The organism is Morganella sp. HSTU-ASny43 (genome assembly GCF_022819185.1).
Classification (GTDB): Bacteria; Pseudomonadota; Gammaproteobacteria; order Enterobacterales; family Enterobacteriaceae; genus Morganella; species Morganella morganii.
Window position 1 is genome coordinate 1 of sequence record NZ_WSPG01000014.1, and the last position, 57,671, is coordinate 57,671.

51 protein-coding genes and 1 tRNA gene (1 of these 52 running past the window's edge) are annotated in these 57,671 nt (G+C 45.8%); 30 read left to right on the forward strand and 22 right to left on the reverse strand.

The annotated features are described in order from the left end of the window. Both GN208_RS09190 and GN208_RS09195 read left to right on the forward strand, forming a co-directional pair. A partial coding sequence (locus GN208_RS09190; RefSeq protein ID WP_243828344.1) for an integrase core domain-containing protein occupies nt 1-428 on the forward strand: 428 nt, incomplete at its 5' end. A gap of 130 nt (nt 429-558) precedes the next feature. Beyond that, a complete protein-coding gene (locus GN208_RS09195; RefSeq protein WP_004234655.1) occupies nt 559-1,722 on the forward strand; it encodes a DUF4268 domain-containing protein in 1,164 nt (387 codons plus the stop codon). 578 nt (nt 1,723-2,300) lie between these two features. Here GN208_RS09195 and GN208_RS09200 read toward each other — a convergent pair. The 12 genes from GN208_RS09200 to GN208_RS09255 form a co-directional block, all read right to left on the reverse strand. Next, complete coding sequence (locus tag GN208_RS09200; protein ID WP_243828345.1) at nt 2,301-2,990, reverse strand: hypothetical protein; 690 nt, start codon at nt 2,988-2,990, stop codon at nt 2,301-2,303. Further along, nucleotides 2,987-5,893 (reverse strand): RNA-directed DNA polymerase, encoded by a 2,907-nt coding sequence (locus GN208_RS09205; protein ID WP_061057569.1) that lies wholly within the window; start codon nt 5,891-5,893, stop codon nt 2,987-2,989. The genes GN208_RS09200 and GN208_RS09205 overlap by 4 nt, the downstream gene beginning before the upstream one ends. A 58-nt stretch (nt 5,894-5,951) precedes the next feature. Beyond that, on the reverse strand, nt 5,952-7,226 hold the full coding sequence (locus tag GN208_RS09210; protein ID WP_243828346.1) for an integrase arm-type DNA-binding domain-containing protein: 1,275 nt from the start codon (nt 7,224-7,226) through the stop codon (nt 5,952-5,954). Between the two features lie 391 nt (nt 7,227-7,617). Further along, entirely contained in the window at nt 7,618-8,454 is an 837-nt protein-coding gene (locus GN208_RS09215; protein ID WP_219274450.1) for a DUF4942 domain-containing protein, read from the reverse strand. Between the two features lie 113 nt (nt 8,455-8,567). Next, nucleotides 8,568-8,888, reverse strand: a complete 321-nt coding sequence (locus GN208_RS09220; RefSeq protein ID WP_219274451.1) for a TA system toxin CbtA family protein — start codon at nt 8,886-8,888, stop codon at nt 8,568-8,570. Between the two features lie 34 nt (nt 8,889-8,922). Further along, nucleotides 8,923-9,255, reverse strand: coding sequence for a type IV toxin-antitoxin system YeeU family antitoxin (locus GN208_RS09225; RefSeq protein ID WP_219274452.1), 333 nt, complete (start codon nt 9,253-9,255; stop codon nt 8,923-8,925). A gap of 1 nt (nt 9,256) precedes the next feature. Continuing rightward, nucleotides 9,257-9,487 carry a DUF987 family protein gene (locus GN208_RS09230; RefSeq protein ID WP_219274453.1) on the reverse strand — a complete coding sequence of 77 codons (231 nt, stop codon included), beginning with the start codon at nt 9,485-9,487 and terminating at the stop codon, nt 9,257-9,259. A 15-nt stretch (nt 9,488-9,502) separates the two neighbouring features. Continuing rightward, complete coding sequence (radC, locus tag GN208_RS09235; protein WP_219274454.1) at nt 9,503-9,976, reverse strand: DNA repair protein RadC; 474 nt, start codon at nt 9,974-9,976, stop codon at nt 9,503-9,505. Nucleotides 9,977-10,046: 70 nt separating this feature from the next. Further along, nucleotides 10,047-10,868, reverse strand: a complete 822-nt coding sequence (locus GN208_RS09240; RefSeq protein WP_032437350.1) for a DUF932 domain-containing protein — start codon at nt 10,866-10,868, stop codon at nt 10,047-10,049. Nucleotides 10,869-10,963: 95 nt separating this feature from the next. Next, a complete protein-coding gene (locus tag GN208_RS09245) occupies nt 10,964-11,641 on the reverse strand; it encodes a hypothetical protein (protein ID WP_243828347.1) in 678 nt (225 codons plus the stop codon). 285 nt (nt 11,642-11,926) lie between these two features. Next, nucleotides 11,927-12,820, reverse strand: coding sequence for a GTPase (locus GN208_RS09250; protein WP_219274456.1), 894 nt, complete (start codon nt 12,818-12,820; stop codon nt 11,927-11,929). Nucleotides 12,821-12,918: 98 nt separating this feature from the next. Beyond that, a complete protein-coding gene (locus GN208_RS09255) occupies nt 12,919-14,016 on the reverse strand; it encodes a hypothetical protein (protein ID WP_243828348.1) in 1,098 nt (365 codons plus the stop codon). Between the two features lie 453 nt (nt 14,017-14,469). On the opposite strand from GN208_RS09255, the gene GN208_RS09260 reads away from it, so the two are divergent. The 9 genes from GN208_RS09260 to GN208_RS09300 all read left to right on the forward strand — a co-directional run bounded on the left by GN208_RS09260 (nt 14,470) and on the right by GN208_RS09300 (nt 23,322). Further along, nucleotides 14,470-14,709, forward strand: coding sequence for an AlpA family phage regulatory protein (locus GN208_RS09260; protein WP_048215604.1), 240 nt, complete (start codon nt 14,470-14,472; stop codon nt 14,707-14,709). A 277-nt stretch (nt 14,710-14,986) separates the two neighbouring features. Beyond that, on the forward strand, nt 14,987-15,565 hold the full coding sequence (locus tag GN208_RS09265; protein ID WP_219274458.1) for an inovirus-type Gp2 protein: 579 nt from the start codon (nt 14,987-14,989) through the stop codon (nt 15,563-15,565). 519 nt (nt 15,566-16,084) lie between these two features. After that, on the forward strand, nt 16,085-16,459 hold the full coding sequence (locus GN208_RS09270; protein WP_196551550.1) for a hypothetical protein: 375 nt from the start codon (nt 16,085-16,087) through the stop codon (nt 16,457-16,459). After that, nucleotides 16,446-17,141 (forward strand): 5-bromo-4-chloroindolyl phosphate hydrolysis family protein, encoded by a 696-nt coding sequence (locus tag GN208_RS09275; protein ID WP_219274472.1) that lies wholly within the window; start codon nt 16,446-16,448, stop codon nt 17,139-17,141. The genes GN208_RS09270 and GN208_RS09275 overlap by 14 nt, the downstream gene beginning before the upstream one ends. 1 nt (nt 17,142) lies before the next feature. Further along, the gene (locus GN208_RS09280) at nt 17,143-17,718 is read left to right on the forward strand and encodes a hypothetical protein (RefSeq protein ID WP_232959453.1); all 576 of its coding nucleotides are present in this window, start codon (nt 17,143-17,145) and stop codon (nt 17,716-17,718) included. A gap of 193 nt (nt 17,719-17,911) precedes the next feature. Further along, nucleotides 17,912-19,987: an AAA family ATPase gene (locus tag GN208_RS09285; protein ID WP_219274473.1), complete on the forward strand. Its 2,076-nt coding sequence runs from the start codon at nt 17,912-17,914 to the stop codon at nt 19,985-19,987. Beyond that, nucleotides 19,980-21,266, forward strand: coding sequence for an McrC family protein (locus tag GN208_RS09290; RefSeq protein ID WP_219274459.1), 1,287 nt, complete (start codon nt 19,980-19,982; stop codon nt 21,264-21,266). Before GN208_RS09285 ends, GN208_RS09290 begins: the two co-directional genes overlap by 8 nt. Before the next feature lie 343 nt (nt 21,267-21,609). Continuing rightward, nucleotides 21,610-22,017 carry a hypothetical protein gene (locus GN208_RS09295; protein ID WP_117145814.1) on the forward strand — a complete coding sequence of 136 codons (408 nt, stop codon included), beginning with the start codon at nt 21,610-21,612 and terminating at the stop codon, nt 22,015-22,017. Beyond that, nucleotides 22,018-23,322, forward strand: a complete 1,305-nt coding sequence (locus GN208_RS09300) for a DUF6575 domain-containing protein (RefSeq protein ID WP_243828349.1) — start codon at nt 22,018-22,020, stop codon at nt 23,320-23,322. A 43-nt stretch (nt 23,323-23,365) separates the two neighbouring features. Here GN208_RS09300 and GN208_RS09305 read toward each other — a convergent pair whose 3' ends face one another. Then, entirely contained in the window at nt 23,366-23,887 is a 522-nt protein-coding gene (locus tag GN208_RS09305) for a hypothetical protein (RefSeq protein ID WP_219274461.1), read from the reverse strand. Between the two features lie 345 nt (nt 23,888-24,232). Between GN208_RS09305 and GN208_RS09310 the strand changes: the two genes are divergently transcribed. The 5 genes from GN208_RS09310 to GN208_RS09330 all read left to right on the forward strand — a co-directional run bounded on the left by GN208_RS09310 (nt 24,233) and on the right by GN208_RS09330 (nt 33,231). After that, nucleotides 24,233-27,661 carry a DEAD/DEAH box helicase family protein gene (locus GN208_RS09310; RefSeq protein WP_232959451.1) on the forward strand — a complete coding sequence of 1,143 codons (3,429 nt, stop codon included), beginning with the start codon at nt 24,233-24,235 and terminating at the stop codon, nt 27,659-27,661. An 86-nt stretch (nt 27,662-27,747) separates the two neighbouring features. After that, a complete protein-coding gene (locus GN208_RS09315) occupies nt 27,748-29,370 on the forward strand; it encodes a type I restriction-modification system subunit M (protein ID WP_112201917.1) in 1,623 nt (540 codons plus the stop codon). Beyond that, nucleotides 29,367-30,545, forward strand: a complete 1,179-nt coding sequence (locus tag GN208_RS18120) for a restriction endonuclease subunit S (RefSeq protein ID WP_232959450.1) — start codon at nt 29,367-29,369, stop codon at nt 30,543-30,545. Before GN208_RS09315 ends, GN208_RS18120 begins: the two co-directional genes overlap by 4 nt. Then, nucleotides 30,542-32,332, forward strand: a complete 1,791-nt coding sequence (locus tag GN208_RS09325) for an AAA family ATPase (RefSeq protein WP_243828350.1) — start codon at nt 30,542-30,544, stop codon at nt 32,330-32,332. The genes GN208_RS18120 and GN208_RS09325 overlap by 4 nt, the downstream gene beginning before the upstream one ends. After that, a complete protein-coding gene (locus GN208_RS09330; RefSeq protein ID WP_117145816.1) occupies nt 32,332-33,231 on the forward strand; it encodes a hypothetical protein in 900 nt (299 codons plus the stop codon). Before GN208_RS09325 ends, GN208_RS09330 begins: the two co-directional genes overlap by 1 nt. 82 nt (nt 33,232-33,313) lie before the next feature. Here GN208_RS09330 and GN208_RS09335 read toward each other — a convergent pair whose 3' ends face one another. Then, on the reverse strand, nt 33,314-34,567 hold the full coding sequence (locus tag GN208_RS09335; RefSeq protein WP_219274464.1) for an integrase arm-type DNA-binding domain-containing protein: 1,254 nt from the start codon (nt 34,565-34,567) through the stop codon (nt 33,314-33,316). Nucleotides 34,568-34,766: 199 nt separating this feature from the next. Further along, nucleotides 34,767-34,851 (reverse strand) — tRNA-Leu (locus GN208_RS09340). 396 nt (nt 34,852-35,247) lie between these two features. On the opposite strand from GN208_RS09340, the gene ampH reads away from it, so the two are divergent. Beyond that, nucleotides 35,248-36,471, forward strand: a complete 1,224-nt coding sequence (ampH, locus tag GN208_RS09345) for a D-alanyl-D-alanine-carboxypeptidase/endopeptidase AmpH (protein WP_004234620.1) — start codon at nt 35,248-35,250, stop codon at nt 36,469-36,471. 60 nt (nt 36,472-36,531) lie between these two features. On the opposite strand, the gene GN208_RS09350 is transcribed toward ampH, so the two are convergent. Then, nucleotides 36,532-37,758, reverse strand: a complete 1,227-nt coding sequence (locus tag GN208_RS09350) for an RtcB family protein (RefSeq protein ID WP_004234619.1) — start codon at nt 37,756-37,758, stop codon at nt 36,532-36,534. 194 nt (nt 37,759-37,952) lie between these two features. On the opposite strand from GN208_RS09350, the gene rtcR reads away from it, so the two are divergent. After that, on the forward strand, nt 37,953-39,539 hold the full coding sequence (rtcR, locus tag GN208_RS09355; protein ID WP_004234618.1) for an RNA repair transcriptional activator RtcR: 1,587 nt from the start codon (nt 37,953-37,955) through the stop codon (nt 39,537-39,539). A gap of 58 nt (nt 39,540-39,597) precedes the next feature. On the opposite strand, the gene lptG is transcribed toward rtcR, so the two are convergent. Both lptG and lptF read right to left on the reverse strand, forming a co-directional pair. After that, on the reverse strand, nt 39,598-40,680 hold the full coding sequence (gene lptG, locus GN208_RS09360) for an LPS export ABC transporter permease LptG (protein ID WP_004234617.1): 1,083 nt from the start codon (nt 40,678-40,680) through the stop codon (nt 39,598-39,600). Then, on the reverse strand, nt 40,680-41,783 hold the full coding sequence (gene lptF / locus GN208_RS09365) for an LPS export ABC transporter permease LptF (protein WP_015422306.1): 1,104 nt from the start codon (nt 41,781-41,783) through the stop codon (nt 40,680-40,682). The genes lptG and lptF overlap by 1 nt, the downstream gene beginning before the upstream one ends. Before the next feature lie 283 nt (nt 41,784-42,066). Here lptF and pepA point away from each other — a divergent pair, with 283 nt between their 5' ends. The 4 genes from pepA to GN208_RS09385 all read left to right on the forward strand — a co-directional run bounded on the left by pepA (nt 42,067) and on the right by GN208_RS09385 (nt 47,738). Continuing rightward, a complete protein-coding gene (gene pepA / locus GN208_RS09370; protein ID WP_004234614.1) occupies nt 42,067-43,578 on the forward strand; it encodes a leucyl aminopeptidase in 1,512 nt (503 codons plus the stop codon). A 96-nt stretch (nt 43,579-43,674) separates the two neighbouring features. Beyond that, on the forward strand, nt 43,675-44,124 hold the full coding sequence (locus GN208_RS09375) for a DNA polymerase III subunit chi (RefSeq protein WP_004234612.1): 450 nt from the start codon (nt 43,675-43,677) through the stop codon (nt 44,122-44,124). Nucleotides 44,125-44,182: 58 nt separating this feature from the next. Continuing rightward, complete coding sequence (locus GN208_RS09380; RefSeq protein ID WP_144079370.1) at nt 44,183-47,038, forward strand: valine--tRNA ligase; 2,856 nt, start codon at nt 44,183-44,185, stop codon at nt 47,036-47,038. A 190-nt stretch (nt 47,039-47,228) separates the two neighbouring features. Further along, entirely contained in the window at nt 47,229-47,738 is a 510-nt protein-coding gene (locus GN208_RS09385; protein WP_015422307.1) for a GNAT family N-acetyltransferase, read from the forward strand. A gap of 61 nt (nt 47,739-47,799) precedes the next feature. Here GN208_RS09385 and rraB read toward each other — a convergent pair whose 3' ends face one another. Continuing rightward, the gene (rraB, locus tag GN208_RS09390) at nt 47,800-48,213 is read right to left on the reverse strand and encodes a ribonuclease E inhibitor RraB (RefSeq protein WP_004234609.1); all 414 of its coding nucleotides are present in this window, start codon (nt 48,211-48,213) and stop codon (nt 47,800-47,802) included. A gap of 140 nt (nt 48,214-48,353) precedes the next feature. Between rraB and argF the strand changes: the two genes are divergently transcribed. From argF to ridA, 4 genes are all read left to right on the forward strand, one after another. Next, complete coding sequence (gene argF / locus GN208_RS09395; protein ID WP_015422308.1) at nt 48,354-49,367, forward strand: ornithine carbamoyltransferase; 1,014 nt, start codon at nt 48,354-48,356, stop codon at nt 49,365-49,367. Between the two features lie 266 nt (nt 49,368-49,633). Then, nucleotides 49,634-50,569, forward strand: a complete 936-nt coding sequence (gene pyrB, locus GN208_RS09400) for an aspartate carbamoyltransferase (RefSeq protein ID WP_004234607.1) — start codon at nt 49,634-49,636, stop codon at nt 50,567-50,569. Between the two features lie 10 nt (nt 50,570-50,579). Then, nucleotides 50,580-51,044 carry an aspartate carbamoyltransferase regulatory subunit gene (gene pyrI, locus GN208_RS09405; RefSeq protein WP_004234606.1) on the forward strand — a complete coding sequence of 155 codons (465 nt, stop codon included), beginning with the start codon at nt 50,580-50,582 and terminating at the stop codon, nt 51,042-51,044. Between the two features lie 95 nt (nt 51,045-51,139). Continuing rightward, a complete protein-coding gene (gene ridA / locus GN208_RS09410; RefSeq protein ID WP_004234600.1) occupies nt 51,140-51,526 on the forward strand; it encodes a 2-iminobutanoate/2-iminopropanoate deaminase in 387 nt (128 codons plus the stop codon). A gap of 54 nt (nt 51,527-51,580) precedes the next feature. On the opposite strand, the gene GN208_RS09415 is transcribed toward ridA, so the two are convergent. After that, the gene (locus GN208_RS09415; protein ID WP_015422310.1) at nt 51,581-52,168 is read right to left on the reverse strand and encodes a TetR/AcrR family transcriptional regulator; all 588 of its coding nucleotides are present in this window, start codon (nt 52,166-52,168) and stop codon (nt 51,581-51,583) included. Between the two features lie 178 nt (nt 52,169-52,346). Between GN208_RS09415 and GN208_RS09420 the strand changes: the two genes are divergently transcribed. The 3 genes from GN208_RS09420 to nrdG all read left to right on the forward strand — a co-directional run bounded on the left by GN208_RS09420 (nt 52,347) and on the right by nrdG (nt 56,422). Continuing rightward, nucleotides 52,347-53,546, forward strand: coding sequence for an MFS transporter (locus tag GN208_RS09420; protein ID WP_004241408.1), 1,200 nt, complete (start codon nt 52,347-52,349; stop codon nt 53,544-53,546). Nucleotides 53,547-53,811: 265 nt separating this feature from the next. Continuing rightward, nucleotides 53,812-55,950 carry an anaerobic ribonucleoside-triphosphate reductase gene (gene nrdD, locus GN208_RS09425; RefSeq protein WP_024474278.1) on the forward strand — a complete coding sequence of 713 codons (2,139 nt, stop codon included), beginning with the start codon at nt 53,812-53,814 and terminating at the stop codon, nt 55,948-55,950. Nucleotides 55,951-55,954: 4 nt separating this feature from the next. Further along, nucleotides 55,955-56,422, forward strand: a complete 468-nt coding sequence (gene nrdG, locus GN208_RS09430) for an anaerobic ribonucleoside-triphosphate reductase-activating protein (RefSeq protein WP_004241407.1) — start codon at nt 55,955-55,957, stop codon at nt 56,420-56,422. Here the strand turns inward: nrdG and GN208_RS09435 are convergent. Both GN208_RS09435 and GN208_RS09440 read right to left on the reverse strand, forming a co-directional pair. Beyond that, nucleotides 56,403-56,858, reverse strand: coding sequence for a YhbP family protein (locus GN208_RS09435; RefSeq protein ID WP_004234591.1), 456 nt, complete (start codon nt 56,856-56,858; stop codon nt 56,403-56,405). The genes nrdG and GN208_RS09435 overlap by 20 nt on opposite strands. A gap of 103 nt (nt 56,859-56,961) precedes the next feature. After that, nucleotides 56,962-57,213, reverse strand: a complete 252-nt coding sequence (locus GN208_RS09440; RefSeq protein WP_004241405.1) for a YdgH/BhsA/McbA-like domain containing protein — start codon at nt 57,211-57,213, stop codon at nt 56,962-56,964. Between the two features lie 274 nt (nt 57,214-57,487). Between GN208_RS09440 and GN208_RS09445 the strand changes: the two genes are divergently transcribed. Then, nucleotides 57,488-57,671: the 5' portion of a GIY-YIG nuclease family protein gene (locus GN208_RS09445; protein WP_004241404.1), read on the forward strand. Its footprint extends 137 nt past the window's final position; only the first 184 of its 321 coding nucleotides appear in the window; it begins with the start codon at nt 57,488-57,490; the stop codon falls past the right edge of the window.

The following is a 57,671-nucleotide window of genomic DNA, read 5'->3' on the forward strand; positions in this document are numbered from 1 at the left end:
TGACTGTAGTCGATAATTTTAGTCGTGAATGTCTGGCGATAGAAGTTGGACAGGGTCTGCGGGGTGACGATGTGGTTACGGTAATGGCGCGTCTGAAGCAGTTACAGCACCGCGTTCCGGAACGGTTTCAGACCGACAACGGCAGCGAATTTATCTCAAAGGCGCTGGATAAATGGGCATATGAAAACGGGGTAACGATGGACTTCTCCCGGCCCGGAAAACCGACGGACAATGCGTTAATCGAATCCTTTAATGGTAGTTTCCGTGACGAGTGTCTGAACGTTCACTGGTTCTTGTCGCTGGAAGATGCGCAGGAAAAGATCGAGTGCTGGCGGCAGGAATATAACCGGCAAAGACCCCATTCCTCATTAAATAACCAGACTCCGGAGGAATTCATCCGAAGTCTGCAAAAAGGTCCGGATCTCTGATTTAACCTGGCGCTGATTTTGGGAAGAGATCAAAAAGGTCCGGATCTCTGATTTAACCTGGCGCTGATTTTGGGAAGAGATCAGCGAAATTACATTACCTAAGACTGAAAAGAACTAAAAGAGGCAATTCATGTATAAAGTCGATAAACAGGAAAACACCTTACACTCTTTACAAGAAGTGTCTTTCAGTAGCTTAGGTTTCCGTGAGCGTGAACATCTACAAGAATGGTTAGCTAAAAATCCGCAAGCATTAACTAAAAAAGAAGAAGTTAACGATGAACTGTTAATTATACAAAAAGAATTTGCGGGATTTGATGAAACTAAAGAGCGTTTAGATCTACTTGCATTAGATAAAGATGGTAATTTGGTGATCATTGAAAATAAGCTTGATGATTCAGGCCGTGATGTGGTGTGGCAATCACTAAAATATGCGGGGTATTGTGCTAATTTACGTCAAGAAAGTATCATTGACATATTTCAGCGCTATCTCAACCAGTATGAACCAAATGAAACACGCTCAGCATCTGAAATCATTATTGAATTTATTGGACGTGAAGTTGTACTTAACCGCAAAGGTACACAACGCGTCATCATGGTAGCAGCACACTTTCGCAAAGAAGTGACTAATACCGCATTATGGCTGATGCAATTTAATATTCGTATTCAATGTTTTAAAGTAACCCCTTATTGCTTTGGTAACGATGTCTTTATCGATATTCGACAAGTTATCCCAACTCCTGAAGCCGAATCGTTCATGATCGGCATGGCACAAAAAGAAGCAGAAGAACAATCGTCCGGTAATGACCTTCAGCAGCGCCACTACTTACGACGTGAGTTTTGGACTTTGGCATTAGAAGAGTTTCGTCGCAGTCGCTGCGACCTTTTTAATAATCGCTCACCATCAACAGATCATTGGTTAGCGGCGGGATCAGGTCTCAGTGGAGTACCTTATGAGCTGATTTTTTCGCAAAAAGATGCTCGAGTACAACTCAATCTTTCCCGAGCTGATGCCCAAGAAAACACATGGCTATTTGAACATTTACTCGAACAAAAATCACAAATTGAGCATACCTTTGGTCATACATTAGAATGGAGGCCATTACCAGAACGAAAAAGTTGCCAAATAGTTTTCCTTCAATCTTTTGATGGCATGGATAAAGAACAATGGCCAACCATCATAAATTGGATGATTGAAAATATGTCTAAATTAGAACTTGCTTTAAGGCAGCCTCTTGCAGAACTTTCGATTCAGCTTAAACAGAGTGGCCTAATCACAGAAGGTGAAGAAGAGTAAATCTTAGGTGAGAAGGATTTAGACAAATTAGGTTTTGCTAGTTTTTGGAGTAAAAACGGAGGAATATCACCTCCCCTAATCTTCAATCATTCCGAGCACAAAAAGCTAACAGCAGTTCGTTAATATAATACGTATGCCCTCATAGTCTAGCCAATCTCTGCTTAGTAACCAACAATGAAACTTATTGGTTTAGACATAATAATAAAACATCATAGCATCCGTTTATCTGGTCAGCGGAGTTAATATTGATTACGCAGAAGATGACAAGGATATTTTGACTGCTATCAGGTTTTAGCCAGACAAAGCATCATAGGCAGATAATCAGGTAAAATATTCACCAGAACAAAGCCTGATTTTTTCGCGTCGTTAGACAGAACTAAACCGTAAAAATACCCGCTAATATTTTAAAAATAGCCATGCACGCCTACGGTGCATGGTTTTGCATTTAAATATTCGAATTTTTCACACCCCGTCACACCAGCACTGGCGTGGCCTGAGCGCCTCCACGCAGCTGCATTAAAACCGATACATAAAGCGGGCAGGCGAGGAGGGGGAAGCATTGCGCGCCAGAAGTAAAATCATTTTTTTTGCAGTGTAGCCTCAAATCCAGATTTCAAATCTTGAAAGGACACAATGATTATATTGATAAACTCTTTATTGTTATCGTTCAGGATAGAATCAACAAAATCATTTAATGCTGAATATTGACTCAACACGTTGACGTCTATAAATTCCTTGTAGGTCATACACCCACCGTTAATATTGAGACTATCGCCAATGTACTGCTGTTCAAGAGATCGAATACAAGGCAAACCGAGTGTATTCTCTCGTAAAGTGATTGAAATATTTTTAATTAGCTCGGTAATAAGCATCTCATCATTTGTTGGGGAAAAAACAGAAGAGTCTCTATTCTTTCTAAAAAGTTGAGCCCAGAAAAGGTACTGACACAAATAGAATTTTGTGCTATCAATAATATATTGATCTGATGAAAGTCCCCTCTGTTCTTTGATATAACACAATCGACCTAAAAAACCATTCGCAGCACTAAGTAAAGTTAGTCCCCAACGACCAATCTCAAGATCCCTTGTCTTCCGAATATCATAATTACGTTCTTCTTCCTTTATCTTTATATCACTTTCATATTTCAGTTTATTTTTAAAGGATTCCAATTCTCTTTTAACAATATGTTTTAAAAATATTTTACAGACAAAGCCAATGACAGCTAAAGAAATGCTAGATGACAGAAGCCCTTCCCAAAAAGTACTCATTTTCCACCCCGAGCTAAAAGTTCGTCATAATCAAATCCTGGAGGATTATCTTTGATATAATCCGAATCTATCCTAAATGAGCGATATTGAGCCTCACGTAACGCATAGATATTTAACGTAGCTGTTAAAATACAATGATTCTCTCCACCTTTAACATATATTTTATTGGAAATTGTACTACTAGTAGGCTGAAGAACACACGAACCACCATAATGTGATGTATTTGATTGCGCAACATAGCAGTGTAAATCTCTAGCGGCTGATTCAGTGATATGTTGATAATAATTAATATCTTTGTTCCATACGCTAGCAAATAATATATCAAGCTTTGAGCGGAAAAGTGCCCGATGTTCAATGTTTGCTAACTCAAAACAGTTATACGTTGAAAACGATATATTTTTCCATTTTATTAAATGATATTTTTGCTCATCAGGAACAGGAGACGAAACACCCAGCCTCAATGATGTCAGCATCTTAATTTCACTTGGTGCATAGTGATTTTTAACTCTGAATGTCAACATACTGAACTTATGCTTAAAATGGGAAGTATAAGGTAACATCTCAACCAAAATATTATTCGCACGATCATTCACCACCCAGTGCTCAAGACCAAATATTAAAGCAACTTGCTTTCTTCTTGAATGTGCAGCCATAAATGGCAACCAAGAAACAGGTATCGATAACTCAGGAAGAAGTAATATTTGAACCTTCTCATCAGTAGCGGAATTAAGAATACGATAAAGATTTTTCTGTCGCTCATAGCTTAAATTTGGCGACTGATCTTTTCTACATGCACTCTCAATATCTTTGTATTCGACCTTCATATTTGCAAGAGCAATTTTTATTGTGTCATTATGTTTAGCATCGTCAACATCGATCGTTATCTCCAGTGCTTTATTGTCTTTTATACTTTCTACAGAGCAACTTTTCTCATGATATTTATTTTCCTCTGTAAAGTCATTCAAAGTATTGGTATGCAAAGCATCGATTAATTCAAATAGTTGTTCTTCATCAGCATGGATATATCTTGGGGTTTTATTAATCTTTCTTTTTGACAGTGAAACGCCATGTAATTTACTATATAAATTTTCTTCTGTAAGATCACCTTCATAATTGGTGTAATTAGCTAAAGGCCAAGAAACTAGATTATGGCGAATCATATTACTTCTCCTAAATCTGTTTATCATCAAGGGCATTTCATCATGCTGATTTATTAAATCCCACAATCCTTCCAAACTTCTATTTCGTGGTTTTTCATCCCCAAGCAAAACATCTAAATCTAGCAATGCGAGATTTAAGCACAGTGAAATGTCTATATATTTCTGAATTCCCTGCTTTAACTTATCAGCTACCAAACCACTAACTTCATTATTTCTATCACTTACATTACCATCATCTTTTCTATACCATTTGACCTTGCGTATTAATTCAATAACTTGCTTATAAAACATTATTGAAAAGCCATATCTCCTTGTAATTAAGGTATATGAAAGAACCTTCTCCCACAATCGACAAAACCTTAATCCATTTTCACCTTTAAAGAATAATGTAATTTGCTTTAAGGTATGTTCGTTAGAAGGTAAATTACATAATCTATGAGCTAAAATATGAGAGGATATATATTTAGAAAGCTCTGTTTCATTTTCCGCCAGACCAACTATACTCCTGAACTTATTAACAGAACCATCAAATAGAATATCATATGCAAACTTATCTAGATCACTTGAAATATGCTCTTCTGGCAAAAAGCGAAAAGCACTACTTCTATTTTCAATTTCTTGCTTAAAAACCTGCAATCCAGCAAGGCTATGATCTTTATTAAAATAATGAAAGATAAGCTTATCTTTTTGAATGGGTAACTCATGATACTCTGACGTCAATTTGAAGCCTTTATGATCGTCAGTAGGAATTATAAAGTCGCTTAAACTTCTGTTAATAAAATTAACAACCTCATTACCTCTATCTTCTATTTCAATTTTAGGCGAAGAAAAAACAAACAAAATATCATCTACATAGCGGCCATAGTAAGAAGGATTAATCTTAGATTTAATATCTCTATCAAAATTAGCCAGATACCAATTAGCCAATATCGCGGAGGATGTAAAACCAATTGGAATCCCCTTTGAAGCTGATTCCGGATGAGTTTCCTCTATAAAAGGAGATATTTTATTTCTATATTTTTCATGCATTAACTTTAATTTTTTATTAAGAAATAATGATAGTTCTTTTATTTCTTCAAGCTGATGCTCTTCTATTAATGCATCAATAGCATCAAAGTCAACATAAATATTGTAATAAAAGCCTTTGAGATCAAGTGATAATATTGCAACATCATTGCGATCTTTTTCTATAACTTCAATAGCTTTATTAATCCCACCATCTCTCCATCTATTATAGTTATCAATGTATCTTTCAAAAATATTTTTAGCTTTTATTTTTTTGCTATCATCATTTTCCTTAGAGTATTTCTTTATTGATTTAGAGATCCTATTTCCGTAAACTGATTCCGAAAAATTATCATCAAGCATAGATCCAACAAAAATAGACCATAATGTATCGATAATATATATTTCCATCGGAGCAGTTATTAAATAGTTCACTGCACAAACTTTATAATCATCTGCTGTTTTATTATTACTTAAGAAGAGGGCTCCGCTTCTTTGTTCAAAATCTAAATGACTATCAATTTTCTTTGGCAAAAGTTCAACATCGATTTTATCGAGCCATTTTCTGAAATCTGTATTATCGCTTTCAAAAAATTCAACTATTCGTTTTACTTTTGATAAAAACTTGGTACTTTCAAAGCGAGCTACTTCTGCTTTTAAAAAGAAATTAAAATTTTCATAATAAGCATATGACTTAAGACAATTATATGCACTGATAACTATATTTTTAGTAATCATTAATTATTATTCCTTTGCTTAGGATAATTTAGGTCAAATCAAGAAAGCATCATCAATATTACTGATAGGAGTTAAGGTATTTAACTTTTTTTGCAAATTCATATGGAGTGATTAAAGCATGAGTATTTTCGAAAAGAAAGTCAGCCCACCACTGCACCATCAAGCGCCTTTCCTCAATATGTTCTGCTTTATGAATATAAGCAGCTCTTACTGAATTACGCTCTTGGTGGCTCATTTGCCTTTCTACCGCATCCTTCGACCACAGCCCTGATTCAATCAACGAGCTACATGCCATTGTTCTGAAACCATGACCACACACTTCCGTTTTAGTGTCATAACCCATCACTCGTAATGCGTTGTTAACCGTGTTCTCACTCATTGGTTTTCTAGGATTATGATCGCCGATAAAGATCAGCTCGTGGTTACCGCTGAATTGATAGATCTGTTTTAAGATCTCAATGGCTTGCCGGCTTAAAGGTACTAGGTGAGGAGTACGCATTTTTGATCCGCGATGAGAGTGTTTAACCCCTTCTATCGCCTCACGCTCAGCTGGGATCGTCCACATGGCATTCTCAAAATCGATTTCATCCCAACGGGCAAAACGCAGTTCACTGGAACGAATAAAGACTAATAAGGTAAGTTTGACTGCAAGTTTAGTTAAAGGTCTTCCCTTATAATCATCAATGCGTTGTAAGAACTCAGGTAAGCGTTTAAGTTCTAAGGCTGCTCTGTGGACTCGTTTACCTGTCGCAACTGCACCAGCCATATCTTGTGCTGGGTTATAGTCGATTAAACCGCTTTGTACGGCATAGCGCATTATACCTGTCACACGTTGCTGTAAACGTGCCGCCACCCCAAGACGTCCAGACATCTCTACGGCTTTAATGGGTTCAAGGAGATCACGAGTTTTTAACTCAGCAATATTACGCTTATCAATAGCAGCAAAGATATTGTCTTCAAGGCTCTTTAGCACGCGATGGCTATGTCCTTCTGACCACTTCTTATTCGTTGCATGCCAGTCACGAGCAACCTTCTCAAATGTATTAAATTCTTTCTGTTGCTCTTCTTTAACTTCTTTGCGTTTTTCACTGGGATCAAAACCATTCACAATTAACTTTCTAGCTGCATCTCTTTTTTCTCTCGCTTCTGCGAGTGAGATATCGGGGTAAACGCCCAACGCTAACATTTTTTGCTTACCGCCAAAGCGATACTGCAAGCGCCAATATTTTGAGCCGTTGGTATGTACCATTAAGTGCATACCATCACCATCGGTCAATTTATACGATTTATCCAAAGGCTTGGCAGCCCTGACTTTAGCATCAGTAAGAGCCATGATTTATCTCCTTCTGTTGGTACAAACTATTATCGAATCGAGAGATACCAAACACATATACCAACAGCAGGTACTTGATGTGGGTTGACCTTAGTATACTTGGGAAGACTGAAAAGTGGGGAAAAGCCTTGTAAAACTGGGATTTCAGATACAAAAAAAGACGTCCATTGACGTCTCTTGATGTTCTTATGGTGCGAAGGCCGGACTCGCCAAATCAATCTAATCAACTGAATTAATTAAATATAAAAATATCTCAACTTAGTCTATATACTCACTTGTATACTCAATCAATTTTAGTTAGCAGTTATTTAAAATCAATGAGTTACAAAAATGTATGTACTCCCATTTTTTAGCCAATTTCATTAGCAGGGAGCAACTGAAACTCTCCACTTCAGTTGGGCTTAGCTAACATCCCTGGATAGTGTTTCGCAATAATGTCATTCATCATTTCTATGAGTTCCAAACGCTTGAATGTCAGATGGGCTGTTCCCTTCTGAAAGTAGCGGATGCTGAAGTATTCATCCTCGTAAGCATTCTTAGCCGGGTTATCCCGAATATGTTCCATAAATCGGATAGATATATCACCACGGTTGTCAGGTATTGGTTTGCCATCGAGTAAAAACAGCATCCGCTCTAGGTCAGCCAACTGATCCCGCCGCCAACCCCAATTAAGACTAAATCCCCAGCGGTTATGCGTCACCAGATTGTTAATGATGATCTTCTTACCAAAGCTGCAGGGACTGTTGGTTTTGTAATCCCAAGACAGGCCTTTGAAGACGTTAATAATCCCGCGCTCAAAGACTTCCATTTTGTTCAGATGTAACTGTTTAAAAGTACTGAAAATATTCGCCTCACTGATAGCAGGAAGATCGCCCTCTTCCAGGTTCTTATGCCACTGGTCTCGAGCCTGCGCATCCATCAAGGCCATCATGCCAGACTTCAACATCAAATCGCGCCAGATACTACGGTCAATGTTACGGGTGACAGCAGGGATCGCTTTATCCACCTTTTCAGTCAGCCAACTATCGTAGCGGTGCCCAGCTTTCATCGCCCAGTCTTGCGCCGTACCACCGCCAACTTCTGAGGTTAATCGTGAAATGGCATCAAGCTGTTGTATGAGCTGTTCAATTTGCAGCAGTGCTGCATCGCGGCCAGAAACTACTCGTTCGATATTGGTCGAACAGATGAGTTCATTATTTTCTGTTAATACATCAGGTTCTGTTTGCATCGTCAATCATCCATAAAAGCAAACATGCCTGCCGGGAGTGGCAGGCGCATTATGCAATGAATAAAATGATGGGAAAGTGCAGATGTAAAAATCTGGAAAGAAACTCGAGGAATTTAAATATTTATTAATCCGGTAGCACACCGGGCCCTGAGAACATCGGTAACGGTTAGAAACGGCGCTTGCTCCTGCCAGCTAAATCCCCTGCGGTCGACACGAACCAGCTCGTACTTCTCCACCAGAAAATTAACGGCATCGACAAGCGTGATACCAGCTTCGATATGTCTTTTAATAACAGCCTCATCGCTGAACGGCGTGTCATTTAAGGTCAGGCCATAGTGTTGCTCAAGTAGTCGAGCAAGCAGCATTTGCCAGACAACCACGGGTGATAAGCATGTCTGAACAGCCCGCTGGTTTATTGCAGGTAAAGTATTCATGAGTTGTTCTCGTAAAAGTGAGTTCTAAAGTTAATTAGCGTTGAGTAGGATAAATGGAGATATAGACGTGACCACAGGAACCCAGCGTATCCGCTTCGCAGGTCAACCCCTTTGCATAGAAAGTGATGCAATGCTGGTGTCGGGGATTCAGTTCGCCGCTAGTAAGCATGAGCTCCGCCTGCTTCAGCAGAACAGGAAATGCCTGGTCAAGATGGAGCAAATCCGCTTTATTGACGCGGTGAGACAGGTAATGTAGGCGGTTACCTTCCTGAACCAGACGCGCACCAAAACAAGGGATGACGTTACAACTCAAGCCCCACCAGGGCTCGACAGTATCGTCATTCACTGCCTGTGTCTTATTCGACATCTTAAGCTCCTTTCATAAGGTTAATTGAGAGTGACGCTGCGCAGAGAGACATACGGTCCTTGCGTCGCTCGGCAAAGACAGCCAGAACACCATTGATATCCTGAACTTCACGACCGTAGTAATGGCATACGCTCCCGGACCAGCAATATTTCCCGGTACAGAAGCGAAATAATCGGGATTCAGGATGCAGACGATAAATTGCCATCGCCTGAAGCTTACTGATGATTTTCATTAGCCCTTCCTCTTCTTATAGCCATCCATGCTCAGCAAACGACAAAGCTTCACCATCACCAATGATGAAATGATCCAATAGCCGGACATCAACCAGACCCAGCGCCTCTATAATCCTGGACGTAATGGCTCTGTCAGCTTTACTGGCATCGGTAATGCCAGATGGGTGGTTATGAGAGACGATCACCGCAGCGGCATTATGACGCAGTGCAGATTTCACAATTTCGCGAGGATGGATTTCGGTATGGCTAATCGTGCCGAGGAAGAGTGTTTCATACTCCAGCAGACGATGTTGATTATCGAGATAAATAACAACAAAGACTTCGCGCTCCTGCTTTGCCAAATAGAGCTGTAACCAATTTTTAGCAAAACTAGCGGCAAGGAACGACTCACCGGGCTGCCGCTGATATTTCTCCAGTAATCGCAGGGCACGACGGATGGTACGCTGCTCATTCATCGGGAAGACCGAAGGTAAATTCAGTTCGGACATGGTGGCTCCTTAAAATAAAAAGCCCCGTAACAACCAGCTACAGGGCTATAAACAAACACGGGGATATCCTTCATGAGGCGAGTTGCAGCATATTTTCTGCCATCACCCACAGCGCGCGATTCAGCTTCACATCACCATCAATACCTTTAATTGCACGGGTATGTGTGCGTCCTCCTTTTGCATTGCGACCGTTCAAACCACCTTTGATCAGGTTCTCCTGAATACGCTGGTAAGTTGTCCAGAGATCTCCGGACTCATCCTGCCAGCGACGAGGGGCCAATAGCTGTGATTCCGTCACGGGCTGATGCTCCTCGCCAAAGCGATATGTCAGTGCAGCTTTTGCCAGTGCCTGTTGTGCTGGTGGTGGAAGCATAAGTGATTGCATGGCGTCGCGTTTTTCCTCCACCCTGTCAAACACCCCAAGCACCTCGTAAGCCCCTTCGATAACCTTTTCCACCACGTTACCCTTATGGGGCACTCGCACCTCTCCAAAGCTCTCGCCGCAAATCAGTCCGTTCTGACAGACCGAGCGGAACAGCCCCGGCAGCATCTGGTATGAACTGGAACCGTCATGGCTGTTAAGCAGGATAATTTCCGGCACCTGTTTACCGGTAATCTGCCCTTCGCGGCGCAGACGCAGCATATGTTTGGTGTGTTCCCGCTTGTCGGGGTTACGCACACGGGTCTGGCAGGCAAAGAACGGCTGAAAACCTTCGCGCTGCAGGTTATCCAGCAGAGTGATGGTCGGGATGCAGGTATAGCGCTCGCTGCGCGATTCATGCTTTTCCTCACTGAACACGCTGGGAACATAGTGAGCAAGTTCATCACGGGTTAAGGGACGGTCACGGCGAACAAGGTTCACCGCACCAAAGCGGGATGCTAATCGCATAATTCACTCCTTTGTGCGTTTATCGGTATAAAAAGAAAAGGCCACGCTCCCGAAGGAACATGGCCTTTAACATTAAAAATAGCGTGGCGGATAAGACGTTATTGCCCCATATATTCAACCCTGGCACCGGTGGCCTTACCATCAGCACCAACGGTCACCACCACCTTATCGTAGGTACGATACCCGGCATTGTAGACCTCATAAACCACAGTATTTCCCTCCACTTTGTAGCTGCCAAAATCAGCGGCCTCAGCCGTGTCACGGTCATACTCTTTCGTGTACGCTTCTTTGGCCGCTTTCATGACTGAGCCTTTGTTAATCTCCGGCGCTCGACTCCCGGCACTGGCAGCAAGGCCAGATACGTGTTTCGGGCAGACCGTCATCATGTCCCCACGGGTGAATGTCAGTTGCGCACCAAAGACCTGAAGGGTCGATGTTTCCTGACCTGCAATCGAAGCAATTGCCTTTCTGGCGGCTGCAGGTGCCTGCCCACCTTCAACCTCAACAGCCTTAAATCCTGTTTGCTGGTTGCACAACTGAGATGTGGGTACCAGATTGCCGTTTACACTGATGCGACTCCCCATCAGCTCCTGCGGGCCATTGGGGCAGCCCTGCAACTGACCAAAGATGCCAATGGTGTTGTTTTTCAGCATCACCAGTGCCTGACCATTATCGGTCAGCGTCTGGCACCAGCCGTTTTTCACAGCCCAGTTACCCGCCTGAGCAGAAACCGAAATAGCTGACAAAACAAGTGCAATCACGGTCTGAATTTTCATATGTCACCTTATTAATGAATCAGAAGCGGCAACGGGGGACGTGGTACACAGAGCCTGATGCATCTTTGTATCCAGACCATCACGTCAACGTCCCTGTTCGTCGTGCTCATGAACACTTTTGAGAAAGAAATATCCCTTTGCTTTGATAGGTAAAAGCGATCAATAGGGGGCTTATACATCGATATTTTAATAGATAAAAACGATCGATATTCTATTATCGATCGTTTTTACAGATCAATATACTGTTTTTTGAATGTGGTAATTGAGAGGGTAAAGCGGCAGATTTCAGCCAAATACTCGGTCCCATAATGTCGTGGCAAGTTGCACTAATTTTTGTCGGAGACACCTTAACAGAGCAGTCCAGACAGAAGGCAGGTGGTCAGGATTAATCACCGAGTCAAAAGCCTTACCCGCTGCCTCGCCAAACTGCAGCCGTACAGCGGCGACAGTGTCCGGGGTCTGATGCTCTGGTTTCAGCTGGCAATACACGGCACTGCTGGCCTGTACGGGCAAGGCATGCACAATCAACTCCACCAGGGCGGGCAGGTTATAGCCGGTATGTGCAGAGACAGCCATGACCGGGAAAGAGGACGGCAACTGACCGGCAACCTGCGCACTGACTGCAGCCAGTGAAAGGCATTGCTCAGAAGAAGGTGATGCCTGCCAGGGCTCACCATCGCTGAGGGGTGGAATGCGGTCGGCCTGAGTCAGTACAAACAGGAAACGTGAAGGGTCGGCACCGGCTTCCATCAGTGCCCTGTATGCCGTGATATCCGTTGCCCGGGCACGGTCATCGGCACGCAGTACCCAGATAATCAAATCCAGCTCTACCAGCAACGCCTTATAGAGCGCCAGATATTCCTCGTCGTATTCCGGTGTCTCGCCCACCCCAGGCAAATCCACCAGTGTCATGCTGCGCTCACCAACGGTGAGTAACAGACGCTGGGGTTCCCTGGTGCAGCCTAGCAAATCACTGGTCAGACAGACGGGTTGCTGAAAAAGCGCGTTGCATAATGAACTCTTGCCCGCACCACTTTTGCCCATGATGCCTATAACGGGTTCATAGTTAATCGCCTCCTTGAGGCGGAACAGAATACGTTCAGTAGCTTGCCGGGGTAAGAGATTGAGACAGGTACGCACCGCATCGCTGGTATCCTGCGGATCGGGGATTTGAGGCATGATTTACTCCTGTGAAAAAACTATGCCGGGAAATTTTTCTCCCGGCAACTCACATGAGTAATGTAGGCGTTATATTTTTTGGAGTTATCGTTACCTATTTAGGATGGTTTTTTGTAATCAAAAAGCTTGTTTTTATATCTTAGATACTCATCATGAATAAGTTCTTCAATAACTTTAATCTCTTTTTTATCAAGTGCCACTGCTAACTCAGATAATTCCTTGCTGGCTTTAGCAGAGATTGTCAAATCATTTTTTCCAGACCTTCTTTTTCGTTGCTTAAAGGAATCCCTCATATTTTTTAGAAGTGCATCTTTGTCATCCAGAAATTTTCTATAATTTCCCACATCCAATTTGTTCGGGATGGCCCAGCAATCAATCGCGCCCATTACACCAATATATCGCTCATTAAGATCTGCTGGTTTGAACCATGACAGAACATTTCTTTTTATATCCTTTTTCCTTGACAAATATGACCACGCCCACTCAATGGCTTCGTTATCATTTTTCTTTAACCATTTAGGGCTTTGAACCTGACTATTAAAAACAAGCCAGATACCACGAATATAATCGAATGTTTTCTTACTTTGTTCTGGACTGAGGGAACAAGAAAGTTCATTCATGAAGGTAATAATCACCCGGCTTCTTTCAGCTGAACTAGTTGGATTACCAGGGAGTCTGAAAAAAGAGTATAAGTTTTCCTCTTTTCGATCCCATTCCGGAATTAACCCCGCAGTGTTTTCAGGTAAACAAAGCTCCCGCGCAGAGGCTTTTCGTATATACGCCCAAAACCAAAAAATAGCACGTGAATTAACCGCCCCCTTCAACCACTTTAAATCGACGTCTTGTAGACATGAAGAATCTCCACCATGAAGACTTTTACTTTTAACATTGCGTTTTTCCCCAGCCTGTATATTTTGCATCAAACGCTTAATAGCTTCATCAGCCCCAGTGGCGTTTTTGCTGCTTTCAGATATCGGATTGCCTGAGGCCGTTTCTCCTGTCCTGTCTTCAATATCACAATCCTCAGCTGCCTGCGCAGACTCGTCTTCTGGCAAAGAATCGACACTAAATTTGCTCTCAGGACTGGTAAAGCGGTTCCCTCCCTCATAAGGAGACTCTTCTGGCCTTGCTAATTCTTCAGCGCCCAGTTTACCAATCCTTTTCAGATAATAATTCTCATTATCGCTATCACTCACCGTTACCTCCTGTAGTAAAATCCACCATAAATAGTACTTACAATGAATCGATTATGAAGTAAACAAGTTTTTATTTTGAATGAAAATAGCTCGAAAATTGTAAGTTTTTTGTAAGAGTAAAATCGACGCAAACCTCTTAAAAAGGGATTTTCAGCGGTTTGCCAGGTAAAAATGGTCATTCATAAAACTTGTACAGCATACAGAAATTTGTGGCAGGCATTCACTATGTTCTACATTGTCACATGCTCCGCGAACGTAGCTCACGGCAGTTCAGTTCTTATTATCAGACGTTACAGAGCTGGACACGTTGTGTCCTGACAGCACGACTAGCTGGTGAGAACCCGCTGATGTAATTTTCTACTCCTCAGCTGATCGTATGAGAAGGATGCCCGTTACTCCATCGATGGCAACAGGCCCTCTCCCGAACTCACACTAAATTGCGGGAGCATTACCATGACAAACAAAACTCATCCGATATCATCCAGCACCCAGACAACCACATCTTTACTGAATGATCAGCTCGTTGATATGACGTTCATCACTGGCTATACAAACATGACCGATAAATGGTTCTACCGATTAATTTCAGAGAATGCGTTCCCTGCACCAATTAAACTGGGTCGCAGTTCACGCTGGCTAAAAAGCGAAGTGGAAAAATGGATGCTGGATAGAATACAAGCATCTCGAGGTTAGAACCTTTAGTATTGGTGTTTTACACAGGAGGTTAAGTAATTTAATATAGGTTTTTTAATATAATTATACTCACTCTCATTTATTCTTATATTCACCGCTTATTGTCAATATCTCTTTTAAACACCCTCGCAAATACTATTGGAACAACCAGTCTCGTCTTTAAAGCAATAATTAATTTAAGTATCAGCTCAGCATTGCCTTAAAGAAAAGTCTTGCATGAAATATCATTAACTTAGTGCTTGCACTGGCCTCTCTCATCATCAGCAGTGGAATAATCATGCTCAAAAATACCGTCAAAAACTTTAATGAAGACTGGTTTCTGGCTTCAGTTCTTAATGCACACATCGATGAAATGATAAACAGATACGCATGCCTTTTGGCGTTACGTATGGATTTTTTCTACAAAAAGGAAAGTGCCAGGTATTCACACTTAAATCACCAAACACTTGAACATGACTTGCGTGAACTAATGGAGAAAATGACAAAAGAGAAAGGTGTGGTGGGCTATTTCTGGGTTGTCGAATGGACTGAACGACATAGATACCATGCACATGTCGTATTCTGGCTGGACAGACAAAAAACACAGCACTCTTATCCCTTTGCCCTTACAGCAAATACACTTTGGGAGGAAATAACGCACCGGGACGGCGTATCGCACCGATGTGAATATCGGCCGCAGCATTCTAGAAATATCAATATACCTGTTCGGTATAACGATCCGGAAAGCATTCACAATATCCGTCATGTTCTGAGCTATCTGGCTAAGGAAGAACAAAAAGAAGGTTTGTGTGCATACGGCTGCAATGACGTTCCCCCACGCTCAGCGGCAGGGCGTCCACGTAAGCCAGGCCCCTGATCCTACGGCTACGCAACTGGCTCTGCATCCTGTACAAACTCCGTTATTACGGCGACAAATAATGTCCTCGCAGTCGTGACTGAACCTGCCCCTGGAAGCCTGAAGTTCCGACCTTTACTGAATCAACAATTCCACAACTCCATTTATACCCGGCAGCTCACCTGTCGGGTATTTCTCATACCAGTCAAACAAGGGAAATCAAAAATGAAACAGCCAGAGAACACAATCGCGGTAAAAGTGGCGGAATACCGTTTACACATCACCTGGCTAAGGATCTGCCTGGATAGCCTGGCTGGATGATGCAGTGATGCCGAGCGGCGTGGCTGGCGTTTGAGAGCACTTGAGCAGTTAAGTAAAGCCTCACTGGTCTACTGCCGACGGGCAAGTTCTGCCGATACCTGCAAGTTTCAACAGGCCTGTGAAGGTCTCCAGCAACACATCAGCAGAGTTTTACCAGAAGGCCAGTGGTGCGGTGATTTACCTGCATCCCCTGCCCAGGCAAAATTTTAAGGTATCGGTATGAAACAACAACCTGCTAAATGCGCGGTCGATGAATGGGGGAATCTGGTCAATGCAGAAGATTTTCGCTCTCCCTCATTCTGGAAACTGTACTGCTTCCACTGCTGCGGTCCGGTCATCTCAAAAATAGTATTAGATATATATCCTAGCCTATATCTTAAGTTAAGAAACCTTTACTATCTGGTTTTTCATGTGGCCCACTACCTCCTTGCTATGATAGATACCTGCTCTCCTATAAACGGACTGATGTCACACATCTCACATATTAATTCGTATAGCTACCTCGATAATGTTTTGATAAAAGTAAATAATGTAGAGGATAAAAGGGATTACATAGCGATTGAAAACCAGCAGAACGACCTTGAAACTATATGAAAACGTAGTAATCGGTAATTTCCTTTATGGCTTAGGCGTTTCCATAGGAGGGCGACTCAAGTCTGGATATCTTCCTGCTGCTGTCAGCTTGTTGCAGCAGACACCGGAAGATAAAGCTCTGGGTGATATCCTGCTCGATTTCCCAGGTACATTGCGTCTTATCGAGTTCAAGGCGCAGGGAAACCATTCTAAAAAGGAGTTAACTCGATATAGGAAACTGCTACCAACAATACAAGACCAGCAGGAAATGGTGAGTATTTCTCGTAGGATTCACTGGTATGTAGAAACAGCACCATCGCCTTTCAAAGGGGTTGAAGCATTTTTCTCTCCTTATCTTGATGTATTTGATACAAAAAAACCTTCAAAACAAACATTTTCACTGGAGAGATTCATTGAGTCCGTGGCGGATGACGCTATTTCGTCGAAGAACGATGTAAGGGATAAACAAGAGAAGGATTATCTGAAGCTTGTTAGATGGTGCCAAGGAGTGGGAGAAACAGGCGCCGGTGCGCTGATCGTAATTGTGGGTTCTGGCGGCGGTCTGGAATTTGTTGCGCTGGAGGATCTGATGGCACTGAATATGTCCCATCAAAAATGGATAACATATAGACAAGAAAAGGAATTAAAGATGGAAAAAGAACTGGAAATGAAGTTGGAGCGAGAGTGGAGCTATGGGAGATAACGTGGAGAAACATCTCACGGACCGTGATGTCCAATTGTTCTTTGATGCCGCTGAAAAGCTGCGAGAGGCAGCAGAGCGTGATGGTAAGAACGCCAGAGAAGCAACGGCGGCTTTGGCTTCTTTTATTAACAAGATGAACATCCGTCTTCAGAAGTTGGAAGCTGATGTTTCCCACAATTTAAACAACTCAGCGGAAACAACCGCTAATAGGGCGGCAGAGTTGCTGAGTATCAAGTTTCAACATGCAAATGATGCGGCCGAAAGAGCGACGGAACAATATCAGCAAGCTGCTGAAAACCTCAACATTAGGAACTGGTTCTTTATCCTGGGCACACAGATAGTACTAATACTGATTTTTATAGCATCAATTTTATTTCTGGTACCTTCGCTGGATGATATTCAGCAGCGTAGAGAAGAACTGTCATCCCTTAATGAGCAAATCAAAAATTCCCACTTAGAATGGGCTAACTGCGAGGGAGATAAAAAATGTTTCCGTACAGATGAACGTGGCAATGCCGGAGAACCATACAGAGGCAAGCAGGACGGCAGTACCTGGCGAGTTCCTTGGAAAGGATAACCGTACTCACAAACACTTCCTGAAAATGTCGACAGTGAGGTGGAATCAGTCCACAGAAAAACAGCTTTGGACATTAAAAACAGGTGCAGCAAAAAATGAGGTCTTCCCTGCTGAAGGTTTGATTAGCACATAACAGTCAAAACACATCACCCTCGTCAAATAATTAGTAGTTTAACAACAGGAGAAATACGTGATGGATATTGTAGATAGTGTCGAAGCAGGCAAACTGACGCTCAGCGGATTGATAGATACCCTAGCCAAAGATAAAAATTATGCCATTTCCAAGTGGGATAAACGATACCGTGAACTCACAACTCTGCTACAGCAAACCTCAACCTTTGCAGAACATGAAACGGATGACCTGATCAAGCGACTTTGGTATGAACGGGGTAATGGTATTGCCAGTATTCGTCAGGGTGTTCCGTCTTTAGCCGAATATCAGAAAAACCTGCCACTGTTCAGAGAACTAACCGAGCGTATTCGGCAGCAACCGGATGAAGCTACCTACCAATATGTTGGAAATGCTCTAAAGCAGGCCAAAGAAACCGGGCTGCTGAAGCGTATGTATTGGAGTTTGAGAAATCGTGTCTTTGCCGCGTTTTCGCCTAGGACATGCACTAGTACCGTTGATGAGAATGCGTTTACAAAAGCTGCGGATTTCCTGAACAAGCAATTCAGCCTTGGATTGAAGCTTAACGGAAATTGGCTGCAGAAAAACCATGAATTGAAGCAAGCCATACATGCAAAATCTCCCAATGCAGATCCCTACTACGTGAATATGGCTATTTGGCATCTCTATGAGTTACTACGCGAACGCGATAATGAGCAGAAACAGGAGAAAGTATCCAGCATCACATCAACAGCTAGCAGTGAACTCACTGAAACTAAAATTCTCCCACATTCACCAATGAACGTTATTTACTTTGGTCCACCGGGTACTGGGAAGACCTTCACACTGCAGCAAAAGATGAAAGAGTACACCTCTCATGCTGTACCAGCCGATCGTGATGCCTGGCTGGATTCTCGCCTTGAATCGTTGAACTGGATGCAGGTTATAACGCTGGTGCTGCTCGATCTTGGTAAACGAGCCAAAGTTCGCCAAATGACAGAACACGAATGGTTCCAGCGTAAAGCGCTACTTAATGGCCGTAGTAGCAACTTTTCGCAAACTACTTGGGCGACGTTGCAATCATTCACTATACCGGGATCAACTACTGTTGCTTACAAAGGTCGCCGTGAACCAGCGATCTTCGACAAAACTGTCGATAGTGAATGGTTCCTGGTTGAATCCCAGTTAGAGCAAGTGGATGAGCTGCTTTCTCTCTATGAAGAGTTAAAGCAAGGGCCTAAATCTGCCGAAGCCATCCAGCGTTTTGCGACGGTTACGTTCCACCAATCTTACGGCTATGAAGAATTTATTGAAGGTATCCGCGCTCGCTCTGACGAGAGTGGCAATATATCTTACCCTATTGAGCCAGGTATCTTTTTGCGCCTTTGCCAGCGTGCTAACGCCGATTCAGCACATCGCTACGCTATTTTCATTGATGAGATCAATCGCGGCAACATATCCAAGATCTTTGGTGAACTGATCTCACTCATTGAAGTAGACAAACGTGCGGGTATGTCCAATGCAATGAGCTTGCAACTGTCTTATAGCAGTGATCACTTCAGCGTACCCGCCAATGTCGACATCATCGGAGCCATGAACACAGCGGACCGTTCTTTAGCTCTAATGGATACAGCTTTGCGCCGTCGTTTTGACTTTGTCGAGATGATGCCTGATCTCTCTTTACTGAGTGGAGCTAAGGTTAAAGGCATAGAGCTCGAGCCTTTGTTAGAGAAACTCAATAGCCGCATCGAAGCGCTTTACGATCGTGAACATACACTGGGACATGCATTCTTTATGCCGGTAAAAAATGCACTCGATTCCGGTGATGAAGAAACTGCGTTTAAACAATTGAAGATCACATTCCAGAAAAAGATCATTCCGCTGTTGCAGGAATACTTTTTCGATGACTGGAACAAGATCAGGCTGGTGCTAGCAGACAACCAGAAACAAGACGACAGCCTGCAATTCGTGATTGAGAAAACAGACGATCTTGATACGCTTTTTGGTAACAACCATGATTTACGACGCCATGATCAGCAATCTACAGCTTACGAGCTCGAAGCATTTGATGAAGAGATCTGGAATATGCCAAAGGCTTACCGCGCAATTTATCAGCCACAGCAGACCGCGCTTGATAAGCAGGCAGTAAACCATGAGTGAAGTGGTCTCTGTTTTTGAATATGACCTGTTAGGGAGTGGAAAAGCGGCATCAGTTGGCGCAAAACTAGTCCCTCAGCAAGTCTTTGATTATTTAGAAGCTCTTAGCCTAACCAGTACTCAGGGAAACCAGTTTCTCAAGCTCACTTCTCGTTCAGGTTTCAAATTGCTTCAAGTGCAAAACTTCGCGGGGATGCTTTCAACCCCTCACGGTATACAACTTGAAATATTGCCTAAGATTGGTAAAAACCTCACGGAAGCGAGTGCGCGAAAAACATTCATCACGATGCTAAGCCACCTGCCTGGTTTTCGACATATCCAAACCCAGCAGGCAACTCTGCAGGCACAGCGCATGCCTTTGCTTGAGATCTTTATTAGCCAGTTTTTGCATAGCGTCAGTCAATTGCTTAAACAAGGTTTACGATCCGACTATGTGAGCGAGCAAGGTAATCTGTCTTTTATGAAGGGCAAACTGATGCTTTCCGAACAGTTACGGTATAACGCGGTAAGTCGTCATAAATTTTGTGTCGATTATGATGACTATCTGCCGGATTGTTCAGCCAATCGGCTCTTACATTCCGCGCTGGATGAGCTACTTAGCCTGAAGCTTTCCTCTGAGAATCAACGCTTGCTTTACGAACTACGCTTTGCTTTTGAAGGTATTCCACTTTGTAGAGATATTGAAAGCGACTTAAACAGCTTACGTCTGGAACGTGGTATGGCCCATTACAACGAACCAATAGCTTGGGCGCAGTTGATTCTGGCAGGCATGAGCCCGAGTGCTTTGCAGGGAAATACTAAAGCAATATCGCTTTTGTTCCCTATGGAAGCGGTATTTGAGTCCTTTGTTGCACAAACTCTCCCCGACGAATTACCCCCTCACCTTAAAATTAAATCACAGGCTGCCACTTATTCCCTTGTGAAACACGGACCTAACGACTGCTTTAAACTTCGTCCTGATCTGTTGATTCAATTGCGCCAACCGGTTAAAACCCAAATGGTGATGGATACAAAATGGAAGCTGGTGGATAGCAGCCAGCAAAAAAAATCATTGTATGGACTGGCACAATCTGACTTCTATCAAATGTTTGCCTATGGTCAAAAATATCTTGATGGAACTGGTGAAATGTACCTGATCTATCCCGCGCATGATGACTTTAACCAACCGATACAGCAGCATTTTGCTTTCTCGGAAACCTTAAAATTATGGGTTGTGCCATACAAGATAACGGCAAAGCGCGGTGAGAGGATGATGTGGGCGGGTGATGTTTCCGAGTTATAGAGTCATACTTGGAACATGCGATAATCATTTCTCTTCTCGAATTGGATGCCCCCTTGTGCCATCCTGCCCTATAGTTGAACCGTTGTAGGGCCAGACCTTACTTGGCTTCACACATAGTTTACAACCTCATTTGACTTACATTTTTTGTAATCGAAATCTTGTTTTTAGAGCCACTGTTCGTGTTAAAAAAGTTTCTGCAACAAGAAAATGCGACTAGAATGTGACTCTCTGGATCAGACGAAATGCATCTGCGGCACTCATTTGATTCGATATCTTTTTAGGATAATGCAGGTCCAACACTCATGACCGGATCTGATGTTGAACATGTTAAAGAAAACACGAGATGAAAGACGAAAATAAGGATAGTTGGCCCGATTTCTTTCCTCCTGAACTGGAGCTACCTCCCGAAGATGCTGTAGACGCTGAAGGAACTGTCTACCGGTTTGTAAAATCGATACCGCCTACAGAAACCTGTTTTTTAGCAACGCATCAGGAACAACCTCACAGGCATGAACGATGTGAGACGCTTGAAAAAAAACAAGCGGTATACGGAACTAGTGTATGGTCCAGCAAAGAATTATTACTGGAAGCGATAGCGTTCCTGCCACAAGGACTAGGACAGCGTAAACTAGCATGTGGGACAGTCAGTTCCAACATGGGAAAAATGCGAAAAACGCTTGAGGCTGGTCATTTAACCCTATGGCTCAAAAAAAACAGTAACATCCATCTGAATTTCAGCGAGGTGAAATAAATGGATATTTTCGCCCGTCATCCTTCTTTTGGTAAGCTTAGGATTATAAATGTTTACCTTGAATTTGATGGACCTAAAATTTTCTATGCAGAAAATGAAACTGGTTCCACTTTTTTTGTTTACTGGATTGGTGATGATGCCAATTTTGATAATTGGTATGTAATCCCGTGTTCAAAAGCAAGGATCATTGCTTTTGAAAAAGAAAAAATAAGTTTACGTAACATCCTTGAGCATCAAGAACAGGAATATTTTTACGATATCAAAATACCTTTTTCTGCTGATGATGAAATGGAAATTCATTTTAAGCACAAAAACAAAATGGCTGAAATCAGCCTTCCAAAGCCTGAAATTTATGTCAAACGAGTTGTTATATATGCGCCCAGCTTGCTTGAAAACAATCTCATCCCGACACATGAGATTATCGTATCGAAAACGAATAAAAAATCAAAGAAAAACATAACATTAGAGGGGGTGAGTCAAGTATGTGATCGATTCAGCGAACTAGTACTCGGCTTCAATAAATCTCGAGGAGTGAAGGGAAATCTGCAAGCTTTAAATGCACGGTATGGCTCTTTTGCCATTTCACTGCATGCAGAAGAATTGACTAAATTTGAAAGTTTCTTGAACCAAGTATCGACACTTATGGTCCATAAGAAGGATATAATACCTTTACTAACTCAAAGTGATATTGATATAAAGGTATTCCTTAACTTTCTGAAATCGATTGAGTTATCTAGTATTGATTTTGAATTACGTTCGTCCGCTGATACTAGTAACACTATAAAAATATTTAAAATAGATGCTGAAATTTATTTATCACGACTTAAGCATCGTGCACTAACATATATATCATCAATCAAAGTGCCACAAGGAAATGATATTGAGAAAGTTTTCTTGTATATCGAACTCAAATGGAATAACGAACCTATCACGGCAGAAACATTAAAAGTTAATGCGCGACTTGTTGATTATTATAAGCATTCAGCACTTATTCTAGGATTACTTGAGTTCAATGGTGAGTTAACACCGCAGGGACAACGAGTTGCCCTCTCAGATCTACCAACAAAATACAGGATTACAGCAAATGCTTTTGAAGCAAGTGAGTGCGCTTGGGCATGGATGAATCATTGCGACATTACTAGCCTTGCTGATATCGATCCAGGGACTGCAGAAGATTTTTTAACTAAGTGCTGCCCTTCGCTTACAGGAGATACTATCCCACGAAGAGCTAATACATTAGTGTCATGGTGCAGACAGTTAAAGGATCATTATGTTAATGGGAATGTGTTGCCCCAAAAAAAATAACATTTCTATAAACACTAACGAAATAAAGAGAGCAAAGCTCTCTTTATTCATCTGATACATGTTTTGATAGCTTCTGCAATTTTATAACGAATACATCCCAGTTATAAGAGCAGATTGCACCAAGCGATAAATAACCAATTTTCACACTAGCTTGTGCTGTATTAATACTCGATCCACCATTCAAAACCATTATTCCACTGTATAACAGACAAAAAATTAGTATACCTATTACAATAGATAGAATTGGTGCCATCAAATATCCCCACAGGTGGTCAATATCTAATTTTTTCGTTACAGCAGAATATTTATGCAAAGAAGTAATACCTAATGTAGCCCCACCGAATAAAGCACCAATTATAGTAAAGATCGCGAGCTTCATTTCTTCATTAGCAACAAAACTGTCCGACGCATGAATTAAATTATTCAAAAACGCATAATCACCAGCCCATGATAAAAAGAGGTACTTTATTGAAAAAAGTGTATAAGTCATTATGTAAACAAATATAACAAAAGATAAAAGAAGTCGCCGTCCATTAAATCCAATTTCAGTTGACTCGCTACTCACGTTAATATTCCTCTATGATACAAACTGCTAATGTGTTGAATGCATAATAACCTGTTTAGTTTTTGTTGTCTTGAGCCATTATACAAGTCAGCAGTATACACAGTTGCCATCTGCTGCAATTCCCCGAGGATGCTCCTTCCCAAATATCGCATAGATGATAATACTTTCATAGTTCCCAGCTTCCCTCCTAAATCCTCATCACACGCATTTGGATGGTTCTAACTATCTGAACTATAAGCACAGATTTACAGTTAAACCTTTTCTGCAGGTCACAAAAATAACCTACAAAGCTGTGATAAAATCACCTAACACTTGGTTGTATCCATTGCATAAGGCAACGATTTCATGGGGCAGTCACGCAATTTTGAGATGTTACGCAGTAAATGGCCTGATTTAGCAAGCCTTGCGACCGCAGCAGAACAGTACGTCCATTCCGATCCAGAAAGTTGCTTAGTTAAGCTACGTAACTATGACGAGCAAATTGTTCGCTGGATCTACCGACAGGAACACCTACCTGAAGGGTTCAAAGCTAGCTTGTATGATCTGATGAATGCTTCTGTATTTACCAGCATCATGCCTGAAGCAATTGTGATGAAAATGGATGCTCTGCGCATTCATGGCAATCGTGCAGCTCATGGAAGCACCATTAAAGCTCAGGATGCATACTGGTTGTTAAAAGAAGCATTTCTATTAGGGCTATGGCTTTACGTTCGTTACGCTCAGGGGAATGTTGATGACTGCCAACCTTTTGCTCTACCTCCATTGTCTGATGCCCTAAATACTTCAGTTAATCTTACGGAACAGCAAAAACGTTTAGATACAGCTATCAAAGATCTTGATAGTGCTCGTGAACGGGAAATTGCACTTCAGCGCGCATTGCAAAAAGAGCAGGAAAAAACAGAAATACTTGAACAACGCCTGCATGAAGTAAAAGAGCGTAACCAGCAAGTTGCTGACATTCTATCATTAGATGAAGCTGAGACTCGCCGCCATCTGATTGACTCACGCCTCATTGCTGCAGGCTGGGATGTAGCTACCGACGTAGCCAATACTGAACAGGTGTCTCAGGAGCATCCTGTTAAGGAACAACCAACGACATCAGGTAACGGATTTGCAGATTATGTACTATGGGATGATAGCCACAAACCAATTGCCGTAATTGAAGCAAAAAAAACTAAAGTCAGTCCAGATAAAGGCCGGACACAAGCCAGACTATATGCTGATTGGCTGGAGAAGGAATACGGCCAACGACCTGTTATTTTTTATACCAATGGTTACGATATTTATCTGTGGGATGACCATAAAACCCAGGGCTACCCGCCACGTAAAGTATTCGGTTTCTACAGTAAAGAAAGCCTGCAATATCTGATTCAACAACGCGAGACTCGCTTACCATTGAATGAAGTTCCTCACGCCAGAGATAGCAAAGGTGAGCTTATCGCTGGCCGCTTGTACCAGCAAGAGACCCTGGCGAGGGTAAGTGAACGTTTTACTCAAAAATATCGTCAGTCTCTCATTGTACAAGCTACCGGCACGGGAAAAACTCGAGTTGCTATCGCTTTAAGCAAACTAATGATTGATGCCCGCTGGGTGAAGCGTGTGTTATTCCTTTGCGACCGTAGAGAACTACGTAAGCAGGCAGGGAACGCGTTTAAACAATACATCAGTGACCCTATGTATGTAGTTGGCGTATCACCAAAGAAAGATATGCTTAATGCCCGTATCTATATTGCGACCTATCCAGGGATGATGAACATCATGGATCGCTTTGATGTTGGTTATTTCGATCTCATTATTGCTGATGAATCACACCGTTCCATCTATAACGTATACGGTGATTTGTTCAAATACTTTGATGCTTTACAGGTAGGTCTGACAGCTACCCCTATTGATATGGTCAGCAAAACCACTTTCGGGCTGTTTGGCTGTGAAGGACGCATTCCTACGGCGAACTATAGCCTGGAAGATGCAATCGCAGACAACAATCTGGTGCCCTATGAAGTTGTCACTCACACTACACAGTTTTTACGTGAGGGAATCAGGTGGGATAACTTAAGCAATGCACAGATACGTGAACTAGAAGAACAGAATATTGATCCCAATACACTGGAGTTTGATAGCAAAGCCATCGATGATCGGATCTATAACCGAGACACTAACCGGTTAATTATACGTAATCTGATGGAAAATGGCCTTAAAGATAAAGACGGCCAGCTTCCCGGCAAATCGATTATATTCGCTAGAGGGCACGACCATGCCATCTTGTTGAGAGATCTATTTGATGAAATGTATCCGCAGTTTGCGGGCCGCTTTTGTCAGGTTATTGATAATCAGGAAACCAGGTCAGAGCAGCTAATCGAAGATTTTAAGGGGTTGGATGAAAGCACCAATAAAGAACTTATCATCGCTATTTCTGTTGATATGTTGGATACCGGCATCGATGTACCAGAAATCGTCAACTTGGTTTTTGCAAAACCCGTTAAATCGAAAGTGAAGTTCTGGCAAATGATAGGCCGTGGAACGCGTTTAGCTAAAGGTCTGTATGGCGTTGATGAGAATGGAAAATCCTTGGATAAAGAGAAATTCCGCATCTTTGATCACTGGGGTAACTTCGAGTATCACGAACTAAATACAGAGGAAGCTGAGATTACAGCCAGCAAGCCCTTAGCACAGAAACGTTTCGAGGCATGGATTGAGCTAGGTCGGGCAGCATTACGAAAGTTTGATAAACAAGCAGTTAATCGAGTAGCCGCGCAGCTATTGGTACAAATTAATGCTCTTGATGAAAATTCCATAGCCGTGCAGGAAAGATGGCAGCAAAAAGCACAATGTAGCGATGAAAGGCTTCTGCAACAATTTGCCCCACAGACCCAACAGGTATTATTCGATTTTATTGCGCCACTAATGCAATGGGTAGATGTACGCGGCCAAAGTGACGCCATGCGTTTCGATATGGATATGCTAGCTGCACAAACTGCACGCTACACCAACGTAGAAGAGCTGGATGGGCTATGGCCTGCCGTAGTTGAAAAACTAGAACGACTCCCCCCTCATTTGGTGCAGGTACAGCAACAGGGAGAGCGCATTAATAATTTGCGAGAACTTTCTTGGTGGAAACAAGCTAGTTTTGATGATTTCGAAGACATGCGCGTTCATCTGCGTGGCATCATGCATCTGATGGAAAAAGAAGTCAAACCTCCATTTGGAACGCTTACGGTAGATATAACTGAGGATGTAACTCAGATAGAAACCTCCATAAGGAAAACACAAGTCCGAACTGTAGATTTCAGACTTTGGCGTCAACAGGTTCAAGGAGCTCTAGAACCATTATTCCAGCAAAACCCTGTGCTCAAGAAAATTCGCCATGGTGAACCAGTAACATCTGAAGAGCTGGAAGAATTGACAAAACTTGTTCTAATTCAAAATCCTAACGTCGATATTCGCGATTTGAAAAGCTTCTTTCCACAAGCAACTGCCAGTCTGGATAAGCTGTTACGCACGATTATCGGTATGGATGGGCAAGCTGTTGCCGAGCGCTTCGCTATGTTTGCATCTGAAAATCACCTTAACAGTCAGCAGATTCGTTTCCTAGAGATGCTCAAAAACTATATCCGTGATTACGGTACTATCGAGATGAAACAGCTCTTCGAACAGCCATTTACCCAGATACATGGTGAGGGTATCACCGGAATCTTCCCGAATATGCAACAGATCGTGACCTTGCAAAAAATCGTAGAAGAGTTGGGTGTAGTCATTCCATCACCGACGCTATAATGCTCCCATTCAAGCCTCGTGAATCCCAAGGCTTTCACTTTTCAGAGCTGCCATCGGTAGCGATAAATGCGAATTAAAGAAACTTTATGATCACAAGAGAACTAAAAAGCAGCATTGATAACTTATGGGAAGATTTTTGGGTTGGCGGCATCACTAACCCCCTGACGGTGATCGAGCAGATCACTTACCTGATGTACTCCCGGATGCTCGACAGCCTTGAGCTGAAGGACGAAAAGCGGAAACAACTGACAAACATCGATTTCAAGCCACGCTTTGCCCCTGAACAACAAGAGTTTCGTTTCAGCCAGTACAGCAATCTAGGTGCCGATGAAATGATGGAAGTAGTGCGTGACGGTGTGTTCCAGCATTTTCGGACATTAGGCAACAGTGATTCACTGTTAGGCAACTTTATGAAAGATGCCCGCCTAGAGATAGTAAAACCGTCACTGTTGACCAAAGCAGTCGAGATGATCAAAAACTTGCCGTTGGATCGTGGTGATACCAAGGGTGATTTATATGAATACTTGCTCAGTAAACTCACGACCGCTGGCATTAATGGTCAGTTCCGTACGCCCCGCCACATTATCCGCGCCGTCGTAGAGATGATGGAGCCTAATCCGGCTCGTAATGAAAAAATTTGTGATCCTGCTTGTGGTACTGGTGGTTTTTTGGCAACTAGCTATGAGTATCTACTGGAGAAATACAGCTCCCTAGAGTCGATTCATAGTGAATTAGGTGTGAACGAACGTGGTGAGTTGGAAGAACAGAAAATATATACCGGTGATCTGCTTACGGCATACCGTACCCACGTTGATCAGAATATGTTCCATGGATACGACTTTGATACCACCATGCTGCGCATCGCAGCAATGAACCTGATTATGCATGGCGTAGAACATCCGGATATTCATTATCAGGACACAATGAGTCAGAGTTTTAACGATAACTTCCCTCAGGCCAGTAAGAATGCATTTAACTTGATTTTGGCAAACCCACCGTTCACGGGTTCATTAGATGAAGAAGACATTGACCCTTCTTTGTTAGCAACCGTCAAAACAAAGAAAACCGAGTTGCTGTTTTTAGCGCGTATTCTGCAGATGCTGAAGGTTGGTGGTCGTAGTGCGACGATTATACCTCAAGGCGTTCTATTCGGTTCCAGTAAAGCACATCAGTCACTACGTAAGACACTAGTGGAGGATAACCAACTTGAAGCTGTTATCAACCTGCCTTCCGGTGTGTTTAAGCCTTACGCCGGTGTGGCAACAGCCATACTCATTTTCACTAAAGGTGGGCAAACTGATAACGTATGGTTCTACGACCTGCATAACGATGGCTACAGCTTGGACGATAAACGCAATCCAGTTAAAGAAAATGATCTGCCCCATCTTATTGCTAGCTGGAAGCACTACCGCCTGAATAAAGGTTTACCAACAGATAATTTTATCGGAGAGAAATTTAGCTCTCTTCTGAAACAGCAATACCCGCAAGGAATTAATATTACTTCTAATTACCAAGACCGTACTCAGTCTGCGTTTATAGTTTCAAAAGCCGATATATCAGCAGAGAAATATGATCTCTCTATTAATCGATATAAGAAAGTAATTTATGAAGATGAACAGCATGAAGACCCTAAACTGATATTGAATCGATTGAAATCCTTGGAGAAAGAGATTCTTATTGATTTGGAAGAATTGGAGAAAATGCTGTGAAATGGCCGACTGTAAAATTAGGTGAGCTTGTAGACATTAAAGGTGGCGGTACACCTGATAAAAATAACCCTGAATATTGGGGCGGAGATATCCCTTGGGCATCTGTTAAGGATTTTAAATCATCAGAGATCTCATCGACAATAGACAGCATCACCGTTCTAGGAGCAAGAAATTCGGCTACCAACATAATCCCTGCCGGTAACATTATTATCCCAAGCAGAATGGCATTAGGCAAGGTAGCTATAAATTTAATCGATATTGCTATAAATCAGGATCTGAAAGCTCTTTTCGTTAAAGATACTAATATTGTTGATAAACGTTATCTTTTACGATGGCTAGAATCTCAAAGTCGCTACATCGAGAGCGAAGGAAAAGGAGCTACAGTTAAAGGTATTACATTACCTTTTATAAACTCACTGAATGTACCGCTCCCCCCTTTACACATTCAGAAAAAAATCGCAGATACGCTTGATATAGTAAATACTATACGTATTAAACGAGTTCAGGCCATCAAACTTGCCGACGATTTTCTGCGTGCAAAATTTTTGGATATGTTTGGTGACCCAGAAAATAATTCAAAAAATTTTCCTATTGGTACTATTAGAGATCTAGTCAGTACTGTAAATTATGGCTCATCAGATAAAGCATCTGAAACAGATGGCAAGTATCCTATCCTTAGAATGGGAAATATTACCTATCAGGGCGATTGGGATTTAACTAGCCTAAAATATATTGACTTAGATGAAAAAAATAAAGAAAAGTTTCTGGTCAAAAGAGGTGACTTATTATTCAATAGAACCAACAGCAAAGAGTTGGTAGGAAAAACAGCTGTTTTTGATAGTGAGCAAGAGATGGCTTTTGCTGGATATTTGATTAGAGTCAGGCCAAATGAAAATGGAAATAATTATTACATTTCAGGATATTTGAACTCTGTACATGGCAAAAATACATTACTTAACATGAGTAAAAGTATTGTTGGCATGGCAAATATTAATGCTCAGGAAATGCAAAATATTAACATTCTTATACCACCCCTGGATCTACAAATGGCATATGAAAAGATATATAAATCAGTAAAAAGAAAATTATTATCACATACTGCGAGCAAAGTTGAGCTGGAAAACTTATTCAATTCCATTTGCTATAAATCATTTTATCAAAAGGAAAGTATATGAAATTAACAAAGTTATCGCTTACTAATTTCAGGTCCTTTAAGAAAACGCAAACCATAGAGTTTTCCCCATTAACTCTCTTAGTGGGGCCTAATTCTGTCGGTAAGAGCTCAGTATTGATGGCTCTTTTCTATTTACAACAAATAATCGAGAAAGGTCAATGCAACCCTCAAAAGCTAGAAGCACTAAACGATAAGTATGTCGGTGGTTTTGAAAAATTGGTTCATGGACATGATCTGACTAAAACTATAAAAATAAAGATCGAGTTCATTAAAGATGGACGTATTGGGAGCAGCTACGGAGCAATTGAAGATCTTTTCGAGGATTTAAACATAGGAATATCTAGCCCTTCAGAAGGGGCAGATAAAATGTCTATCGATTTTGAAATAGCTTGGTCCATACCCTTACAAACCGCATACATTTCTCGATATACTGTAGCCTTTGACGATCAAAACATTGCAGAGATTACTAGTGATTCAGGTCTTAAACAACCGATACTGAGTGCAATCAATTTTCTACACCCATTGTTATTGCCTGACAATCATGATGAGTGGTTAGTAAATCTTATCGATGAGGAGAAATCTATTCATGAAGCTCTAAAAGAAACTGTATTCTCTATTTTTGACGAAAAAAACATTGATTATAGAGATGTTCATAAAGGTTATGATAATAATCTAGAAAATAGAATAAACTCTCTGACTTTTAATGAAAATGCATATGTAAGTGAATTTCATGAAAGTATTACTGAACCAAGAATGCATAGCACTAATAACATTACCTCTACTGACGAAGAGTTAATTAACGAAAACTCATTTACACCATATAAAATAATTCACGCTCCCATTTCTATTGAATGTCATTGTGGAGCTCTCCCAAAAATTGGGAAAAAATTAAAAACTTCGCTAGCCCTAGAAAATATTCGTTTTAATGAAAGAGTAATAGAGATTCTCAGTGATTTACTGGTTGCACCTATTGATAACTTATATGGAATTTTAAAAGAAAGTTTATGCATTGGGCCACTTCGCATAGTTCCAGATGAATTATTTAAACATCAATATGAATATCAACAAAAAGATTGGTATGATGGTTCAGCAGCCTGGCATGCATTAGGCCTGACTGATACAAGGTTAATGAATTCAGTTAATGATTGGATATCAAATAAATGTAAATTGGACCTTGGTTATGGAATTGCATTACGCGTTGACAAGAGATTTTCAGAAATAAAACGAATTTTAAAAGAACAAACATTCCAATCCCTTGAGAAAAATTTAAACATACAAATTGATTCTTTATATAAATACAAAACAGAACAAAACATTGATGAAATCTCCACTAAATTTGGATATTCTCTTTGGGATACAAACAATAATATTCCCGTTTTACCAAATGAAATCGGAGTCGGCATTCCACAGCTAATGCCATTAGTCGTTGCAACATTAAGTCGTAGGCAAGGATTAATAGCTTGCGAGCAACCAGAACTTCATGTTCATCCCCGGATACAAGTTGATATAGGGGACTTATTAACACAGGCAAACCACTCTGTTGGATTTATAATTGAAACTCATAGTGAACATTTAGTACTTCGCTTGCTCAAACGCATTCGCCAAACAACAGAAAGTGAACTACCGACAGGATTCTCTCCTGTGATATCAAGCAACATTTCAATAATTTATCTTGAAGAAAAAATAGATGGAGTTCAAGCCACACGCATCCATATAGATGAAGATGGAGAATTCAAAGAACACTGGCCGCATGGATTCTTTTCAGAAAGAAGAGAGGAGTTAATGTAATGTTACATGAATGCGTAATTAATCCATCTCTGTTACTCGATTTCGCCAAAAATAGGAGAGATTACAGTGATTTCATAAGAAAATTCACACTAGGCAGTTCATTTATATATTGTGATTTTCCTCAAATAAAAAAAATGAAGCGGAAAATTATTGAATCACAAGATCCTAACGCTAACGATCTTGAAAAAACCAGACTTATAGAACTTATAAATTCAATTGGCGAATTTCACAAAGCAAAAAGATTAAATATATACAACGGGGATTTGAATTGGTCCGAAAATATACTACGTGAGAATGAAAAGCATAATTTTGGTCATGTTGTTTCGGCTGAAAATTTAGACATCCCAAATTATTTAGATTTTAATGGGTTCCTAGAAATTAATTACCCCCTCCAAAAAAGAATACGTAAATCAATTGAAGACATTGATGGCTCAACATCAAGTTTACTCAGGTTATCTGCTGAAGTGATATTAGTAGATCCATATTTCAAAGGCAGTGATAGATGGTTAAACGTACTTAAAGCTATTGTAGCTTCAGTATTTAATTACAACTCAAATGACGAAATCAATATCATCATAATTTTCGATGGTTCTAAACAAAACGCTACAACTGCAGAACATATAAAGTTTAATATTCAACGAGTTAACATAAACATCCCCGAAGGAAAAGAACTAAATATTATTATAAGATCTCTATCTGAAAAAGCTGGCGGCCCATCCCTACATAATAGATACTTGTTAACAGAGTTAGGCGGCTTTTGCTTCCCATACGGTCTTGATGAAAGTGATGCTACAGATGATATATTTATTCTTAACAAAGAAAACCATAATATTAACTGGCTACAATACACAAGTTTAAATTATTATAATGTAATCGAAGAAGCCATAATTAATTATTAGGCATGAAAATTTGAAAGAACCACGATAAAATCTCGTGGTTCTCAATACCCTTCATATATTTAAAGAAAACACATCAAAAATTTTAATTATTCAATCTAATCCTACCAAATTCAAACGGGCTAACCACCTTCTCCCGATTCACATCCAGATAGTCCGCCCACCATTGCAGCATTAGCCTGCGCTCCCCCAAATGCTCGGCCTTATGAATGTAAGCCGCGCGCACAGAGTTACGTTCCTGGTGACTCATCTGCCGCTCTACCGCATCCTTCGACCACAATCCCGACTCAATTAATGAACTACATGCCATAGTCCTGAAACCATGCCCACAAACCTCAACCTTCGTATCATAGCCCATCACCCTCAGCGCCTTGTTCACCGTGTTCTCACTCATCGGCTTACGCGGATCGTGATCGCCCACGAAAATCAGCTCTCGGTTCCCGTTCATGCATTTGATCTTTTCCAGAATGGCGAGAGCTTGCCGTGATAAGGGTACAAGATGTGGAGTCCGCATTTTCGAACCTCGATGTGAATGCTTCACACCTTCCAAATGTTCACGCTCTCCCGGAATCGTCCACATTGCCGATTCAAAATCGACTTCTGACCAGCGAGCAAAACGTAGTTCACTAGAGCGGATGAAGACTAACAACGTCAGCTCCACAGCTAAGCGTGTTAGCGGTCTGCCGGTATATGTATCGATACGATGAAGTAGTTCAGGAATACGATTAAGTTCTAGCGCAGCACGATGCTGTCGTTTAGCTGTGGCAACTGCTCCAGCGATCTCTTGGGCAGGGTTATAATCGATTAAACCGCTCTGCACGGCAAACCGCATAATTGCTGTAGTTCGTTGTTGTAGACGTGCCGCCACCTCAAGACGTCCAGACATCTCTACGGCTTTAATGGGAATAAGTAAATCTCTGGTTTTTAACTCAGCGATATTCCGCTTACCAATCGTATCGAACAGATTATCTTCCAGACTTTTAAGAACACGGCCACTATGCGACTCAGACCACTTTTGATTGCTAGCGTGCCAATCTCTGGCAACAGATTCAAAGGTAATTGCCTGCACCTCTTTTACAGCACGCTTATGCTCGCGAGGATCGATACCTGCAGCAACAAGCTTTCTGGCCTCTTCTCTCTTTTGACGAGCACCAGCCAGTGAAGTTTCAGGGTAAACCCCAAAAGCCATCAGGTGCTGCTTACCACCAAAACGAAAGCGGAAGCGCCAGTATTTTGAGCCGTTAGGGTGAATAAGCAAAAACATGCCATCCCCATCGACAAGGGTGTACTCCTTTTCCTGCGGTTTCGCAGAACGTACTTTAGTATCTGTCAGAGCCATAAAAGTTCTCCTTCCATGTGCCGCTGTGAGTATACAACCATTATCGAACCAGCATATATACTCGGTTCTATACTCACAAGCGACTTGATGTGGGTTGACTTAGATTGACTGCTGTTGAAAGGATAATCGCGGAAAGCCTTGTGTGGCGCGGATTTCAGGCACAAAAAAAGACGTCCGTTGACGTCTATTGATGTTCCGATGGTGCCGAAGGCCGGAATCGAACCGGCACGCCCGTGGGCGGTTGATTTTGAATCAACTGCGTCTACCAATTCCGCCACTCCGGCACAGAAGTGTGTTCTGGAAAACGTCGTTATTATACTTGCGGCACTCTGTGGTGCAACAACTATCACTGAGGCGGTTTGCTGAGTGGTTAAAAAGACGGCGTTTCAGCAGGATACGGGATTTGTGCGGTGGCGGGAGAATCCCGCTTTATTTCCGCACTGAATAATAATATTTTTTTATTTGCCGCGATTGTGCCCCGGATGAATAGACATCAATACAATTGCTTATATAATCCTCTCCGGTTCCCGATAAATGTGAGGTGGGTATGGGCTTTGCCGGATGGGTTGCGACAGGTATTTTTATTGGTATCGTCATTGGTATCCTGTTACGTATCTTCAAAAAATAACTGACTTACAGTGTCATATCCCTGTGTCTGCATGGAAGGCTGTTGAATTATCATGAGTAAATTACACCGTCATATTGTACGCCTGATGCCGTTATCGCTGCTGGCTATCGCGCTGTCCGCCTGTTCTTCGCAGCCGGAGAAACACAGTCAAGCGTCTGCCGAACGTCCGCCGCTTGACTGGTCTATCGTTGAAAGCAATCCGGAAGCACTGAAGCTGGCACCACAGCTGGTCGATGAGATCGGTGAGAAGATTTTCTCCGAAACCGATGCCCGCGGTATGTTTATGGTGGTGATTGATAATAACGAAGTGTTTCACCGCAGCTACGGCGAGACCCGTCCCGGAAATGGTATTAAGCCACGGACGGATTCGCTGATCCGCATTGCGTCCGTCAGTAAGCTGATGACCAGCGAAGTGATGGTGAAGATGGCGGATGACGGCCTGGTGAATCTCAATGATCCGCTGCAGAAATACAGTTATAAACAGTCCTCCGTGCCGTCCTATAACGGCAAGCCGATCCGCCTGTTCCACCTGGCAAGTCATACCAGTATCCTGCCGCGTGAGCAGCCCGGCGGGAAATGGGGTCGTCCGGTATTTACCTGGCCGAGCCGTGATCAGCGCTGGACCTGGCTGAAAACCGCCAAACTGACGGCTCAGCCGGGAACGGAAGCCGCGTATTCCAATCTGGCCTATGATTTACTGGCAGATGCCCTGGAAAAAGCCGGAAATCGTCCGTACAGCGAGCTGTTCCGCCACTATGTGACACAACCGGCGGGTATGAAAGATACGACCTATAATCCGTCTGCCGCGCAGTGTAAGCGGCTGATGGTCGGGTTTAAACCGAGTGATTGTTACAGCACGCTGGCCGCTATCGGCAGCGGCGGTGTGTATTCCACCCCGGCGGATATGCAGAAGTGGATGCAGCGTTTCCTCTCTTCCGGTAACACGCAGCGCAAAGCGACGGCCACCAAAGAGCAGACCATCTATTTTAAACGTGGTCATCTGAATGAAATTAAAGGGATGGACGTTGCCGGTGAGGCTGACGGTCTGGGTCTCGGCTGGGTGTATCTGGCGCCGGTCGGGGATATTCCGGCGATTTATCAGAAAACCGGCGGCGGCGGCGGATTTAATACCTATATGGCGATGATACCGGAGAAAAATATCGGTGTATTCGTGGTGATGACCCGCAAAGACGGTAGTAAATTCAGTCCGTTACCAAATGGTGTCAATGACCTGGTCCGCTCCCTGGCAGATCTGCATACCCGTAATTACCTGTGATACAAAAGAGCATGCCCGCATCAGGCGCGGGCATGTTCTGTATATGCAGTGACTGTTTCCTTACCCCTTCACACACACCACCTGACGCAGTGTATGCACAATTTCCACCAGTGATGACTGTGCGGTCATCACCGCATCGATATCTTTGTACGCCATCGGGATCTCGTCGATCACATCGCTGTCTTTACGGCACTCCACATGAGCAGTAGCGCGCTGCTGGTCTGCCACTGAGAAGCGTTTTTTCGCTTCGGTACGGCTCATCACACGACCTGCACCATGGCTGCATGAGCAGAAGCTTTCTTCGTTTCCGCGTCCGCGCACAATGTAGCTTTTCGCGCCCATAGAGCCCGGGATGATCCCCATCTGCCCTTTTTGTGCCGATACCGCCCCTTTTCGTGTTACCAGAACTTCCTCACCAAAATGCTGTTCTTTCTGCACATAGTTATGGTGGCAGTTTACGGCTTCCTGCTGTGTGGTGAACGGTTTGGTGATTTCGCGGGACAGTGCTTCCAGCACGCGGTGCATCATCACTTCACGGTTATGACGGGCAAAATCCTGCGCCCAGCCGACCGCTTCCATATAATCGTTAAAATGCACGCTTCCCTCTTCGAAATACGCCAGATCGCGATCCGGCAGATTGGCAATGTGCGTCTGCATATCTTTTTGTGCCAGCGAGATAAACAGGTTGCCGATGGCATTACCGACACCGCGTGACCCGCTGTGCAGCATCACCCAGACAAAATCTGTCTCATCCAGGCACAGTTCGATAAAGTGGTTCCCGGTTCCCAGCGTTCCCAGATGTTTGTAGTTGTTGGTATTACGCAGTTTCGGGTATTTATCGCAGATACGGCGGAACTGCTCATCCAGCTGCATCCAGTGGTTATCAACAATATCCGGGACATTTTTCCAGGTTCCCTTATCCCGTCCGTGACGTTCAGTAGTTCGTCCGTGCGGTACCGCGGCCTCAATGGCAAAGCGGATATTTTGCAGGCTATCCGGCAGGTCGGACGCGGTCAGTGAGGTTTTCACCGCAATCATTCCGCAGCCGATATCCACGCCGACAGCGGCCGGGATAATCGCGCCTTTGGTCGGGATAACACTGCCGATAGTCGATCCCTTACCGACATGCACATCCGGCATTACCGCCAGGTGTTTAAAAATAAAGGGCATTTTTGCCGTATTCTGCAATTGCAGTACCGCTTTCGGATCCACCGGTACACCGTTTGTCCACAATTTTACCGGCGCACTGTTTTCCTGAATCAGTTCATTAAAATCACGACTTATCATTTTTACATTCCTTTCGTTTGGTACCGGTAGTATTGCGATAAGTGTGCCAGTTTTGTTTAATCGGAAAAATTTATTTATCTTTATGATATTTAAAGAATAATTAATTACATCGATTTTTAAGATAACATCCTGCTCTGAAATCCCGTATGCTGTTTTTATCTTTTAATATCGTCTTTTATCCGGAAAGATAAATCATGTCATCCGCAAAGAAAAACGTTGTGATTGGTGTTCTCGGCACGGTACTTGACCGGCGCGGCAAGAAAGCCAACCGCTGGCATAAATGGCGGCCGAGTATCGGGCTGTGTCAGCAGCCGGATCTGCATATTGACCGCTTTGAGCTGGTTTATCAGCCGGGTGATATGCAGACCGCAGGCCGGGTAAAAGAGGATATAGAGCAGGCCTCCCCGCAGACTGAAGTGATGCTGCGCGAGGTGGATATTGCCGACCCGTGGGATTTTGAGCAGGTATATACCGCATTGCTGGACTTTGCCACTCACTACCCGTTTGATACTGAAAATGAAGAGTATCTGGTGCATATCACCACCGGCACCCATGTGGTGCAGATTTGCTGGTTCCTGCTGACCGAAGCCAGCTATCTGCCCGCGCGTCTTATCCAGACTGCCCCGCGCCATGATGCGCGGGATAAAGATCCTGCCGGGGTGTATACCATTATTGACCTCGATCTCAGCCGCTATACACAGATCACCGGACGCTTTCAGAAAGAGCAGCAGGCACAGGTCGCGTTTCTGAAGTCCGGCATCGCCACGCGCAATGCCGGATTTAATACCATGATCGATAAAATCGAGCGTGTTGCTCTGCGCTCCGCCGCCCCTGTTCTGCTGACCGGGCCGACAGGTGCCGGAAAATCATTCCTGGCACGGCGGATTTATGAACTGCGCCGCAGCCGCCATCAGGTAAAAGGGCGTTTTGTGGAGGTGAACTGCGCCACACTGCGCGGCGATAATGCCATGTCCGCCCTGTTCGGCCATGAGAAAGGGGCATTCACCGGGGCGGTTCAGGCGCGCGGCGGACTGCTGAAAGAGGCGGACGGCGGGATCCTGTTTCTGGATGAGATTGCCGAGCTGGGCGCCGACGAACAGGCAATGCTGCTGAAAGCCATTGAGGAAAAACGATTTTTCCCTTACGGCTCGGATCATGAAACAGAGAGTGATTTTTCCCTGATCGCCGGCACACACCGCAATCTGGCACAGCGGGTCAGCGAAGGGCTGTTCCGTGAGGATTTATACGCCCGCATCAATATGTGGACCTTTGCACTGCCGGGACTGGCACAGCGGCGCGAGGATATTGAGCCGAACGTGGATTATGAGCTGGCGAAATACAGCCGCGATCAGCAGACCCGTGTCCGGTTTGATACCGACGCCAGGCAGCACTACCTCGCCTTTGCCTGCTCACCACCGGCTTTGTGGCGCGGTAACTTCCGTGAACTGAGTGCCTCTGTCACGCGGATGGCAACCTTTGCAGAGAACGGGCGGATCACCACCGCACTGGTGGAGGAAGAAACCGAACGGCTGAAAAATCAGTGGCACAGCACGGAAACAGCGGTGACGTTGCCTGCCGGGGTGGGTGAAATTGATTTATTTGATCGTCAGCAGCTGGAAACTGTAATTGCCGTCTGCCGCCGTTCACAGACACTTTCTGATGCCGGTCGCACACTGTTTGCCGTTTCCCGTCAGCAGAAGAAACAACCCAATGATGCTGACCGGCTGCGGAAGTATCTGGCCCGTTTTAATCTCAGCTGGGAACAGATTACCGGCCGCTGAAATGACAGAGCCGGTCAGTATGCACTGACCGGCTCCGGATTCGGATGTCCGTAACTGCTTACTTACGTTTGATCAGCATATATAAACTGATCGCCAGGAACAGCAGGCTCGGCAGCAGTGCACCCAGTAGCGGCGGGAACTTATAGGTCAGGCTGAGAGAGCCGAAAATCTCATTGGAAACGTAGAACACGAATCCGCAGGCAATCCCCGTCACAACCCGCACGCCCATCGCTACCGAACGCAGCGGCCCGAAGATAAACGACAGCGCCATCAGCATCATGACCGCCACAGAAAGCGGTGCGAACACCTTTTTCCACAGGTTCAGCTGATAACGTCCCGCGTCCTGTCCGCTCTGCTGTAAATAATCAACATACTGATACAGGCCGCTTATCGACAATGCTTCCGGGTCCAGTGCGGCCACACTCAGTTTTTCCGGAGTCATCTGCGTCTGCCAGGTCATGGACAGTTTCTGCTCACCGGCAATCACATAAGTATCCTGCAGAATGGATTCCTGTACCTGACTCAGTGTCCAGGTATCGGAATCCGAATTGTAGTCCGCCGCCGCCGCACTGAGGATAGATTTCAGTTTGTGGTCGTCGTTCATCCGGTACAGTGTGATGCCCTTGAGCTGGGTTTCGCTGTCAACGCGCTGGATATAGATAAAGTCACTGCCGTCTTTGGCCCACATCCCGCGGTTGGTTGCCAGCAGAGACGCGCCGCTTGTTTTCTGTGCACGGTAGTTACGTGCCCACTGCTCACCGGACGGCGCGAGCCATTCACCGACAATCATGGTCAGGATCACCAGCGGGATAGCGGTTTTCATCACCGAACCCGCCACCTGGAGGCGGCTGTAACCGGAAGCCTGCATCACCACCAGCTCACTGCGGGTCGCCAGTGCACCCAGCCCCATCAGAGCCCCGAGCAGTGCTGCCATCGGGAAGAAAATCTGAATATCCTTCGGGATACTCATGATGGTATACAGCCCGGCATCCCAGGTGGAGTATTCCCCCTGGCCGACTCTGCGCAGTTGATCGACAAATTTGATAATCCCGGATAATGACACCAGCATAAACAGGGTCATCATGATGGATTGCAGAATCGTCCGCCCGATGTAGCGGTCAAGAACAAGTACTTTAAACATCAGGCAACCCCCTGAACACGGGCAGAGCCAAAGCGCAGACGGCGGACAGCTGTGGTATTCCACAGATTCAGTACCACCGCGAGAGCCAGATAACTGAGATTAACCACCCACGGCCAGACCATCGGATCCAGCTTGCCCTTCTCGCCGCTTGAACGCAGCGAGCTTTGCAGCAGGAAGAAAATCAGATACAGCAGCATCGCCGGCAGCATACTCAGTACGCGCCCCTGACGCGGGTTTACCTCGGAGAGCGGTACTACCATCAGCGCCATCACCACCACGGAGAAAATCAGAGTCAGACGCCAGTGGAATTCCGCGCGGGCTGCTTTGTCTGTCTCTTTCCATAGTTCAGACAAGGTCATCTGCTGGTAGTTACTGTCACCGGTTTTTGCATCACGGTGATCAACAATTGCCTGATAATCGGTAAAATCCGTGATCCGGAAATCACGCAGATACGCGGTTCCCTCATAACGGGTGCCTTTATCCAGCACCACCACCTGATTACCGTTCTCTTTTTCGGTCATATGGCCGCCGTCCGCCACCACAATGGACGGACGCTGTTCGTTTCTCGCCCAGAGCTGGGCAATAAAGACATTAGTGAACTTATTACCGTCAACATCCCCGAGATAGAGCACCATACTGCCGTCATCAGAGACTTTAAACTGCCCGCCGACCATCGCGGTCACGCCCGGGTTGGCTCTGACTTCCTCCAGAACCTTTTCCTGATACTGGGATGACCACGGCATCAGCCAGACTACATTGACAGCCGCCACGATGGCGGTAAAGAACGCCAGGATCATAGCGGCTTTCACCAGCACATTATTACCCAGACCACAGGCATGCATCACGGTGATTTCGCTTTCGGTATAGAGTTTGCTGTAGGTCATCAGCAACCCGAGGAAGAGACTCAGCGGCAGAATGAGCTGCGCCATCTCCGGGATACCCAGCCCCAGCAGTGACACGACGAGTCCGGCCGGGATGCTGCCTTCAACGGCGGCACCCAGGACTTCAACCAGTTTTTGACAAAAGAAGATAAGCAACAGGATAAACAGAATCGCAATCTGTGCTTTTAATGTTTCTCTTACCAGATATCTAATAATGATCACGCTTAATACGCCTGTGAAAACTTGTGTTTTTGCATGAAAATAGCTAACTTCGTTCTGTGTTGACTATTTGTGTGCATTATTTTGCCGGCCTGAGGATGATTCCGGTATCAGACTACGCTTTTTCCTTCCTGTCAGGAAAGAAACGGAATTTTCATGAGATTCAGGACTCATAAAGTGCGCACACAGCTTATCATAAACTGTTTATAATCGATGGTGCAGATTAGTGCGAACGCTACATTTTAGCGGCAGCAGTTGTCTTTGTCTTTAAGATTCAGGAGAGCGCATGGAGTTTAGTGTAAAAAGCGGCAGCCCGGAAAAGCAGCGCAGTGCTTGTATTGTGGTCGGGGTTTTCGAACCGCGTCGTCTGTCTCCTGTGGTGGAGCAGCTCGATAAAATCAGCGACGGCTACATCAGTGCTCTGCTGCGCCGCGGCGAGCTGGAGGGCAAGGTCGGGCAGTCTCTGCTTCTGCACCATGTCCCGAATGTCCTGTCCGAGCGTATCCTGTTAATCGGCTGCGGGAAAGAACGTGAACTGGATGAACGCCAGTACAAACAGATTATCCGGACGACCATCAATACCCTGAATGAAACCGGGTCAATGGAAGCCGTCTGTTTTCTGACCGAGTTACATGTCAAAGGCCGCAATAACTACTGGAAAGTCCGGCAGGCGGTTGAAACAGCCAAAGAATCTCTCTATGTCTTTGATCAGCTGAAGAGTAACAAAACCGAATTACGCCGTCCGCTGCGCAAGCTGGTCTTCAATGTACCGACCCGCCGCGAACTGCCGACCGGCGAAAAAGCGATCAGCCACGGTCTGGCGATTGCCGCCGGTATCAAAGCCGCGAAAGATCTGGCCAATATGCCGCCGAATATCTGTAATGCCGCTTATCTGGCATCTCAGGCGCGTCAGCTGGCAGACAGCAACTCTCCGGTGCTCAGTACCCGTGTCATCGGCGAAGAGCAGATGAAAGAGCTGGGCATGCTGGCGTATCTGGCCGTCGGCCAGGGATCACGTAATGAATCCCTGATGTCGGTGATTGAATATAAAGGTAATCCGGATCCGGAAGCACGTCCGATCGTGTTAGTCGGCAAAGGCCTGACCTTTGACTCCGGCGGTATTTCCATCAAACCGGCTGACAGCATGGATGAGATGAAATACGACATGTGCGGCGCGGCAACCGTCTACGGCGTGATGCGCGTGGTGGCGGAGCTGGGTTTACCGCTCAATGTGATCGGGATTCTCGCAGGCTGTGAAAACATGCCGGGCGGCAATGCCTATCGTCCGGGGGATATCCTCACCACCATGTCCGGCCAGACAGTTGAGGTGCTCAATACCGATGCGGAAGGCCGCCTGGTACTGTGTGACACACTGACCTACGCCGAGCGTTTTGATCCGGAAACGGTGATTGATATCGCCACACTGACCGGTGCCTGCATGGTCGCACTCGGTAACCACTTCAGCGGCCTGATGGCAAACCACAATCCGCTGGCGCACGAGTTACTGAATGCCTCTGAACAGGCGGGTGACCGTGCATGGCGTCTGCCGCTGGCAGAAGAGTTCTACGAGCAGATCGAGTCCAATTTTGCGGATCTGGCAAACACCGGCGGCCGTCTCGGCGGCGCTATCACAGCGGGCTGCTTCCTGTCCCGTTTTGCCACCCGCTATAACTGGGCGCATCTGGATATCGCCGGAACCGCATGGCGCTCCGGAAAAAACAAAGGTGCGACAGGTCGTCCGGTTGCACTGCTGTCACAATTCCTGTTAAATCGTGCGGGTATCAGCACCGACGACTGACCGGAATTGCCGGGCCTTTGCGGCCCGGAAAAAGCATAAAGGTAACGGGGGATTGTGCTATCCTGAGCAATCCCCTTTTCTGCTATCAGAGATATTATGAAAAACGCCACCTTCTACCTGATGGAACAGCCATCCCCTTTTGATGACCTTGAGGCCCACGAGTGGCTGACCTGTCATCTGGCGGGTGAAGCCTGGCGCAGCGGGAAACGGGTGCTTATCGCCTGTGAGTCACAACAGCAGGCGGAGAAACTGGACGAAGCCCTCTGGGCGCGGGAGCCCGATGCCTTTGTTCCGCATAATCTGGCCGGAGAAGGCCCGCGTTACGGCGCACCGGTTGAACTGTGCTGGCCGCAGAAACGCGGAAATTCCCCGCGTGATTTGCTGATAGCCCTGCTGCCGCAGTTCACAGATTTTGCGACAACCTTCCGTGAAGTGATAGACTTTGTGCCTATCGATGAACACTTAAAACAGTTGGCGCGCGAGCGATATAAAATCTATCGCAGCGTCGGCTTTACGATGACCATGGCCACGCCGCCAGCTTACTGATAAACAAAGATTAAAAATGGAAAAGACAACCGACAACCAACAGGCCTGCGAGCCGTCCCTGGATAAAACCTATAATCCAACGGAAATCGAAGGTCCTCTTTATACCCACTGGGAAAAAAGCGGCTATTTCAAACCGAACGGCAGAACAGACAAAGAAAGCTTCTGTATCGTGATCCCGCCGCCGAACGTCACCGGTAACCTGCATATGGGCCATGCTTTCCAGCAGACCATTATGGATACCATGATCCGCTACCAGCGCATGCAGGGCAAAAACACCCTGTGGCAGTCAGGGACTGACCACGCCGGTATCGCGACACAGATGGTTGTTGAGCGCAAAATCGCCGCAGAAGAAGGCAAAACCCGCCACGATTACGGCCGCGAAGGCTTTATCGATAAAATCTGGGAATGGAAAGCGGAATCCGGCGGTAATATCTCCAACCAGATGCGCCGTCTGGGTAACTCCGTGGACTGGGAGCGCGAGCGCTTCACCATGGACGACGGCCTGTCAGCTGCGGTAAAAGAGGCGTTTGTCCGCCTGTATAAAGATAACCTGATTTACCGTGGTAAACGTCTGGTGAACTGGGATCCGAAACTGCACACCGCAATTTCTGACCTGGAAGTGGAAAACCGTGATGTCAAAGGTTTCATGTGGCATATCCGTTATCCGCTGGCGGACGGCGCGAAAACCGCAGACGGTAAAGATTACCTGGTGGTCGCCACCACGCGTCCGGAAACCATGCTCGGTGATACCGGCGTGGCCGTTAACCCGGAAGATCCGCGTTACAAAGATCTGATCGGCAAAGAAATCATTCTGCCGATCGTCAACCGCCGCATTCCGATCCTCGGTGATGAACACGCTGATATGGAAAAAGGCACCGGTTGTGTGAAAATCACCCCGGCACATGACTTCAATGACTATGAAGTCGGTAAACGCCACCAGCTGACCATGATTAACATCATGGACTTCGACGGCAACATCCGTACCGAAGCCGAAGTGTTTGATACCAACGGCGAAGTGACTGACGCCTGCAGCAGTGAAATCCCGGCCGCATACCGTGGCATGGAGCGTTTCGCTGCCCGTAAAGCGATCGTCAAAGAGTTCGAAGAGCTCGGCCTGCTGGAAGAGATCAAACCGCACGACCTGACCGTACCTTACGGCGATCGCGGCGGCGTGGTTATCGAACCGATGCTGACCGACCAGTGGTATGTGCGCACTGCCCCGCTGGCAAAAGAAGCCATCAAAGCGGTGGAAGACGGCGATATTCAGTTCGTACCGAAGCAGTACGAAAACATGTACTTCTCCTGGATGCGTGATATTCAGGACTGGTGTATCTCCCGTCAGCTGTGGTGGGGTCACCGTATCCCGGCCTGGTATGACAATCAGGGCAACGTGTATGTCGGCCGCGACGAAGACGAAGTCCGCCGTGAAAACAATATCCCGGCGATGGTTGAACTGCGCCAGGACGAAGACGTGCTGGATACCTGGTTCTCCTCCGGTCTGTGGACATTCTCCACCCTGGGCTGGCCGGAAAACACCCCGGAACTGAAAACATTCCACCCGACCAGCGTGCTGGTCAGCGGCTTCGACATCATTTTCTTCTGGATCGCCCGCATGATCATGATGACCATGCATTTCATCAAAGATGAAAACGGTAAATCGCAGATCCCGTTCAAAACCATCTACATGACGGGTCTGATCCGTGATGAGGAAGGTCAGAAGATGTCGAAATCCAAAGGGAACGTCATTGACCCGCTGGATATGATCGACGGTATCTCTCTGCCTGAACTGCTGGAAAAACGCACCGGTAACATGATGCAGCCGCAGATGGCGGAAAAAATCGCCAAACGGACTGAAAAACAGTTCCCGGAAGGGATTGAAGCCCACGGTACCGATGCCCTGCGCTTTACCCTGGCGGCGCTGGCCTCTACCGGCCGTGACATCAACTGGGATATGAAACGTCTGTCCGGTTACCGCAACTTCTGTAACAAGCTGTGGAACGCCAGCCGTTTCGTGCTGATGAATACCGAAGAGAAAGACTGCGGTCAGAACGGCGGTGAGATGGAATTCTCTCTGGCCGACCGCTGGATACTCGCGGAATACAACAATACCGTGAAAGCATACCGCGAAGCGCTGGATACCTACCGCTTTGATATTGCGTCTAATATTCTGTATGAATTCACCTGGAACCAGTTCTGTGACTGGTATCTTGAGCTGTCCAAACCGGCCGTTCATAAAGGTACCGATGCACAGAAACGTGCAGCGCGTCATACCCTGATCACCGTACTGGAATCCCTGCTGCGTCTCGCACACCCGATTATTCCGTTTATCACGGAAACTATCTGGCAGCGCGTGAAAGTCGTCACCGGCGCGGAAGGCGATACCATCATGCTGCAGCCGTTCCCGGAATATGATGCCTCTCTGAACGACGAGCAGGCACTGCGTGACCTGGAGTGGATCAAAGAGACAATCGTTGCGGTACGTAATATTCGTGCTGAAATGAATATCGCACCAAGCAAGCCGCTGGAAGTGATGCTGCGCGGGGCAAGTGCTGATGCACAGCGCCGTGTTGCGGAAAACAGCAACTTCCTGAAAGCGATGGCGCGTCTGGAATCCGTCCGTGTGATGGCTGAAGGCGAAACTGCACCGGTTTGCGTGACCAAGCTGGTGGAAGGCGCAGAAATCCTGATCCCGATGGCTGATCTTATCAATAAAGACGACGAACTGGCGCGTCTGGATAAAGAGCTGGAAAAAACGGAGAAAGAGATCGCGGCTATCGAAGGCAAACTGGCGAATGACGGCTTTGTCAGCCGTGCGCCGGAAGCTGTTGTAGCCAAAGAGCGCGAGCGTCTTGCGGCAAACCGTGAAGCGAAAGAAAAACTGATTGCTCAGAAAGCCACGATCGCAGCACTGTGATCCTGACGGAATGAGTAGTAAAACCAGCCTCCGGGCTGGTTTTTTTTATCCCCCATTCTGCGTATTTACTTTGCGTGATAATTATTTATTATCTTATTTATCGTTTCATACGATATCCACAGTAATCGCCCCTCAGGTTTATTCCCCCGGCTTTACTTTTCACAATAAAAATAATGAGATAATGATATCCATGACAAGCAGCACAACAGAAAACCACACCCTCCGTCTGATCCGTCCGGAAGATAACCCCGGCATCGCACAGGTTATCCGTGAGGTCTCTGCCGAACACGGCCTGACCGCAGACAAAGGCTTTGCGGTCGCTGACCCGATTCTTGATTCATTATATGAGGTTTACAGCCAGCCGCGTGCCGCATACTGGGTCATTGAGATGGATGGGGAAATCCTCGGCGGTGGCGGCGTTTCCGGCCTTGCCGGTGGTGACGGGAAAACCGCTGAATTACAGAAAATGTATATCTCCTCCCGCCTGCGCGGCAAAGGTCTGGCGAAAAAAATCGCCCTCCAGGCATTGGAATTTGCCGAAGCGGAAGGTTACAGCCAGTGCTACCTGGAAACCACCGCTGACCTGCAGGCCGCCATTAAGCTGTATGAAAAACTCGGGTTTATCTTCCTTGATGCCCCGATGGGTGACACCGGCCACAGCGACTGTGAAGTCCGGATGCTGAAAGTCTTTACTGCCTGATCCCCTGACATACAGACACAAAAAAACCTGCCGCGGCAGGTTTTTCAGTCATGGCAGATGATTAGTGTAACGGCGCCTCATCAGCATCGTCATCATCTTCATCTTCGGCATCCGGGTCTTCGAAATAGGTGCCCCAGCCGTCGTAATCCACATCCATTTTTTCTGCCAGACGCGCCAGCTGCTCTACCTGAGCATCGATATGTTCCGCCGTCAGCCCGCATTCACTGATGATATCGCAACATAACACCACCTGGCCGCCTTCCACTTCCAGCTCCTCGGCATCTGTCACTTCATAACCCAGTTTGAAAGCTTCAACTGCCGCTTTTTCCAGCTTGTCGTAATTCTCACTCGAAAAATGGTGTTCAATGGTGTATTGCGCATCAGGATCGCTGCCGTCTTCCAGCAGTTCTGCAATAATCGCACGGGTTTCTTCGCGCTGTTCTTCTAAAAACGCATCTAATTCTGACATGGCCATGTCCTCTGATAAGTGATACCCGCGCATTCTCCCACAGCCGCGCCAATTGAGCCACCCATAATAAAAAAGAATTTCCCGCCGGTGTTGCAATTGAATTTTTATTGATTTATGTTGAATATAAATTCATCGGAGATACGGATATGAACCCATTTTATCAACAGTCATTTTTGCGGTTGCTTGACTATAAACCTGCCGACATCGAAGAACTGCTCAATCTTTCTGCTTATCTGAAACATGCCAAAAAAACCGGCTCGGAAAAGCCGCTGATAAAAGGCAAAAATATTGCGCTGATTTTTGAAAAAGACTCCACCCGGACCCGCTGTGCCTTTGAAGTGGGTGCTTACGATCAGGGCGCACAGGTGACATACCTGGGCTCATCCGGCAGCCAGATAGGCCATAAAGAGTCGATCAAAGATACCGCCAGGGTACTGGGCCGGATGTATGACGGCATACAGTTTCGCGGCTATTCCCAGAAATCCGCCGAAGCGCTGGCGCAATATTCCGGTGTTCCGGTCTGGAACGGGCTGACTGATGAGTTTCATCCGACACAGCTGATTGCGGATTTACTGACCATTCGGGAACATGTGAAAAAACCGCTGTCCGAAGTGAAATTTGCATATTTAGGCGATGCCCGTAATAACATGGGCAATACCATTGCTGAAATGGCTGCCGTAACCGGGATGGATGTCCGCCTGGTGGCGCCGGCCGGGTGTCAGCCGTCAGAAACCCTTATCGCGCAGTGCCGTAAAGCCGCTGAACTTACCGGCGGTAAAATCACCCTGACCGCCGATGTGGCAGAGGGCGTGAAAGATGCGGATGTGCTGTACACCGATGTGTGGGTTTCCATGGGCGAGGCGAAAGAAGTCTGGGCTGAGCGGATCAAACTGCTGACGCCGTATCAGGTAAATCAGGATGTGGTGGATAAAACGGGCAATCCGGATGTGATCTTTATGCACTGCCTGCCGGCGTTCCACGATACGGAAACCACCATGGGGCAATCCCTCGCGGAAGAGTACGGTTTTACCAGTGGTATTGAGGTCACCAATGATGTGTTTGAATCAAAACACAGTGTGGTGTTTGATCAGGCAGAAAACCGGCTGCATTCCATCAAAGCGGTGATGGTTGCATCTCTTTCAAAAAACATACAATTTTGAATCTGCCCGCAGCGTTGCATAAATTTCACTCAAAAAAGTGATGCCAAACGCTTGCGCCCGGTTGCAGGTTGCGTATAATGCTCCGCAATTTTGTCGGGAGGAAACAATGGTCATTGTGATTATCAGCACCGTAAAGCCGGTGCCGGACAATGTGACATATCACGGACAGCCGCAGCGCGGCAATGTCTGCCATACCCCCGTATTTATTTCAGAACCCCTCATTTGAGGGGTTTTTTTTTGCCTGGCCGAAACATGAGGAGACCCCAATGGCAAATCCGTTATACCTGCGCGATATCATCTCGATTAACGATCTCAGTCGTGATGAGCTGGAACTGGTATTAAACACTGCCGCGGCGCTGAAACAACGCCCTCAGCCTGAATTACTGAAGCAAAAGGTGATCGCCAGTTGCTTCTTCGAGGCCTCAACCCGCACGCGGCTCTCTTTTGAAACCGCCATTCAGCGCCTGGGCGCGTCTGTTGTCGGCTTTTCAGACAGCAGTAACACCTCGCTGGGCAAAAAAGGCGAAACCCTGGCGGACACTATGAGCGTAATCAGTCAGTACGCGGATGCCATCGTGATGCGCCACCCGCAGGAAGGGGCCGCGCGGCTGGTGTCTGAGTTTTCCGGTAAGGTACCGGTGATCAACGCCGGTGACGGTGCGAACCAGCATCCGACACAGACCCTGCTTGACCTGTTTACCATTCAGGAAACCCAGGGCCGCCTGGAGAACCTGCATATCGCCATGGTCGGTGACCTGAAATACGGCCGCACTGTACATTCGCTGTCACAGGCACTGTCAAAATTCAGCGGCAACCACCTGCATTTTATTGCCCCGCAGGCACTGGCAATGCCGAATCACATCCTGCATATGCTGGATGAAAACGGCGTGGCGTACAGCGAACATCATTCTATTGATGAGGTACTTCCGCAGTTGGATGTGCTGTATATGACCCGCGTGCAGAAAGAGCGCCTTGACCCGTCGGAATACGCCAATGTCAAAGCCCAGTTTGTGCTGCGTGCGGCTGATCTGGCCAATGTGAAGACGAACCTGAAAGTGCTGCACCCGCTGCCGCGCATCGATGAGATAACCCCGGATGTGGATAAAACGCCTTACGCGTACTACTTCCAGCAGGCCGGTAACGGGATCTTTGCCCGTCAGGCACTGTTATCTCTGGTGTTAAACGAAACTTTCCCGGCCTAAGGAGCACATCATGACTCAGGATCATAAATTACTGGTTGAAGCCATCAAATGCGGCACCGTTATCGACCATATCCCGGCAAATGTGGGATTTAAACTGCTCTCCTTTTTCCGCCTGACCGAGACGGACAGCCGTATCACTATCGGGCTGAATCTGCCGTCCAACAATATGGGTCGTAAGGATTTGATTAAACTGGAAGATACCTTCCTGACACCGGAGCAGGCCAACCAGCTCGGTTTTTATGCCCCTAAAGCCACAATTAATATTATCGAAGATTATCAGGTGGTTAAAAAACTGCCGATTAACCTGCCGGAACGCATTGAAGGGGTGATTGTCTGCCCGAACGGCAACTGCATCAGTCACAATGAGCCGGTGGAAAGCAGCTTTACTGTTAAGTCCATTGCACAGGAAATTGTGTTAATCTGTAAGTACTGTGAGAAAGAATTTGATCACCACGCAATCATTAATAACCAATAAGATAGATCCAGGTCAGTTGTCAGGGAAAATCAGACGATTATAATGATGGCGTTTTTAAAAGCTTAACAGCAATAATCATCCTACAGGAGTCCGTAATGACTAAAGTAATCGCAACAGAAAACGCACCAGCAGCAATCGGCCCGTATGTACAGGCAGTAGACCTGGGTAACATGGTAATGACTTCAGGTCAGATCCCTGTTGATCCGAAAACCGGTGCAGTTGCTGACGATGTTAAAGCTCAGGCACGCCAGTCACTGAACAACATCAAAGCTATCATCGAACAGGCTGGTCTGAAAGTTACGGATATCGTGAAAACAACTGTTTTCGTTAAAGATCTGAACGACTTTGCTACTGTGAACGCAGAATACGCTGCTTTCTTTGATGAGCACAAAGCAGTATACCCTGCACGTTCTTGCGTTGAAGTTGCGCGTCTGCCAAAAGACGTTAAATTAGAAATCGAAGCAATCGCAGTCCGTAAATAATCACTGCGCTTTCTGAGAACGATGATGAAAACCCTGCAAGGTGCGGGGTTTTTTTTATACCCGTAAATTTTCCAGAAGCTGATCAAAAGAGACTCTGACCTTTTCATAAGTGGCCTGCGGATCATCACTGTGCACAATCCACATCGCACATTCATACAGCCCGCCATTAATAAACAGTGCCAGCACATCCGGTGCCACCTGTTTTATCCGTCCGGTTTCCATCAGGTGTGTCAGACGCCGGGTGATCCCCTGCACACAGGCCAGTTCGTGAGATTTGAGAATGGAAAAATCCAGTACCGAGGCCGCATCACGGAACATAATCCGCTGAACTTCCGGCTCCAGACTCATTGCCAGATAGCCCTGACAACGGGATTTGAAAGCTGACCACTCATCCGCTTCGTCTTTTTCTGCGGTATCCAGGCGCGCATCCAGTTCCCGATCCAGGTCCTGCAGCACCGCCAGAAACAGCCCTTTTTTATCACCAAAGTGATGATACAGCGCCCCCCGGGTGAGACCCGCCTGAGCCGTCAGATCATCCATCACCGTCGCGGCGTACCCGGCCTTACCAAACTGCTGGCGTGCAGCACGGATAAGCTTGGTCCGCGTTTCTTCTATCATCTCTGCACGTGGCTTGTGGCTCATTTCATTACTCCTGCGGTCAGCTCTTTCAGCCGGGGATTATAGCACTTTTTTATTGACATACATCGCGTATGTCAATAGATTCACATACGCAATGTATGTTAATTGCATTACAGCCGGCTATCTCCGGCAGTTAAAAATTATATCCGCCTGTAATATAACGGATATCTGTGAGGTTGTTATGTTCAGCTCTTATCGCGTCATCTTTCAGCATCCCGGCACCAAAGCCTTTTCAGGGGCGGGATTTATCGCGCGGATGACCGTCTCCATGATGGGGATTGGGATCATTACTATGATTGCCCAATTGCGTGATTCTTTCTTTATGGCCGGGGTAACTGCGGCTGTTTATACCTTTTCGGCGGCATTCTGCGCCCCGCTGATCGCCCGGCTGGTGGATCGCTACGGACAGAGCCGGATCCTGCCGAAAACGCTGGTGATCAGTGTTCCCGCGACTGCCGCCCTGCTGTTATGTACGGTTTATGATGCTCCTGACTGGGCAATCTGGCTGTCTGCTGTTTTTGTCGGGGCGATCCCGAGCATGCCTGCCATGATCCGCTCCCGCTGGACACATATCTATAAAGGTGACCCGCGTTTACAGACCGCTTACTCCTTTGAGTCGGTGCTGGATGAAATCAGCTTTATTATCGGGCCGCCGCTGTCAGTCACGCTCTGTATCGCCCTGTTCCCGCAGGCCGGTCCGCTGGCGGCAATTATTTTTCTGATAATCGGTACCGCGCTGGTGGTCTGTCAGAAACGGACTGAACCGCCGGTGCATAAACGCGACGGGCTGGCAAAAGGCACCGTGCTGCGCCTGCCTGCGATTCAGCTGCTGATGGTGGTTCTGCTTGCGCTCGGGGTGATTGTCGGAACAGTGGATGTGCTGGCTGTCGCTTTCGCCAATGCACAGGGATATCCGGAGGGTGCCAGCTACGTTCTGTCCGTGTATGCCGCCGGTTCCTGTATCGCCGGGTTTATCTTCGGTGCTATCCGGCTGCCGTTCAGCTACACAAAACAGTTCGTCTTTACCGCCGCCGCCACACTGCTGACCACTCTGCCGCTGCTGCTGGTCACCAACCTGACCGGGCTGGGGCTGACCATGTTTGTCGCCGGTTTCTTCTTCTCGCCGACCATGATCCTTGCTATCGGCTTTGTCGAGCGTGAAGCACCACCTAATATGCTGACAGAAGGCTTTACCTGGCTCATCACCGGGCTGGCGGTCGGTGTGGCACTCGGCTCTGCCGGAGTCGGTATGATCATTGATACTTACGGCATCGATGCCGGGTTCCTGCTGGCTATCGCTGCGGGGATCTGCGTACTGCTCACCGCCTGCATCGGTTATGTTTTCGTCTTCAAAGACGATAAAAACAGCGCTGATAAGTGACAGAAATAACTTTTAATATAATTTTCAGCAATCAAACCGCACATTTTTACACTTAACCGGAGTGTGCGGTTTGCCTGATGTCGCCAGAATTCTTTGACTTAAATCAATTTCAATCGCCTTATTCCGGAGGAAATCTATATCTAGTGCTATATAATACAAAGCACACTAGATATAGTATTTATTCACAGTGTTATCCACAACGCCATGAAGCCGCATTATGACAGGTTTTGCCCTGTGGATAACCAAACTGCCGGAGAGAAGCAAAGTGCACACTATCGTGATTAAGCGTGATGGATGTCAGGTAAATTTTGATGAATCACGCATCCGGGATGCCATTAAAAGAGCCGCCAAAGCCGCACGTGTTAATGATGATGACTACTGCTCTCAGGTTGCCTCCCGGGTAGCCTCCCTGCTGGGTGACCGGAAAAAGGTCGATATCGGTGAGATACAGGACGCCGTTGAAAACCAGTTAATGTCCGGTGATTACAAAGAGTTAGCCAGAACCTACATCGAATACCGTCATGATCGTGACGTGGCGCGTGAACTGCGCGGCCGCCTGAATAACGAGATCCGCGGGCTGGTTGAACAGAGTGATATGTCCATTCTCAACGAGAATGCCAATAAAGACAGCAAGGTGATCCCGACACAGCGTGACCTGCTGGCGGGTATCGTTGCCAAACACTACGCAAAACAGCATATTTTACCGCGTGATGTTGTAATTTCGCACGAACGCGGCGAAATTCACTATCACGATCTGGACTACGCGCCGTTCTTCCCGATGTTTAACTGTATGCTGATCGATTTAAAAGGCATGCTGACTCATGGCTTTAAAATGGGTAACGCTGAGATAGAACAGCCTAAGTCCATCTCTACCGCGACGGCGGTAACAGCACAGATTATTGCCCAGGTGGCCAGCCATATTTACGGCGGTACCACCATTAACCGTATCGACGAAATTCTCGCCCCGTTTGTCACGGCCAGCTATAACAAACATCTGAAAACTGCAAAAGAATGGCAGATTCCGGATGCGGAAGGCTACGCCAATGCCCGTACAGAAAAAGAGTGTTACGACGCCTTCCAGTCACTGGAATATGAAGTCAACACACTGCACACCGCCAACGGGCAGACACCGTTTGTCACCTTCGGCTTCGGGCTGGGCACCTCAAAAGAATCCCGCATGATCCAGCAGGCAATTTTACGTAACCGCATTGCCGGTCTGGGTAAAAATCACAAAACAGCGGTATTCCCGAAACTGGTTTTCGCCATTAAAAAAGGTCTGAACCACCAGTACGGCGATCCGAACTATGACATCAAACAGCTCGCATTAGAGTGCGCCAGCAAGCGGATGTATCCGGATATCCTGAACTACGACCAGGTAGTGAAAGTGACCGGCTCCTTTAAAACCCCGATGGGCTGCCGCAGCTTCCTCGGTGTCTATGAAGAGAACGGTGAAATGATCCACGACGGGCGTAACAACCTCGGGGTTATCAGTCTGAACCTGCCACGCATTGCCATTGAATCACAGGGCAGTGAAGCGGATTTCTGGTCACTGCTGGATGAGCGTCTGGTGCTTGCCAAAAAAGCCCTGATGACCCGTATCGCACGGCTGGAAAATGTCAAAGCCCGTGTCGCGCCGATCCTGTATATGGAAGGTGCCTGCGGCGTGCGTCTGAAAGCGGATGACTCCGTCACCGAAATCTTTAAAAACGGCCGCGCCTCGATTTCACTGGGTTACATCGGCATCCATGAAACTATCAATGCCCTGACCGGCACTGAAACGCACATGTATGACGACGAACAGCGCCGCGCCCTCGGTGTCGCCATCGTGGAACGTCTGCGTCGTGCAACCGACGAATGGAAAACCGAAACCGGCTACGGTTTCAGCCTCTACAGCACCCCGAGTGAAAACCTGTGTGACCGTTTCTGCCGCCTGGATACCGCCGAGTTCGGCATTATCCCGGGTGTGACTGACAAAGGCTACTACACCAACAGCTTCCACCTGGATGTGGAGAAGAAGGTCAATCCGTACGATAAACTGGATTTCGAAGCACCGTATCCGCCACTGGCGAACGGCGGTTTTATCTGCTACGGCGAATACCCGAACCTCCAGCACAACCTGAAAGCACTGGAAGATGTCTGGGATTACAGCTACGACCGTGTTCCGTACTACGGAACCAACACGCCGATTGATGAGTGTTATGAATGCGGGTTTGCCGGTGAATTTAACTGTACCAGCAAAGGCTTTGTCTGCCCGAAATGCGGCAACCACGATGCTTCCCGCGTCTCTGTTATCCGCCGTGTATGCGGTTACCTCGGCAGCCCGGATGCCCGTCCGTTTAACGCCGGTAAGCAGGAAGAAGTGAAGCGCCGCGTTAAACACCTGAATAACGGCCAACTGGGGTAATGCAGTGAATTATCATCAGTACTATCCCGTTGACGTGGTCAACGGGCCGGGTACACGCTGCACCCTGTTTGTCTCCGGTTGTGTGCATCAGTGCCGCGGCTGCTATAACCAGAGCACCTGGCGCACTGATTCCGGTGTGCCGTACACCCGGGAACTGGAAGATATGATTATCGCCGACCTCTGTGATACCCGCGTAAAACGTCAGGGGATCACACTGTCCGGTGGTGATCCGCTGCATCCGCACAATGTGCCGGAGATTCTGGCACTGGTGCAGCGCATCCGCCGCGAGTGCCCGCCGGAAAAAGATATCTGGATGTGGACAGGTTATAAACTGGATGAACTGAATGATGCCCAGCGGGAAGTCATTGAGCATATCAATGTGTTAGTCGACGGGAAATTTGTACAGGATCTGCATGACCCGATGCTGATCTGGCGCGGCAGCAGTAACCAGGTCATTCACTATCTGCGCTGACACCCGCGCTGAACCGCGACCAGTGCAGTTTCTTTCCGAACCCCAGCGTATTATTCACCATCTTTATCTCATCCAGCCGCAACCCCCGCAACGGGGTTTTGGCAGCAATAGCTACCGGAAAGCGTCGGCAGTAAACGGCTCTCGCCTGCTTTTCCTCTTCCGCTGACAATGTCGTAATCTCTCCTCTGAACTGGATCCCGCAGATTTTTGCCACAGTCACCGTCTGTGCGGAAATGGTTCCCGCCACCAGCGGATTCTGCTGCATCAGCGTACCGTGCCGGGTATGCGGTTCAGTGAGGAAATAAAGCATCATTGCGCCGGTGTCCGCGACATAAAAGCAGGAAGCACACCACAGATCATCACCGGCGGTAGTGCACAGCGTAAAGACATGATTTTTCTTCAGATAAGACAGGATTGAATCGTGCGGTAATTCCATACAGTACCCCCAATAAAACCACACCGGCTGACAGAGTATATCATCCGGTGCTGGTTCAGACAGTCCCGTCAGACGGGCTGTATTGTATGACAAATATCAGGGATTATTTATAGAGTTCTGCTGTACCGCCCATCAGGTTTTCACCACCGGCAGAGGTGATACGGAAAGAAGTTGCACCAGCTTCATCAGCTTTTTTGGATAAGGCAGCGGTCACATCAGCCAAGGTATCAACATCGCTGACAGAGACAACACCGACCGGAGCCTGAGTGCTGTGCTGAACTTCAGTTGCAGCAAAAGAACCAAATGAAACAGCACTCAACGCTAAAACAGCAGGGATGATTGCAGAAATTTTCATAATTTTATTCCTCAGAATATCGTTAGTATCATGAGACATTTTTGTCTCTCTTTGTGATGTGAGTCATACTATGCGCTTTCCGGCGGAAAGAAAATTAGCTATTTTTGCCATACTTATTCAATTATTTTGATGATAAAAATTTTAATTAATCACCGGGAAGAACTATCATGTGAAATACTACTGATTAATTAGTTACTTGCGTGACTATTACCCGACTAAAATCAACAAAATATTCGCCTTTCATACAAACATAAAAAGGCACGATTAAACAAAAATGACGATAGCATCAGACAAAAATACGTGGTTTCTTTACATAATCAGGACAGAATCCGGATATCTTTACACAGGGATCACACGTGATGTCGCACTGCGCGTTGCGACACATCAGTCCGGAAAGGGTGCGAAATATCTGCGGGGGAAAACAGGGCTGCATGTGGTATATCAGGCCGCTCTGGCGG

Bases quoted from the DNA above. Each gene is read 5' to 3' on its own strand.
- GN208_RS09195 (WP_004234655.1), top strand. From the start codon at position 559: ATGTATAAAGTCGATAAACAGGAAAACACCTTACACTCTTTACAAGAA.
- GN208_RS09200 (WP_243828345.1), bottom strand. From the start codon at position 2,990: ATGAGTACTTTTTGGGAAGGGCTTCTGTCATCTAGCATTTCTTTAGCT.
- GN208_RS09205 (WP_061057569.1), bottom strand. From the start codon at position 5,893: ATGATTACTAAAAATATAGTTATCAGTGCATATAATTGTCTTAAGTCA.
- GN208_RS09210 (WP_243828346.1), bottom strand. From the start codon at position 7,226: ATGGCTCTTACTGATGCTAAAGTCAGGGCTGCCAAGCCTTTGGATAAA.
- GN208_RS09215 (WP_219274450.1), bottom strand. From the start codon at position 8,454: ATGCAAACAGAACCTGATGTATTAACAGAAAATAATGAACTCATCTGT.
- GN208_RS09220 (WP_219274451.1), bottom strand. From the start codon at position 8,888: ATGAATACTTTACCTGCAATAAACCAGCGGGCTGTTCAGACATGCTTA.
- GN208_RS09225 (WP_219274452.1), bottom strand. From the start codon at position 9,255: ATGTCGAATAAGACACAGGCAGTGAATGACGATACTGTCGAGCCCTGG.
- GN208_RS09230 (WP_219274453.1), bottom strand. From the start codon at position 9,487: ATGAAAATCATCAGTAAGCTTCAGGCGATGGCAATTTATCGTCTGCAT.
- radC (WP_219274454.1), bottom strand. From the start codon at position 9,976: ATGTCCGAACTGAATTTACCTTCGGTCTTCCCGATGAATGAGCAGCGT.
- GN208_RS09245 (WP_243828347.1), bottom strand. From the start codon at position 11,641: ATGAAAATTCAGACCGTGATTGCACTTGTTTTGTCAGCTATTTCGGTT.
- GN208_RS09250 (WP_219274456.1), bottom strand. From the start codon at position 12,820: ATGCCTCAAATCCCCGATCCGCAGGATACCAGCGATGCGGTGCGTACC.
- GN208_RS09260 (WP_048215604.1), top strand. From the start codon at position 14,470: ATGACAAACAAAACTCATCCGATATCATCCAGCACCCAGACAACCACA.
- GN208_RS09265 (WP_219274458.1), top strand. From the start codon at position 14,987: ATGCTCAAAAATACCGTCAAAAACTTTAATGAAGACTGGTTTCTGGCT.
- GN208_RS09270 (WP_196551550.1), top strand. From the start codon at position 16,085: ATGAAACAACAACCTGCTAAATGCGCGGTCGATGAATGGGGGAATCTG.
- GN208_RS09285 (WP_219274473.1), top strand. From the start codon at position 17,912: ATGGATATTGTAGATAGTGTCGAAGCAGGCAAACTGACGCTCAGCGGA.
- GN208_RS09290 (WP_219274459.1), top strand. From the start codon at position 19,980: ATGAGTGAAGTGGTCTCTGTTTTTGAATATGACCTGTTAGGGAGTGGA.
- GN208_RS09295 (WP_117145814.1), top strand. From the start codon at position 21,610: ATGAAAGACGAAAATAAGGATAGTTGGCCCGATTTCTTTCCTCCTGAA.
- GN208_RS09300 (WP_243828349.1), top strand. From the start codon at position 22,018: ATGGATATTTTCGCCCGTCATCCTTCTTTTGGTAAGCTTAGGATTATA.
- GN208_RS09310 (WP_232959451.1), top strand. From the start codon at position 24,233: ATGGGGCAGTCACGCAATTTTGAGATGTTACGCAGTAAATGGCCTGAT.
- GN208_RS09315 (WP_112201917.1), top strand. From the start codon at position 27,748: ATGATCACAAGAGAACTAAAAAGCAGCATTGATAACTTATGGGAAGAT.
- GN208_RS09325 (WP_243828350.1), top strand. From the start codon at position 30,542: ATGAAATTAACAAAGTTATCGCTTACTAATTTCAGGTCCTTTAAGAAA.
- GN208_RS09330 (WP_117145816.1), top strand. From the start codon at position 32,332: ATGTTACATGAATGCGTAATTAATCCATCTCTGTTACTCGATTTCGCC.
- GN208_RS09335 (WP_219274464.1), bottom strand. From the start codon at position 34,567: ATGGCTCTGACAGATACTAAAGTACGTTCTGCGAAACCGCAGGAAAAG.
- ampH (WP_004234620.1), top strand. From the start codon at position 35,248: ATGAGTAAATTACACCGTCATATTGTACGCCTGATGCCGTTATCGCTG.
- GN208_RS09350 (WP_004234619.1), bottom strand. From the start codon at position 37,758: ATGATAAGTCGTGATTTTAATGAACTGATTCAGGAAAACAGTGCGCCG.
- rtcR (WP_004234618.1), top strand. From the start codon at position 37,953: ATGTCATCCGCAAAGAAAAACGTTGTGATTGGTGTTCTCGGCACGGTA.
- lptG (WP_004234617.1), bottom strand. From the start codon at position 40,680: ATGTTTAAAGTACTTGTTCTTGACCGCTACATCGGGCGGACGATTCTG.
- pepA (WP_004234614.1), top strand. From the start codon at position 42,067: ATGGAGTTTAGTGTAAAAAGCGGCAGCCCGGAAAAGCAGCGCAGTGCT.
- GN208_RS09375 (WP_004234612.1), top strand. From the start codon at position 43,675: ATGAAAAACGCCACCTTCTACCTGATGGAACAGCCATCCCCTTTTGAT.
- GN208_RS09385 (WP_015422307.1), top strand. From the start codon at position 47,229: ATGACAAGCAGCACAACAGAAAACCACACCCTCCGTCTGATCCGTCCG.
- rraB (WP_004234609.1), bottom strand. From the start codon at position 48,213: ATGGCCATGTCAGAATTAGATGCGTTTTTAGAAGAACAGCGCGAAGAA.
- argF (WP_015422308.1), top strand. From the start codon at position 48,354: ATGAACCCATTTTATCAACAGTCATTTTTGCGGTTGCTTGACTATAAA.
- pyrB (WP_004234607.1), top strand. From the start codon at position 49,634: ATGGCAAATCCGTTATACCTGCGCGATATCATCTCGATTAACGATCTC.
- pyrI (WP_004234606.1), top strand. From the start codon at position 50,580: ATGACTCAGGATCATAAATTACTGGTTGAAGCCATCAAATGCGGCACC.
- ridA (WP_004234600.1), top strand. From the start codon at position 51,140: ATGACTAAAGTAATCGCAACAGAAAACGCACCAGCAGCAATCGGCCCG.
- GN208_RS09415 (WP_015422310.1), bottom strand. From the start codon at position 52,168: ATGAGCCACAAGCCACGTGCAGAGATGATAGAAGAAACGCGGACCAAG.
- GN208_RS09420 (WP_004241408.1), top strand. From the start codon at position 52,347: ATGTTCAGCTCTTATCGCGTCATCTTTCAGCATCCCGGCACCAAAGCC.
- GN208_RS09435 (WP_004234591.1), bottom strand. From the start codon at position 56,858: ATGGAATTACCGCACGATTCAATCCTGTCTTATCTGAAGAAAAATCAT.
- GN208_RS09440 (WP_004241405.1), bottom strand. From the start codon at position 57,213: ATGAAAATTTCTGCAATCATCCCTGCTGTTTTAGCGTTGAGTGCTGTT.